Consider the following 57,671-nt stretch of genomic DNA (forward strand, 5'->3'; position numbering starts at 1 on the left):
TTCCAAAGCCTTATTGCAGAGTGAATGTGTTCCCGGATAAAAGTATAGCGATCAAAATCGTCAAAACTATGCGCATTTTCAAGCATTTGCGCCGAAGCTGTTAGCTGTTTTTCCCATTCTTCGTAGATCCCGGGATCGGAAAACCTGTTTTTATAAATGTGTAAATACTCCTTTAAACCATACAGGACCGCTGCGTTTTCGGGCATGGAATTACCGATAACAGGCGAGTCGAAACCGGTGATCCCCAGGGAGGCCACCCGGATCAGTGCTTCTCTGAACATCCAAAGAAAATGATGATCTTTGATGTTCTGCAAAGCTGTATTGTTTTTTTCCAGCACCAGGGTATTTACCATATTATCGGCCTGCCGGTACACCTCCCCGAGATCGGGATGTTCCTGAAAAAGTACCTCTTCTATGACCTGGAACCCCATCGGGGGGATGGCTTTACTTGCATTGTCTCCTTCTTCAACCTCAGGTAAATTGGGCTGATTGAGAGCGGAATAGGTGGTTTTCTTCAGGAAAGAAACCAGGGGCTCTATACTTTTAAAAGCATAGCGGGCCTGTTTGAACGACGCTCGTAACTGCTCCGTGTCAGAGGTGTCTCTGAGCATTTTCACGGCTTCTATCGTCTTGTCTATGCCTTGGGCATATTGCTTTTTCAGCTCGGTTTCATAATCCGTAACTGCTGTACCGGCCTCCTTTTTACACCCTCCGGATAAAAAGAGAAAGAGGCTTAGGAAATAAGCCCCTTTGATCCATTTGCAAAATAATTGATCCATTTATCTCTTTAACCCTTTCAGAACCAACATAATGCTTCCTTCATTGCTGCTGTCTTCGGGCGAACCTGCACCATCCGGGTTCAGGAAGGCATCGTTATGCCAGGAGTGCCCCTGTTGAATAAGGATAAAAGTACCATCTACACCGATGACATCCGATATATCTATCATTCCGGTAAGCTCCCATTTTCCGTAACGGTCGTCCGCAGAAGCATAACCGTTGTTTACGGCCTCGGGCAGCCTGTGACCGCTTTCCAGCACCACTTTCAGCTTTCCGGAACGCAAATTGTACTGGTAGAGATATGCGTCGTGCTCCTTGTGTATATTATCGGCATATCCGTTGGGATCTTCCTGGATATAGGCATAATTTTCAGTAACCAGGATATTGTCCGGGCTGTGGAACGTTTTTGCCGGGCCTTCCAGGTCGTCCCCGTTCAGGGCCACAGAGAGCTTTCCTTTCAGGGGATTGTCTTCGTCGAGTATCAACTTATAAGTCCTTCCGTATTTAGACCGGATATCTTCATACGCTGTCCTCCCGGTGGCATTGAAGTATATTTCCCGGTTATTTTCCGGAGAGCCTTTTCTGTAATCGATGTCCTCCACACGGTTAAACCCGGTGATCCCCTTGCTTATACATTCCGCTTCCAGGGCATCGTAGGTCCTTTCTTCCATTTCTTCAAAGGTTACGGAAAATTCCCCGCCTTCGGCCACATCGTTCGGATATATGGTATTGCCATCCATATCATCGATCTTCAGTGCATACAGTTTGCCGTTTTCCAGGTCTCCGGTCGTTTCTGAAACATACATGGCCAGTTGCCCTCCGGCATCACCTGCACTGTCGTCGCCTATAAGGACAACGGTTTTTCCGGGATAGGCATCTTTATGCAAAGGCACGGCATTCTCTACGGTCCATTGCCCCATTGCCGGTAATACGGTTCCTGCATCTGCCATAGCTGCCGGTCTTTCCGGGTCTGTGGCAAAAACATTGGTAGAAGAGCCTCCCCATTCGCCACCGCTCAGGTACAGCGGGCCAAATCCGTGTTCCTCCGGCATAACCAGGGTTCCGGAGCACTGGGCGGTGTTTGCAGTGGCTACCGAATTCAATATATATTCTCCTTTAACCGGTTTGAAAGTAGAATCGAGCGTAATACGCATTACGGAATAATCGGCTTCTGCATTGTTTATCAGGGTATAGGTACCGTCTGCATTCTTATACACTCCGGCTCCGTCGGCCATACTTCCGTAAACAAAACCGGGAGATTGTTCAAGAGTGTCTTCGGAACTCAGCAAACTGTATACTTCCAGATTGTTAAAGCCGGGTTTTTTTACCACAAGATTCGGGGTCATGGAATGGTTTTTCAGTTCTATGGCACTTCCTTTGGGAGGATTTTCTCCCCCGTCTCCGGGAACATCATCCGATATACAGGAGGACAGTATTGCCGCACAGGCCAGCAGGCTAAGTTCTTTTGGTAGCTTCATTTTTCTTCAGTTTTTTAGGATTTTAGTTGCGATTCAAAAATACGGAGCCTGTTTTAACAATTATTTAAGAGAATGTTTTGAAAAGAACAAGAATGTGTTAAGATGTGGCGGCATTGAATCAGATCTTACCGGCCAGGAGAACACCCCCCTGTCCCCTCAAGGGGGGAACTTTAGTTCTTTTCAAAGGGTGTTGTTGCTCCGGAAGGGAGTAATGGAACTCTCATGGATCAAAACTTGAAACCTGAAACTTGAAACTTTTAACAAAGCGACTATCTTTGTCTAAAATCAGGAAAAGAACATGCTAGAAGTTCAAGATATTTCCTTTCGTTTTACGGAAAACCCTGTGCTTGATGCTGTGAGTTTCAAGGCAGAACCGGGGCAGATCATATCCGTGATCGGGGAAAGCGGTTCGGGAAAAAGCACCCTGCTCCGCGCTGTATATGGCCTCCATGACCTGGAACAGGGAGAAATACGCTGGAAAGGCAAGAAAATACTGGGGCCTGCTTATAACCTCGTCCCGGGCGAATCTTACATAAAATACCTCGCCCAGGATTTTGACCTGATGCCATATACCACGGTAAGTGAAAATGTGGGGAAATTCCTGTCTAATTTCTACCCGGAAGAAAAAAAGCGACGGATAGACGAGCTGTTGGAGATGGTAGAACTTACGGAATACGCCAACTCCAGGCCCGGCAACCTCAGCGGCGGACAACAGCAGCGGGTGGCCCTGGCCCGGGCCATGGCACTGAAACCGGAACTATTATTGCTGGACGAACCATTCAGTCACATAGACAGTTTCCGGAAAAGCAAGTTGCGCAGGGACCTTTTTGCCTTCCTCCGAAAGAAACAGATCACCTGTATTATCGCTACTCACGACAGCGTGGACGCCCTGGCCCATGCCGATAAGACCCTGGTGATAAAGGACGGCAGGATCGTTCGGGAAGATTCGCCGCAACGCCTTTATCAAAACCCGGGAAGTAGCTACACCGCCTCCCTGTTCGGGGAAGTCAATGAAATTCGGCCCGATCTGCTCCTCCCCCCCGGAAATAACGGACAACCCGGCGATAAAGTCCTTGTCTATACTCATGAGCTGCACGTAGCAGAACAGTCGCACCTGAAAGTCAGGGTAAAAGAATCTTACTTCGAAGGCGGCCACTATCTCATACGGGGGTTATATCACGGGCAGGTATTGTTCTTCGATCATCCGGTGCCTCTTCCCCCGGAAAAGATCATTTATCTCAAAGCGGACGAAAAGATCGTTAAAGAAAGGCTAAATCATAAAAATAAAACCGGCTAATCTATTCAGTAAGTTATATTTGCGCGGCCAGTCCTCCGGGGAGGCCCTATTTTGTTAAACCCTTAGTATGAAAAAATTGCTGTCTTATCCCCTAACTGCCTTGTACTACCTGTGTTTCGGGATTTCACTGGTCGTATTCCACCCCATACAGTGGATCTGCCTGAACCTGTTCGGATACAGTGCACACAAAAAGAGTGTTTCCATCCTCAACCTCTTCCTGGTCCGCTGTACCAATATTCTCGGCACCACCTGTACATTCGAAAACCTGCACCTCGTTCCCGAAGGCGTACCTCTTATTATCGTTTCCAACCACCAGAGCATGTATGACATTCCGCCGATCATCTGGTATATGCGCAAGTTCCATCCCAAATTCATCAGCAAGAAGGAACTCGGCAAGGGGATACCAAGTGTCTCGTACAACCTGAGGCACGGAGGTTCTGTGCTGATAGACCGCAAAGATCCCAAACAGGCCCTTCCGGCGATAAAAAAAATGGCAGAATACATCGAAAAGCACAACCGGTCTGCTGTGATCTTCCCCGAAGGGACACGCAGTAAGAACGGTGTTCCCAGGAAATTTTCAGAAAACGGACTAAAAATACTCTGCAAATATGCAACATCCGCATACATTGTACCGTTAACCATAAATAACTCGTGGAAAATTGTTAAAAACGGTAATTTTCCCCTAACTTTGTGTAACCAAATGACCTTCACCATACAACAACCATTTGCCATCCAGAATGTTCCTTTCAAAGAAATTATGGAGAGAACGGAAAACGCTGTAAAACAAGGAATAATAATATAAAGTCATTATGTCTATTAAGAATGTTCGACTGGAAGTAATGCAGCTTCTGGAAAAAGATATTGATACCTATGTGGATAAGTTTTTGATCCCGGTCGATACGATCTGGCAACCCAGCGATTTTTTGCCCGATTCCGAAAATGAAAGTTTTATGGAAGAGGTCAGGGAATTGCGCGAACTCGCCAAGGAAATGCCCTATGATTTCTGGGTAGTGCTCGTCGGGGATACCATCACCGAAGAAGCCCTGCCCACTTACGAATCCTGGCTGATGGATGTGGAAGGCATAGACCAGATAGGACGGAACGGCTGGTCCAAATGGGTACGGCACTGGACAGGAGAAGAAAACCGCCATGGTGACGTGCTCAATAAATATCTTTACCTCTCCGGAAGGGTAAACATGAAGGAAGTGGAGCGCACCACCCACCACCTCATCAATGACGGATTTGACATCGGTACCGATACCGATCCCTACAAAAATTTTGTATACACGAGTTTTCAGGAACTGGCTACTTATATTTCGCACAACAGGGTGGCCAAACTGGCCAAAAAGTACGGCAACCTGAGGCTTTCCAAGATGTGCAAGATCATCTCCGGTGATGAAATGCGCCACCACCACGCCTACAGCGAATTTGTAAAGCGTATTTTCGAGGTAGACCCGAGCCAGATGATGCTGGCTTTCCAGTACATGATGAAACAGAAGATCACCATGCCCGCCCACTTTTTACGGGAGTCCGGACACAAGATAGGTGCGGCCTGGGAACAGTTTTCCGATTCGGCCCAGCGCGTCGGGGTATATACCGCCAACGACTATGTGGACATCATTCAAAAGCTGATCGACAAGTGGCAGATCGACAAGATGACTGACCTTACCGACGAAGCCGAAAAAGCCCGGGATTACCTGATGAAACTGCCTGCACGGATGCTCAGGGTATCCGAAAGGCTGGTCATCCCCCAGGAATCGCATATATTCAAATGGGTGGAGCCTGCAATAGCCAAGTAATATCCCCTTGTAAAACATTAAAAAACTTCTTAAAAATCCTTTCATTAACCTGGAAGGATTTTTTAATTTCACCCCATGAACAATCCCGATATCATTCCAAACACCATTGCTTTTGTAAAACAGCAATTAAAGGATGCAGAAGGCGGCCATGACTGGTTTCACATCCTAAGAGTCTACAACAATACCATGCTCATTGCCAGGAGCGAGAAAGCCGATATGCTCGTCGTGCAGTTGGGTGCCCTGCTTCACGACATCGCCGACAGTAAATTCCACAACGGTGACGAAAGTGTAGGCCCGAAAATGGCCCGGACCTTTCTCGAAAACGAAAATGCCGACCGGGAAACCATTGATCATGTAGTGAAGATCATCGAAAACATTTCCTTCAAAGGCAGTTATGGCAAATTGGCCTTCCGCTCCAGGGAACTCGATATCGTTCAGGATGCCGACAGGCTGGATGCGATAGGCGCCATCGGCATTGCCCGGGCATTCAATTACGGAGGATTCAAAAACAGGGAACTCCACAACCCGGACATTCCACCCCAACAATACAAGACCAAAGCAGCATACAAAAACAACAAGGCCCCGACGATCAACCATTTCTACGAAAAACTCCTCCTCCTGAAAGACCGGATGAACACCGAAACCGGGCGGAAAATAGCTGAAGAACGGCACCGCTTTATGGAAGATTTCCTGGAACAATTTTACGGGGAATGGGAGGGAACAAGGTAATTTTTCATTACTTTTAATGGAACTTAACTCAATTCCGAACAGATGAAAAAGCTACTTATCCCGACTTTGGCCGCCATGTCCTTCCTCCTGGCCTGCAAGAATAACACGAAAGAAAAAGAACAAAACGAGGAAAGTGTTCAGACCGAAAGCCAGGCACCGGCACCTCCTGCTACGACAAACCTGTGTTTTTTAACTACCGGAAAAGACATCGAAAGAGGCGACAGGGTGATCAGGGATTCCACGATATTGACATTGCAGCTCAAGGGCGAAAAGGTTTCCGGGATATTCAACTGGTTCCCGGCAGAAAAAGACGGAAGAAGTGGAACCATAGACGGTATCCTGAAAGACGATATGATCAGTGGAAAATATACCTTTACCCAGGAAGGGATGACAGAAACCCAGGATATCCGTATAGAAATAACAGAACAGGAAGCCAGAATAACCACCAATCCCGGCAAGCAGGGAGAATTCCTTCTTACGGCCGAAAAAACAGTCTGTAAAGATTAAAACAACTTTAACTGTCCGTCCTTGTAGCTTTCATGCAGTGAGGTATTGAGATGCGGATAGCATTTATCTGCAAAATATTTTAACCGGGCTATCCTGAACATGGAATGTATCTGCGCGGCGATCTTTCCTTCTCCGGTCATTCGCTTACCATAACGGCTGTCATTGAGATTTCCGCCGTGGCAATCCTCGATCTGGTGCAGTACCTTCTCCGCCCGGTCCGGCATGGTTTTTTGTATCCAGTCGGTAAATATCTGGCCAATGGCACCGTTGAGCCTCACGATGGTATGCCCGATGGAAACCGCTCCGTGATCTGAAGCTGCTTTAGCCAGGGGCAATACCTCATGACTGTTTATCGAAGGAATCACAGGAGCTATCATCACATTTACGGGAATGCCGTTTTCGGATAGTTTTTTTACGGTACTGAGCCGCTTTTTGATACTTGCTGTCCTGGGCTCCAATACTCTTCTGGTCTTTTCAGAAAGCGAAGTCACTGAAATACTGGCTGCGACCAGGTTGTCTTTGGCCAGTTCGGTCAGGATATCAAGGTCACGGGTGATCAGGGCATTCTTGGTGATGATCCCTACCGGATGTTTGTACTTCAAAAATACTTTCAGGCATTCGCGGGTAATTAAAAATTGTTGTTCCGCAGGCTGGTAACAATCGGTATTACCGGACAACATTATGGCATGCGCCTTCCAGTTTTTGCTTTTCAGCTTTTCTTCCAGCAGTTTCGGAGCATTTTCCTTGATAAGAATACGCCGTTCAAAGTCCAGCCCTGGGCTGTAACCCCAATATTCATGGCTGTTCCTGGCATAGCAGTAAATACAGCCGTGCTCACAGCCCTGGTAGGGATTCATCGAGTAGCCCATGCCTACATCGGGACTGTCTACCTTATTGACTATGGTTTTAGGGAATACCCGGATATATTGCGTCTTGTTGTCATCGGCCTCATCGCCTTCCAGCCGGCAGTATTCCAGAAAATCGTCCCGCATTTCATGAGACATTTCCAGAAACCTGTTCCGCACATTCTGCTGCGCACCCCTACCTTTTATGTAAGCATCCTTTTCCACTCTTTAAAATTACGAAATCGGGCTGTGGAAAAATGTTAAAATACGGAAGGGTTATCAACAGGAGTACAAAGTATCAAGTACAAAGTAAAAACACTTCTAACTTCGTACTGATCAAATGCTGTTCATTGCCATTTGGTCCATGCGCATCAGCCAGGTCCGCATATCGGTCTCTTTGAGGACAATTCCCCTTAATTCTTCGATCGCTACGCGTTGCTGTTCCATCGTGTCGCGGTGGCGCATGGTTACCGTATGGTCTTCCAGGGTCTGGTGGTCTACGGTAATGCAAAAAGGTGTTCCGGCGGCGTCTTGCCTTCTGTATCTTCGGCCCACGGCATCCTTGTCGTCATATTTCACCATAAAATCCCACTTCAGGTCATCTACGATCTTGCGGGCAATTTCCGGCAGGCCGTCCTTTTTCACCAGGGGCAGTACTGCCGCTTTATATGGCGCGAGTACCGCAGGTATTTTGAGTACGATCCTGCTAGTACCGTTTTCCAGTTCTTCATCCTGAAGCGAATTGGAAAATACGGCGAGGAACATACGGTCCAGGCCAATGGAAGTTTCTACCACATAAGGCACATAGCTTTCGTTGAGTTCGGGATCGAAATACTGCAATTTCTTTCCGGAGAATTCTTCGTGCTTGCTCAGGTCAAAATCTGTGCGGGAGTGAATCCCTTCGAGTTCCTTGAACCCGAACGGGAACTTAAATTCTATATCAGTGGCCGCATCGGCATAGTGGGCCAGCTTTTCGTGATCGTGAAAACGGTAATTTTCTTCTCCCATACCGAGAGAAAGATGCCATTTCATACGGTTTTCTTTCCAGGAGTCATACCATTTTTTCTGCTCTCCGGGACGCACAAAGAATTGCATTTCCATCTGTTCGAACTCCCGTTGGCGGAAGATGAACTGACGTGCCACGATCTCGTTGCGGAACGCTTTCCCGGTCTGTGCTATTCCAAATGGTATTTTCATTCTTCCCGTTTTCTGTACATTGAGAAAGTTTACAAAAATACCCTGTGCCGTTTCCGGGCGAAGGTAGAGGTCCATCGCACTGTCTGCAGATGCTCCCAGTTTAGTGCCGAACATCAGGTTGAACTGCTTTACATCCGTCCAGTTTTTAGAACCGGTTTCGGGATCTGCAATGCCCAGTTCCTCGATCAGGGCCTTTACATCGGCCAGGTCTTCTTTTTCCAGTGATCTTCCGAGACGCTTGAGGATGGTATCGGCTTTTTCCTGATAATCCTTCACCCTTCCATTGGTAGCCAGAAACTGTTCCTTGTCAAAGGTCTCTCCAAAACGTTTTTCGGCCTTGGCGACTTCTTTGTCTATCTTGGCCTCTATTTTGGCCGCATAATCTTCCACCAGCACATCGGCCCTGTAACGTTTCTTGGAATCCTTGTTGTCTATGAGCGGATCATTAAAGGCATCCACGTGCCCGGAGGCCTTCCACGTAGTGGGGTGCATAAATATCGCAGCGTCTATACCCACAATATTTTCGTGCATCTGCACCATGGCTTTCCACCAGTATTCGCGGATGTTCTTTTTAAGCTCTGCCCCGTTCTGTGCATAGTCGTACACTGCACTGAGGCCGTCGTATATTTCGCTTGAGGGGAATATATAACCGTATTCCTTTGCGTGTGATATTACCTTCTTGAAATGTTCGTCTTGATTTGCCATGTCGCAAAAATAGAATTTTTAGCTGCAAAAAATACAGTATTCCAGGTGAAAAAAGACGGTTTCGGCATTATTTTTTGTTACAGGGTACGAGTGTCCGGGTATTCGGGTGTACGGGTATATGTAAATCAGAGGAATACCACTCGCAGAACCGAACACTCATAAACCCGAACACCTCATTACTAAACTTTCCTTTATATTCCCTACATTTGAAATATAAAACCCTGAATGTGATCTCTCCTGCCCGCATCTTCGGCGATATTTACAATCTGCTGTTTCCCGAAACATGCCCGGGCTGTTCTGCCTGTTTATCCCCGAATGAAAGTATTCTCTGCACTACATGCAGGCATCAGCTCCCCGTAACGGACCATCACCTTCTTCGCGGCAATCCGGTAGAAAAGATATTCTACGGCAGGGTAAAGGTAGAATTTGCCTCTGCTTTTCTCCCCTTCCGGAAAAAAGGGATCGCCAGGCAGCTTATTCATCACCTCAAATACAAAGGCCGCGAGGACATCGGCGAATTCCTGGGAAAATGGTATGGTTCCTGCCTGAGTGAAAGCCCGCTTGCAGGAGATGTGGATATGGTGATTCCCGTTCCGTTACATCCCAAAAAGCAACGAAAAAGAGGATATAACCAGGTTTCCTCCTTTGCCAAATCTATTGCAGATGCCCTGCAGGTGACCTACCGGGAAGACATTTTGGTAAAAACCGTCAACACCAGCACACAGACTTTTAAAGGAAAGCTGGCCCGCTGGAAAGAGAACAACAGCATTTTCGACACCCGCCAGAACATTCAGTTGCAGCCCTGTCATATCCTCCTTACAGACGACGTGATAACCACAGGCTCTACCCTGGAACACTGCGTTCGCGCATTACAAAAACACGGGAATGTTAAAGTGAGCATCATCACTATGGCCGTCACTGTATAGTTTTTAAAAATAATCGTTACTTTGTCAGGCGATAAACAAGTATTTCTGCATGAGAGAAAAGGCTATAAATACAGGATTGTTTTTATTTCTCTTCCTGACCCTGTTGAACTGTGCCAAAAGAGGGACGCCAACAGGTGGCGAAAAGGACATAACCCCTCCCAAAATGATATCTGCCGAGCCGGATACATCGAGCATTAATTTCAAGGGAAAAAGAATACGTATCTATTTTGATGAGTACATAAAGCTCAAGGATATCCAGAAACAGCTCATCATTTCCCCGCCTATGAAAACCACTCCCCAGATCATGCCACAGGGGACCGCCGGTAAATATGTTGATATAAAGATCGTCGATACACTAAAAGAAAACACCACCTACGTATTTAACTTCGGACAGAGTATTGTAGACAATAATGAAGAAAACCCGTATTCGTTCTTCAAATATGTCTTCTCTACCGGCGATTATGTAGACTCCCTCACCGTTAACGGATATGTAACGGATGCCATCCAGAAAAAGCCCGACGATTTTGTGTCTGTGCTCCTCTATGAAATAGATTCTACCTACAACGATTCCATTGTCTATAAAAAGCTGCCCACCTACATCACCAATACACTCGATAGCACCAGTACTTTCCAGATATCCAATATAAAAGCGGGCAAATACATGCTTATCGGGTTAAAAGACAACTCGGGAACAAACACCTATGCCCCCAAGACAGACAAAATAGCATTTATCAGTGATTTTATAGAAGTCCCGACCGATTCGGTCTACCGGCTCAACCTTTTTCAGAGCAATTCGTATTACCGTTCGGCAAGACCTGTACTTGCAGCCAAGAACAGGATTATTTTCGGGTATGAAGGCAATGGCGACAGCATAAATATCGATATGCTTTACCCCACACCTCCACCGGATTACAAATACAGGATTCTAAAGGACAAGGAAAAAGACACCCTGCACTATTGGTTTACAGGGGTAGAGGCCGATTCCCTGATCTTTCAGATCACAAATCCGCCGGTTATGGTAAGGGACACCTTTACCGTTAAGATAAAAGAACTGTATAATGATACGCTGGCCCTCTCGGCTGCCCAGAAAGGGGACCTGTCTTTCAAAAAACCGTTTGCCATTAGCTCCACTACACCTATTACTGCGGTCACCAAGGAGCGGATTACAATACTGAACAAGGATTCGGTACCCGTAGACTTCAATCCGGAGATCGATGAAAAGGAAAACCTGCTTCATTTAAAGTGGGAGGTACTTCCGAATGAAAACTACCTGGTTACCCTGCTCCCCGAAGCCATAGAAGATATGTTCGGGGAACACAACGACACAGTCAGTTATGCACTGCGTACCAAGAGTTTTGCCGACTACGGTAATCTGAGGATAACCCTCCCGAATGCGGATTCTTTTCCTTTGATCATACAACTTACCACAGAAAAGGGAGAGGTGAAGGATGAAATTTATGCCACTGAAGCACGGGAATATTACGAATTCGACAACCTCAATCCGGGGAAATATCTCTTACGCGTTATTTTTGACGAAAACAAAAACAGAAAATGGGATACCGGGAACTACCTGGACCACCTGCAACCGGAGAGGGTAAGCCATCTTCCGGATGTCCTGAACATTAAGGCCAACTGGGATATGGAACAGGAGTTCATCCTGCTCGATCCTGCTCCGCCCGTTCCTGAAGTACCGGAAAAAGACAGTATTCCAACCGGTGGGGAATAGATTATCCTTTTACGAAATCGTAAACCTGTCCCTGTCTTCCAGAAACCGGAGTTTATTGCGATAGTGCGTTATCTTTTCACGTTCCAGCGTAGCGTAAATGATCTCTTCCCGGTCAGAAAATGCGATCTCTTCGCCCAGGACTCCGTAAACAGCTGAATGACCAGGGTATTTGTGTCCGTTCTGGTCCTGGCCTACCCGGTTTACACCCAGGCAATAGCACAGGTTTTCCACAGCTCTTGCCCGCAACAGCGTGTCCCAGGCACTTATTCTCGGCAAAGGCCAGTTGGCAACGAAAAGCAGGGCATCATAGGCTTCCGTATTCCTTGCCCACACCGGAAAACGCAGGTCGTAACAGATCATCGGGCAGAGTTTCCATCCTTTGTATTCCACGATAAGGCGTTTTTTTCCGGTATCATACACCTTGTCTTCTCCGGCCAGCGTAAAGGTATGCCTCTTGTCGTAATATTCCACTTTCCCGTCCGGATGTGCAAACAACAAGCGGTTGTAACATTTCCCGTTTTCTGTTATAACCACACTTCCGGTAATTGCCACATCACTGGCCATTGCCACTTCCCTGATCCAAGTCAGGGTTTTTCCTTCCATGTTTTCGGCCACCCGTTCGGGATGCATGGTAAAACCGGAGGTAAACATTTCGGGCAATACAGCCAGGTTGGTATCTTCCTCCAGCTCTTCTATTTTTTTCTGCAGTACTTTCCTGTTCGCTTCAGGGTCTTCCCAGGTCAAGGGAGTTTGTATAAGTGCTGTTTTGATATGCGCATTCATAAATAAAACTGTTCTTCATAATACAACCCCAAGTTACAACAATCTTTCATCTCAATGAATGATAGTTTTCCGTATTTTCGATACCGAAACATCATCATTCCCCTTTTTTTAATATCGAAATAATTCCAACTCCTTTATTTTCTATTAGTTTTGAAGCCGACCCGGGGACGGGGTACGGGGTTTTCCTTCTTCTCTATGAGTTCGTCCAAATAACTAAACACCAGTTCTATATTCTTGCTATGGCTGGACAGCTTTTTCTTGATCTCCTCGATCTCCAGTTTTAGATTTACAGTATCGGTCAAAGCCTGCCGGAGTTTGGTAAAAACCCGGATAATCCGGATATTCACTTTAATGGCCGTAGGACTGTTCAATACGCTCGATAGCATAGCTACTCCCTGTTCGGTAAAACAAAACGGGACATAGCGCAAGCCCATCTTATCAGAAGAATTGGAGGTACCAAATTGGCACCTCCAATTTTCGAACTCTTCCTTTGTCATTTCGAACATAAAATCCTCAGGAAAGCGGTCCATATTCCTTCTTACCTGTCGCTTCAATTGCTTGGTATCTATATCGTAAAGCCCGGACAGATCCCTGTCCAGCATTACTTTTTGCCCCCTAATAAAATAGATCTTGCTAATTACTACTTCCTCCAAAATGCTTAGTTCTTGTTTTTTACTCATATCACTTTTCTTTATCTTGCCCCTAACCTGCTTATTATTTATGGATATGCAAGATGTTTTGATGACTAATCCCTACCGGCTTTGAAACCAACCCGGGGACGGAAGGTGGCATTTTCTTTTTTCTCCATGAGTTCGTCCAGGTAGCTAAAGACCAACCCTATGTTCTTGCTTTGGTTGGATAACTTTTTCTTGATCTCTTCGATCTCCAGTTTTAGGCTTAAGGTGTCGGTCAAATTCTGCCGGAGTTTTGTAAAAACCCGAATAATTCTGATATTCACAGCTATGGCACGGTCACTGTTCAATATACAGGATAGCATTGTCACCCCTTGTTCGGTAAAACAAAAAGGTGCATAACGCAAGCCTTTCTGGTCAGCTTTGGAGGTCACAAATTGTGACCTCCAACTTTCAAACTCTGCTTTGGTCATTTTAAACATAAAATCCTCCGGGAAACGTTTCATATTTCTTTTCACAGCTTGTTTTAACACTCTGGTCTCCACTCCATAAAGTGCAGCCAGATCCCGGTCCAACATTACTTTCTGATCTCTTATGAAGTAGATCTTGCCGATTACTACTTCATCCGGAATGCTTAATTCTTGCTCTTTGCTCATACCATTTTTCTCTATCTTATGCCTAACCCGCTAATATTGTCCTGAGGGTATTCTTCCCATTCATTTTCATTATACGAAATGTTGGGTACAGAAATATCCGTTTTCCTGCGGAGTGTTTTATCCACCCCCCAATTCTCCCCTCCCGGAATGCCCATGTGATCAATGATGTTGTTGTTTTTCATTAATACGACCTGGTCGTTTCCATTAAATCCAAGGGCGCTACCATGTGTATCCGTAATTTCTCCCTGAAATATTTCTGCCCTTGAATGCGCATATACTGCAATTTCACCGGGAGCAATGTTCCCCGAGAGGTTTAAAGTGTATTCGTAATTTCCGTCCCCGTCATAATCCCTGCCCAGGACATAGCCACTCATATCGATATTTACATCGGCAGCATTATAGATCTCTATGTATTTGTTATAACCTGAACCTTCCGCATATTCCGTGATCATCAGGTTGGTTCCGCCCAGGCAATCTTCATAGTCTTCTGTAAAATAAATATCATCCGGATTCCTTATTCGCAAATGATATTCATTCTTGTTTTTGGATATGATCCCCGTAATGCTTCCCTTTTTGCTACTTACCGTATCCCCGGCAAAGACCGCTTCTTCCCGGGTAAACATTTTTAATTCATCTGTACAGTCGGTAAGTGTCTGAATACCGGAATAAGTGACACCCGGGGTTTCGAACTGTATATTCCCTATCGTCACCAGCCTGCTCTCATAGACATTAAGGCTATCGGACAGGGATATACTTTCCGGTTCCGGCAGTGTTCCAGGTACTGCGGATATTATATTTTCAGGGGGAATGTTCTTTATGTAGAGGAGGTCATTTATTTCTTCCAAAGTAGTATTTAAAAGTGTGAGCTCCACCTCATCTCCAAGATCGAGCGCGTGTTCTGAAGTAAATTCACAGACGATTCCCGAAGTTTTGTCCTGTATGACGGCGGTGAGACTGTCTGTATTTTTAAAATTCCGGTCCGATATCACCGTGGCCCTGACCTTTATATTTTCAGAAATATTCACAGCTTTTCCCTGGTACATCGCCCTGACATAACCCAATGTAGCATTTGCACCGGGTGGATTGCAGGAATAAACCACTCCGCCACAACGCCCATCATTCAGTTTTATATCGTTCGTGTCGCGGATGATTAACTGGTATTTGTTATTGTATTTACCCAATACCGCTGTGACCGTTCCGTTTCCCCGCGGTAGTATTTCCGGCTGAAAATCGGCATATCCACTGTTACGAAGAATGATTTCCTGTTCATTGCAATCCCTTAGTACCCTGTCTGTACCATTTTCTCCGGCTACGGCATAGGGTTGACACATATCTTCGGGGGATATTTCCATATTATTGAGTTGAATCAGGGTATTTATCATTTCATCATTCAAGGCTTCTATGGTGGTCATTTCCGGGACAATTTCTCCCGGCTCGTCACAGGACACAAAAATATGTTCGTTCACCTGCGAAGCCGGGAGCCTGCCTACGGAAAGGGTGCCTCCTGCATTGGTAAACACTCCGCCCGCCTTAAACACTCCCCGGCTTTTTCCGAGGTACATTCCCTTTAACCGGATAAGCACTTTTTTCCCTACGGGATAAAGAAGGTGGTAATCTCTCACATCAATATCAACCTGAAAACCTTCCTTCGGGTGTTCCGGTTGATCCTGGAGGTGCAGCGTACCGTAGAAGTTGCCTGTTTTATCATTGGAAATGACATATCCTTCAATGATAAGGTCTTCTGTGATCCGGATCACTTCGTCTTTGTACAATTCCCTGATCCCGGCAAAAGTAGTATTGGCCTTTAAACTGTCTTCCTCACAGGAGGTTGCCGGGGCTTTGTAAGTATTATCTATACATCCCGATATTAAAATAGTAGCGATCACTGATAATTTTATCCAGGCCCGACATAAATAAGCCCTTCCGGATGACATGTGCCCAGGGCAAATGAACATAATATATTCGCTTAACTTTTTCATTTTAAAAACTAACTGCGATATTCAAAAAGTAAGTCCTTCCGAAACCATACCAGTATTTCGGACCAAAAGAAGGCATTCCCCGGGCCATGTCTGAAGATAATTGTCCGAAATTGCCGTTACGGCTTTGTTCGTAGCCCCCGGTCCGGTATACCTGGTCGAACACATTGTTTACGCTGATAAAAACGCCTATATACTTGCCGTCGATCAGCCATGATTTTCCCCCGGTGAGGTTCAGCAGGTAAAAATTGTCGAGTTTTTCCTGTTTTAGTAAAGCGGCCACGGCATCTTCTGTTGCTCCTGGAAAAGGTTCGCCCGTATCGGGATCTGTATAAAAACTGTCGGTACGGGTAATGATGGATATATCCGCATAATTCTCCGCGAGATGGTTTGCGGTCATCCCCACCCACCAATAGCCGGGATCCCTGTATTCTATTCCGAAGGAATAAGCCTGTTGCGGTCCAGTGGCCAAATTGTAATCCTTTATGGAAGTCTCTCCGAGATTGAGGAACCCTTCAGGGTTTATAAGGTCTTCTTCCCTTCCTGCCGTATCGAAGTTGATAGCAACGTCTGCATTGCCAGTATAAGTGAATTCCCCATAGGCCGCTACGGCGCTGAGCTTCACTTCCGGAGAGGCCTGATATGATATTCCCAGTTCCCCGCCCAGGTGTCGTTTTTCAATGCCTGTCACTGTTTCCTGCACAAAATCGCTCCCCACTCCTGCATCTACATAAAAGAAGTTCACATCGGTCACATCCCCGAACCGGGTGTAATAGCCGTTCAGTTTTACCTTCAGTTCAGGAAATCGCAAGAGATAAGAGACTTCTCCGGAGGCCATAGTTTCGGAAGTGATCCCTTTTACGGCCTCATTGTTTTCCCTTGGGTTTACAAAAGCGTTTTGAAGAGTGGGCGCCCGTGAGATATAGCCCCCATTGACATGAACGATATGCCTTCCGGTTATGTAATAACCTATTCCTCCTTTCACTGCGTAATCGGAAAACCGGAGCTCCTTACTTTTTCCCAGTGAATTCTCTCCAAAGCGTTCATTCAGAAAATGCCCCTCTCTTTGATAACGGGTCAATCCCAGGCTCCCTGCCAGGAAGGCTTTCCATTTTTTACGCCCGGCCTTTAACTGCACAAAACCTTGTGCGTGTCCGGCATTTATGGTGTAGTCATAATTGAATTTATCTCCTTTGTGCTTTGCGGGATCACCGTTCAGGTCGTTCGCCGTATCGGTAAACGGGTCTTTATCTTCGTGATATTCACCGCCGAGCAGGTCCCTGATATATGCGTAGTTTTCCGAAGTGAGTGTCCTGTAAGTGGCTCCGGCATCTACAGTTACCGAACTGCTTAAACGTATATTGGCCGTGGTATTGAGTGTAAGCTGCGTATCACGGGCAGTATCGTCATACAGGATATAGGCACTTTTGCCTTCCTGAAAAGGATTTGTATTGGCAAGGTAGAGCGTATTCCAGTCTATTTGCGGATTTTCCCTAAAACCTTCCCGGGCCAGGTTGGCGCTTTCAAAGTTGGCACCTGACGGACTGTTGATGTAAAACCCCGGTAAATAACGATAATACACCGGGTCGGGATTGGGAGCATTATAATAGCCCAGCCTGCCCCTGCTGTATTTTCCCGATTGCCACGCCGCTCCTGCGGATAAGCGGAAATTGCTCCCTTCGTAAAAGTAAGACAACACTGCCATGGGTTCTTCTATACGTCGTTCCCTGGAATTCCTGATCTTCCCGTCCTGCTTTCCCCAATAGGGGTTGTACGTTCTCCCTGCCAGTTCAAACACTTCTTCGGTGACCGCAGCCGAACTGCCCCGTCGGTTCGGAGCAAAGATGCCCATAAGTTGGATGCTGTTTTTGTCGTTAAACTTGTATTCCACCGCACCAAAAAGGGACCAGGCGTCATACAGGGTCCCGTCCATATAGGCTTCCTCTGCCCATCGGCGGGAAGCCGAAACACTATAAGCCAGCCCGTTTTTACCCAGCCCTGAGCTATATGTAGCCATAAACCGGCCATTGTAGAACCGGTTGGATGCCGAGGCTGATACCCGGAGGCCCGGCCTGTATTCCGAGGCTCTCATACTGATATTGGTACTTCCCATCACTCCGCCAAAATGATAGGGAGAGGCAGATAGTCCGAAAGAGAGTTCCTGGTTTCTCGTCACATCATTCAATCCTCCCCAGTTATTCCATTGTGGCCTGCCGTTGAATATTTTGTTCATGGGGATGCCGTTTATCATCACGATCCCTTCCCTGGAATCATATCCTCTTACCTTAAAAAAGGCCTGACTCAGATCAAAGGCGGCCCTTTGCAGGTAAACATCCCTGGCGGCCTGCAATATCCCGGAAGCCACATCCGCTCCACTTTCATCATCGGCCAGATCGTTTTCGGTTATGATTATGGGGTTTTCCGAAAGGCCCCGGGCCATGTCCGGTTCCATGAAGATATCCCCCAGGTATACATTTGCGCTGTCTGTGATCGCCACCGGAAGTGTTTTGGAAAGGTATCCGTCGGCGCTTATATGTAAATAAATATGTCCCGGAGACAACCCGCTGAGGGCAAATTTACCGGTGGTTCCGCTACGCTGCCTTAGTGCGGTTCCTTCGATCCGGATATTGACGCCCTTCAGCGGGGCCCGGGTATGCAGATCCATAACCCTGCCTGTGATCTTCGGAAGGGTTTGAGCGAAACTATAATGTATGTAGGGTAAAAGAAAAAACAGAAGTAATTTTTGTTTCATATATACCGGTTTAAGAAGGGATCAGTATTTAAAATATCTATTATATAGTTTTACACCCCGAAATAAAAAGGGTCCCAATTTTCCGGAATAAAATTTTTCTATAATTGTGGGAACCCCTGAAAATAGTACCCTCGGTACGTTTTAAAATTTTTATACCCTTTTCTTATGGCAAATACTTCGTTATATTTCTCCTGATTTCAGCCAATAACTTTCCCCGATGATAAAATATATCCTTCTCTGCTTTCTGATGTATATCATCCCCCGTTCCATCCCGGCACAAAAGAGGTATTCCGTAAAGACCATTGCTTTCTACAATGTGGAAAATCTTTTCGATACCATTCACAGTTCCGACAGTGATAAAGAAAGAACCCCTTCAGGCTCCTACAAATGGACCTCAGAACGTTATATGGACAAAACAACGAAACTGGCCCGGGTTATTTCCCGAATAGGGATGGAGACTACGGGTACTGCACCGGACATCGTGGGCCTGGCCGAGATAGAGAACGGTATCATACTCCGCGACCTGATCAATGACAAAGCTCTGAGAGCATACAACTACGGTATTGTCCATTTCGATTCCCCGGATCACAGGGGGATTGACGTAGCCTTTTTGTACAAGAGAAGTACTTTTACCCCTATTCACTTTAAAAACATTCCGCTGAAAATACATAATGAAGAAGGGTACAGGATATATACCAGGGACCAGCTATTGGTAACGGGCATTCTCGACGGAGAACCATTCCATTTTATCGTAAACCACTGGCCTTCCCGCTACGGCGGTGAGAAAAGAAGCAGGCCAAACCGGCTGGCAGCGGCAGAACTCAACAAACAGCTCATCGATTCCCTGCAATTGCACAATCCGGGAGCAAAGATCGTAAGCATGGGAGACCTGAACGACGACCCTTCGGATGCAAGCCTGAAAAAGACCCTGAAAGCCCGGGGAAAGAAATCCGAAACAGGTCCGGGAGAGCTTTTTAACCCCATGGAAGAAATGGCCTCAAAAGGGCTGGGCACCCTGGCACACAGGGATCGATGGCATTTGTTTGACCAGATCTTCTTTACCGCAGAACTCCTGGATGAAAATAAGTCGTCATACCGGTACTGGAAAGCCGGTATTTTCAACAAACACTACCTCATTACGCCTTCCGGCCCGTATAAGGGCTACCCGTTAAGAAGTTATACCAACGGACGGTATTCCGGCGGGTACAGCGATCATTTCCCGGTCTACATCTACCTTGTAAAGCAGGTAAATCCGTAGCAAAGGAAGCCGAAAAGCTCCTTTTTGTATTGGTGGATCAATGTGAATGTTCTGTTTCCCCTTTTTTCATTTCGGCCAGTAGATAATAAGCTCCTTCGGTAACGACCCCGACATTTTCAGGCAGGGAATCCAATGATTTCACTTCTATCCAACCATCCGTAATTGACCCGGTTATCACTTCAGTCCTGGTAAAAACCCAGGGGTGTTCTCCGGTATCTTTTGTGTTTTCGCGTTTGATAAAAACATACGTCTTTCCTTCGTCCTCTACAACAGCCTGTTCGGGCAGGGCGGTGGTTTTTACATTTTTCACGGCTATAACGCCCTCCACGAACATTCCGGGGACAAAGGGCTCCTTGTCTCCATCCAACCCGGCGTGCATACGGACTGCGCGGATAGTATTTTCATAATTCTTGCCGATCTCCGTGATGGTCCCTTCCACGGGGTTATCCCTGTTATTGGCAATATAGAGGGTCACTTTCTGGCCTTCTTTTACTTTCCCCAGGTCCTTTTCATACACCAGGAGATCGGCATGAATATTCTCCTTGTTGATGATACGAAAAAGCTGGCTCCCGGTGGTTATTCGCTGCCCGATGGTTCCTCCTATCTCACGGACATAACCGTTTATGGGCGAAATGATGGGGAGGGCATTATAGGTTTTCCCGTTTATAATAGCCTCAGGATTCACTTTGAGTAAACGCAGCTTGGCTTTTATGCTTTCCAGTCTCGCTTTAACCACATTGTATTCTGAAGTTGTCTTTTGATAGCTTTTTCCGGATGCCACCTCGTTTTCATACAGCTTTTGTTGCCGTTCAAATTCCTGTTTCAAATACTGAAACTCACTGTACAACTGCTTTAGCTCCGCCTGCAGATCTATAAACGAAGGATCTTCGATATAAGCCAGCAACTGTCCTTTCTTTACTTTTTCTCCCGGCTTAACGAACAAGCGGCTTATATTCCCGTCCATAAAGGTACCCACGGTCGCTTCGTCCTGCGGGTAGAGCTCCAGTTCCCCGGTTACTTTCAGGGTGCCGTCCAGGTTCACTTTTTCAAGATCTCCCAGTTTTATATTTATAGCATCCCATTGCTGCTGGGTAAGGGTTACTGTATTTTCTTCAGAATGATCTTTTTCATTCTTCTCTTCGGAGGTCACAGCCTTCTGTTTCCCGGATTTTTTTTCAGTTCCGGTATTACCGCAACCCGTAATATATATCGCTATTGCGATCAGGGTTGTTATTCGGATTATTTTTTCCATTTGTCTGATGTTTTATTTCGTTTTTCTTTTGAGGGGTGCACGACCCCCAAATCTATTTCCACGTTTGAGACGCACGGCCGTGCGTCCCTACTAGCAGGTTTATTTTATATGATTGACGATCGAATCGGGTTCCAGCAGGTATTTTAATTGTATGACCGTTGCGTTGTATTTCTGCAACCGTTCCAGATAGGCATTTTGAATGTCTTTTGCATTGTCCAGGTTCTGGATAAAGGACACATAATCAATCTCTCCTTCCCGGTAACTCAGGTTGGCTGCTTCGACCTGCTCCAGGGCCAGCGGCAACAATTGTTCCCGGTACAGGCGTACGGTAGCGCTTAGCTTATCGTAATCGTTCTGCAGTGTATTTATCATTGTTTGCAGGCTTATTTGCTGTTGGCGCACATTTTCCCCGGCCATTTCCGTCCGTATCTTCGCCGCTTTGGCCTTTGCTCCCTGGTTCCAGAAAAACAGCGGGACGGACAGGCCGAGATTCCAGGAATAAAAACCGTTTTGCCCGGCGATCTCCTGCCATCCGTAACTGGCGTTGAATTTGGGGAGAAAACCTGCTTTTTCTGCACGCCAGGCAGATTTCCGGGTTGCTGTTTCCTTACGTGCAACCTCCAGTAACGGGTGGTTCTCTATCCTGGACCTATCCGGATCCCATACCTGCTGTTCCGGTATCAGGACCTCAACGTCTTCCACTTCAAAAGGCCCATCGGCAAGGATCCATTGACCAAGTTCGTTAAGCCTCTTTTTATAATCGTTCGCCGCCTCGATCTTCCTGGCCACAATGGTTCCGTACTGCCCTTCGGCAGCGAGGAATTCCAGTTTGGTGGTGGCTTCGGTCTCGTAACGGAGTTTCGCCGCCTGTAAAAAATTGTTGTAAATACTGTCCAGTTGCACTGCAAGCCTTAGCTTTTCCCTTGCGTTAACGGTATTGTAATACGCATTATACACCCGGAAGGCCAGGTCGAGCCTGGTAAGCTCAAGACGTTCGGTCTCTTCGGCCACACGAGCCTTATTGAGTGATGATCTGGCAACGGTACCGAAAATATCGATATTACTCTGGCCGAGGGTTAGTGTATTCCTCACCCTGTCCGGGCCGCCGTATTCCTCTCCCCCGGTACTGATATTGGTCATGCCGGGGTCAAATGCAGTGGATTTCAGTGCTTTTTGTTCGTCCACAGCCAGTTCCGCCTGCTTTATTCCGGGATATTTTTCCAGGGCTATGGAAACGGCAGTATCCAGCGAAATGACTTTTGGTGATTGCTGGGCCTGTATGTTTCCCGAAAGGAAAAACAAAAGCATTATTCCAAGCCCTGGTATTATATTCCTGGTTTTCATTGTTATTTGTTGTTTTTTCGATTTTCGAACTTCCATGATGTAGTACAGCACAGGAACCACAATGAGTGTGAGCAATGTGGCGGTTACAAGCCCACCTATGACCACAGTAGCCAGGGGCCGCTGTACTTCTGCCCCGGCAGATGAAGAAACTGCCATCGGCAAAAAACCGAGCACATCGGTCAGGGCGGTGAGGATAATGGGGCGCAACCGCTCGCGCGTACCTCTTATGATACGTTCCCTGATATCAGTAACGCCTTCTTCCTCCAAACTGTTAAAACGGCTGACGAGCACCAGCCCGTTGAGCACGGCCACCCCGAAAAGCACAATAAAGCCCACTCCTGCAGATATACTGAAAGGCATCCCCCGCATCCATAAGGACAATATCCCTCCAATGGCAGCCAGAGGTACGGCCATATAGATCATTACGGTTTGTGGCAGGGACTTCAGGGCAAAATAGAGCAGGATAAATATCATGGCCAGGGCAATGGGCACCACAACCTGCAACCGGCCCCGGGCACGTTGCAGATTTTCAAAAGCCCCGCCGTATTTGATATAATATCCCGGCGGCAGGTTCAGCTCCGCATCCAGTTTTTCCTGTATATCCTCAACCAGCGACTGTACATCCCTGCCCCTTACGTTGACCCCGACCGAGACCCTTCGCGAAGTATTGTCGCGGCTTATCTGCATCGGGCCGGGTTTATAATCGATCCGGGCAACTTCCTCTATGGGGATCTGCCCCCCCGAAGGCAGGTCTACAAACAGGTTCCTGAGGTTGTTGATATCTTTCCGGAATTTTTCGTCAAACCGGACTACGAGGTCAAAACGTTTTTCACCTTCAAAAACCACTCCTGCGGAACGGCCGGCAAAGGCCGTACTGACATAGGTGTTCAGTTTTTCCACGGTAAGCCCGTACTTGGCCATTTTCTGCCGGTTGTAGGTTACGGTCATCTGTGGCAGGCCGGAAGTGGCTTCCGGACGCACATCGCCCACACCGTCTATGCCCCGGATGATCCCTGCCATTTGTTCTGCCTTTTCGGCCAGGACCCCGAGATCTTCTCCATACAGTTTTACCGCAATATCTTCCCTTACCCCGGTGAGCAGTTCATTAAACCGCAATTCCACCGGCTGCGTAAAGACCGTGTTGATCCCCGGAATGGTCTCTATGGCTTCTTTGATCTTTTCGATTAGTTCTTCCTTGGTATCTGCCGAGGTCCAGCGCAACTTATCCTTTTCCAGGGTAATGATACAATCGGCTATATCCATCGGCATGGGGTCGGTGGGAATATCAGCCACCCCAATACGGGATACCATTGTCTTTACCTCGGGGAAAGAGGTCACTATTTTTTCCACCTTTGTCGTTGTGGCTATACTTTCGGAAAGCGAGCTTCCGGGGCGAAGCAGTACCTGTACAGCCATGTCTCCTTCGTCCAGCTTAGGGAGGAACTCACCGCCCATCCGGCTGAAAACGAAAAGGGAAATGCCGAGAAGCCCAACGGCCGAGATGACCACTGCATATTTGAATTTCAGTGCTTTTTTTAATATCGGTTGATATATATTTTGACACCATACGATAATACGATCTCCCAGATTTTTTATTCCTTTTTCAAACCTCCCAAAGTTTCTCCTGAGCCAGGCAAAAGAACCTGTGTTTCCCTTCGATGGTTTTAAAAGCAACGCCGACATGGCCGGCACATAGGTAAGGCAAAGTACAATGGCCCCGATCATGGCAAAACCAAAGGTATAGGCCATGGGTTGGAACATCTTTCCTTCCACGCCGGTGAGGAACAAAATGGGAGTGAATACGATAAGGATAATCAACTGGCCGAAAAAGGCAGAGTTCATCATTTTGCTGCCGGAAGTATAGGCGATCTCGTCCATTTCCTGCCGGGTGAAGGACTGTTTTTTGACACCGAGCCTCTTTTCTACAAAATGAACAGTCCCCTCGACGATGATCACCGCTCCGTCCACAATGATCCCGAAATCTATGGCACCGAGTGACATGAGGTTGGCCCATACACCAGAGACCTTCATCAGGATAAGAGCGACAAAGAGCGACAACGGGATGACCGAGGCTACCAGGAGCCCCCCGCGGAAACTCCCCAGTAGCAGGACCAGCACAAAAATGACAATAAGGGCACCTTCTACCAGGTTTTTTGTCACGGTATCTGTCGTTCGCTTTATAAGGTCGCTCCGGTCTATAAAAGGTTCGATCACGAGCCCTTCGGGGAGGGATTTTTCTATTTCCTCAACTCTTTCCTTTACATTTTGAATGACCTTATTGGAGTTTTCGCCTTTTAACAACAGTACCATTCCCCCCACAGCTTCACCTTCGCCGTCCCGGGTAACGGCCCCGTAGCGTACCTGGCTGCCGAAACGGACATCTTCCGCCACCGATCCGATAAGTACAGGCTGCCCACCCACGGTCTTAATGACAATATTCCTGATATCATCCAGTGACTTTACCAATCCTTCGCCCCTGATAAAGTTGGCCATGTGGTTCTTTTCGATATAGGCTCCCCCAGTATTGGCATTGTTCTGTTCCAGGGCATCGAAAACCTCGTGTATGGATACTCCCGCACTGTTTAGCCGTGCAGGGTTTAGGGTCACTTCATATTGCCTGATATTTCCGCCAAAGGAGTTTACCTCCACCACTCCGGGCAACAGGGCCATCTGCCTTTTTACGATCCAGTCCTGAACGGTGCGCAGTTCAACCGGGGAATATTGATCTTCATAACCCTCCAGGGGTTTCACGGTATATTGATATATTTCCCCCAGGCCTGTGGTGATCGGTCCCATAACGGGCTCACCGAAACCAGCGGGTATGTCTTCCCTGATCTCAGACAATTTTTCACTTACCAGCTGCCTGGGCAGGTAAGTGCCCATATCGTCGGCAAACACCACGGTCACCACAGAAAGGCCGAAACGCGACACCGATCGTATCTCTTCCACTTCCGGAAGGTTAGAGACCGCAAGCTCTACGGTATAGGTTACGAATTGTTCAATATCTTCCGTGCCCAGATTAGGGGCTACGGTAATGATCTGTACCTGGTTATTGGTAATGTCCGGTACAGAGTCGAGGTTAATGGTCTTTACGGCATACCATCCACCACCAACAATGGCTATGACCATTAAAAACACTATGATCTTGTTTTTAATGGAAAAGCCGATGATCTTATCAATCATACGGTTATAATTTGGTTTAACATCAATGAAATACCTATCCCGCATCGACCAGCGGAATACGGCGAATAAAAAATGTTAAACCAATTGTGGTGGCTCTAAAAAGGAATGGTGATATCTTCTCGGAGAAGAATTGTGAAGGGGAAAATTGTCGGCAAAATTCTCCCTTATTTCAAAAGAAGTATAAACCGGTATATCGTCTACGGAAATAACGACCCCGCAACAGGTACAGGTGCAAAAAGGAGTGCATTCCATATGCGAAACAGGATGATCCATATCGGCATGCGATTCCGTAAAGGCCATATCATGAGGATCTGTACGGGCCGTATCTGCACACGGAGTTACGGCCAGTCCCAGCACATAAACGCTCAACAATATGGTCAATATTCTTCGCACAGTATACGGTTTTCAGAACAAAAGTACATTTTTATACGCTGAAACTTATAAAAGGTTTCTTAAAATAAATGTTAAGACAAGCAGGAATGTTTGAATCCGGTGTACCCGACTGGCAAAATTTTTGTTTATCTTTGTGTAAAACAGACCTATGAAAATCTTATTAGATATAAAAGACAATAAGGCTCTGCATTTATTGGAAGTGCTGAAAGGCTTGTCCTATGTAAAAACTAAACAACTCACGGATAGCAAAGCACAACTAATGAGTGAAGTGAGGGAGGCTGTTGAAGAGATGAAACTTATCCGGGAGGGAAAAAAGAAAGCTCGTGATGCCGAAGAATTTCTCAATGAGTTATAGTGTCAAATCCATACAAATATTTGAAAAGCAAGCCAAAAGGCTCATTAAAAAATATCCTTCTCTAAAACTCGAATTACTTACACTTATTCACCAATTAAAAGAAAGTCCGGAACAGGGCACCCCCATTGGAAGAAGTTGTTATAAAATCCGTTTGGCTATTAAATCAAAAGGAAAGGGAAAATCAGGCGGCGCAAGAATAATCACTAATGTAATTGTTCATGAAGATACTGTTTATTTACTCTCCATTTATGATAAATCAGCTAAAGATAACCTGACCGATAAAGAGCTTGATGAACTATTGCAATCCCTTCCCGGGTGAGTAATAATCAATTCTCTACGTATTCCTGATTTTACAAAATCATAAATTTTAAACTCCGCAAATATTTTCCGATATTTGTATATTATGAACTCAATATGGCAAGGTTTATTGACATATTTGCAATACCTCATTAAACGGAGTCCGGAATGAGGCAGGTTGACTTTTGTGTTTTAAAAAAAGTTTAACCTAAAAACAATATCATGCCATTCTACCACAAACTGGGAAAAATACCTCCCAAGCGACATACCATCTTCCGGAAACCGGACGGTAGCCTGTATTACGAGCAGCTGTTCGGCACTGTGGGTTTTGACGGGATGTCTTCTAACAGCTATCACGAACACCGCCCTACACAAGTAAGGGAGATCAGGGGATCTGTGGATGTCAGCCCGAAAATAGCGGTGGAGAACAACATCAAATCTTATCGTTTTCACGGGTTTAAGACCCGGCCCGAAGACGATTATCTGAAAAGCAGGAAAACCGTGCTTACCAACAGCGATTGCAGCATTATCCTTGCCGCACCGAAACAGTCTACAAAAGACTATTTCTACAAAAACGCCGATGCAGACGAACTCATCTTTATCCACAAAGGCAGCGGAAAACTGAGGACACACCTGGGCAATCTCGATTTTAAATACGGGGATTACCTATTGATCCCGAGGGGAACCATTTATAAAATAGATTTCAGTTCGGAAGACAACCGCCTGTTTATCGTGGAATCGCACCGGCCCATTTACACGCCCAAAAAATATCGTAACTGGTTCGGGCAGCTCCTCGAGCATTCGCCCTTTTGCGAACGCGACATACGTCAGCCGCAGGAGCTGGAAACCCACAACGAAAAAGGTGATTTCCTGATAAAGATCAAGAAGAAAAATGAGATTTTCGACATGGTCTATGCCACACATCCTTTTGATGTAGTAGGCTATGACGGGTTTAATTACCCCTATGCGTTCTCCATCCACGATTTCGAGCCGATAACGGGGCGTATCCATCAACCGCCGCCCGTTCACCAGACGTTCGAAACCGATGCTTTTGTAGTGTGCAGCTTTGTCCCGAGATTATACGATTATCACCCGGATAGTATCCCGGCGCCATACAATCACAGCAATATAGACAGCGACGAGGTACTCTATTATGTGGACGGCGATTTTATGAGCCGGAATGACATAGCCGCAGGACATATTTCCCTGCATCCCTCAGGAATTCCCCATGGCCCGCACCCCGGAGCGGTAGAACGCAGTATCGGCAAGGAAAAGACCGATGAACTGGCCGTTATGGTAGATACTTTTAAGCCGCTGATGCTCACAAAAGACGCCATGGAGATCGCGGATGAGTCTTACCATAAATCGTGGCTGAAATAATTTGATAATTACTGACTATTCACTGATTCATTCATTGAATAGCGAGCCGCACGACCTTGCGACTCTACCGTGTTTTTCAACACATTATCAAATTATCTTCATGAACTAAAATAATTCTCAAATTAAAAAGAAAATGAAAACTGACAATACATCCTTACATTTGGAAAAAACAGTTCCCCAGGCCGAAGATTTCTTACCGATACTCGGAACGGATTATGTAGAACTCTATGTGGGCAATGCCAAACAGGCTGCACACTATTATCAGACTGCCTGGGGCTTTCAGCCCGTAGCCTATGCCGGACTGGAAACCGGGATCAGGGACCGGGTATCTTATGTGCTGCAACAGGATAAAATACGCCTGGTGCTTACCTCCCCCTTACAATCCGGGGGAGATATCAACCGCCACATCGATGCCCATGGCGATGGCGTAAAAGTAGTTGCCCTCTGGGTAGACGACGCTACTAAAAGCTACGAAGAAACCACCAAACGCGGAGCTCAAAGCTATATGGAACCGAAAAAAGTAGAAGACGAGCATGGTGAAGTAGTGCTTTCCGGCATTCATACCTATGGCGAAACCGTACATATCTTTGTAGAGCGCAAAAACTATAACGGGGTCTTTATGCCCGGGTTCAAACCCTGGAACACCACCTATAAACCGGAACCTACGGGCCTGAAATATATAGACCACATGGTGGGCAACGTAGGCTGGAACGAAATGAACAAATGGTGTGAATTCTACGCTAAGGTCATGGGCTTTGCACAACTGGTCTCCTTTGACGACAAAGACATATCTACGGAATACACCGCCCTGATGAGCAAGGTGATGAGCAATGGTAACGGCCGGATCAAATTTCCCATCAACGAACCAGCGGAAGGACGGAAAAAGTCACAGATTGAAGAATATATCGATTTTTACAACGGGGCAGGCGTCCAGCATATCGCCGTAGCCACCGACAATATCATTGAAACCGTAGCGCAACTGAGAGACCGGGGCGTGGAGTTCCTTCACGTACCGGAAACCTATTACGAAACTGTGCTCGACCGGGTCGGTGAAATAGATGAAGACCTCGAACCTCTCAAGGAGCTCGGCGTTCTGATAGACCGAGACGATGAAGGCTACCTCCTCCAGATATTTACCAAACCCGTGCTGGACAGGCCCACGATGTTCTTTGAGATCATTCAGCGAAAAGGGGCACAGTCCTTCGGAAAAGGGAATTTCAAAGCCCTGTTTGAAGCTATTGAAAGAGAGCAGGAATCACGTGGGACTTTATAAATCCCGCCTTAAAGCATGATAAAACCCACAAAAAAGCCCCTGAATCTAACATCCAGGGGCTTTTATTTATTATTTGACAAAGGGTCAGTCCGCCAGGACGATCACCTTGTTTCCTTTCATTTCGATAGTACCGGAACTGATAGACAGTAAAGTTTCGTTCTTTTCTCCTTTGGAAAATTTGTCCTGAAACTCTTCCTCTATCTCCACATCGCCGTATATCTTTACATTCCCTTTTCCGAGAAGCGACACTATGGGCGCGTGATCCTTTAACATCTGAAACTCTCCGTTCACTCCCGGAACAGCGACCGATGTCACTTCTCCGCTAAACAAGGTGGCTTCAGGGGATACTATTTCTAAATACATTACTTTGATTTCTTAGTTTCTTCGGTTCCTGAGCGGAGTCGAAGGATCAGTTTATGATTTATAGTTTGTCATCGCAGCATTGCACTGCAAAAGCACAAACAACAAACATCTTAGGCTTCTGCCAGCATTTTTTCTCCGGCTTCGATAGCTTCTTCTATGGTCCCTTTCAGGTTAAAGGCAGCTTCGGGAAGGTGATCGAGCTCACCGTCCATGATCATATTAAAGCCTTTGATGGTGTCTTTGATATCTACCAATACTCCGGGGATACCGGTAAACTGTTCTGCCACGTGGAACGGTTGCGAAAGGAATCGCTGTACTCTCCTTGCACGGCCTACCGCCAGTTTATCCTCTTCAGAAAGTTCTTCCATACCGAGGATGGCAATAATATCCTGGAGTTCTTTATAGCGTTGCAACAGCTCTTTGACACGCTGTGCACAGCCGTAATGCTCTTTTCCGAGAATTTCCGGGGTAAGGATCCTCGAAGTGGAATCCAGCGGATCCACTGCCGGGTAAATACCCAGCTCGGCGATCTTACGAGACAATACGGTTGTAGCATCGAGGTGAGCAAAGGTTGTAGCCGGCGCGGGGTCGGTCAGGTCATCCGCAGGTACGTAAACCGCCTGTACAGATGTAATCGATCCTTTTTTGGTAGAGGTAATACGCTCCTGCATGGCTCCCATTTCCGTTGCCAGTGTAGGTTGGTATCCCACCGCCGAAGGCATACGTCCAAGAAGTGCAGACACCTCAGAACCTGCCTGGGTAAACCGGAAGATGTTATCTACGAAGAAAAGTACGTCTTTTCCCTGTGCGTCTCCTGCTCCGTCACGGAAGTACTCCGCAATGGTCAGACCGGACAAAGCTACCCTGGCACGTGCCCCGGGAGGCTCGTTCATCTGTCCGAATACGAAAGTGGCTTTGGATTCTTTCATAGTGGCTTTATCCACCTTATTGAGATCCCATCCGCCTTCTTCCATAGAATGGAGGAAATCGTCTCCGTATTTAATAATACCGGATTCCAGCATTTCCCGAAGAAGGTCATTCCCTTCACGGGTCCTTTCACCAACCCCGGCAAATACAGACAGTCCTCCGTGCCCTTTGGCAATATTGTTTATCAGTTCCTGGATCAATACCGTTTTTCCTACACCTGCACCACCGAACAGACCGATTTTTCCACCTTTGGCATAAGGTTCGATCAGGTCAATTACCTTGATCCCGGTAAACAGGACTTCGGTAGATGTAGACAGGTCTTCGAATTTCGGTGCTTCCCTGTGAATGGGCAGCCCCTTGTCTCCTGCTTTCGGCAAGTTCCCCAAACCGTCGATAGCATCACCTATTACATTGAAGAGACGGCCGTAAACCTCCTCTCCGATAGGCATTTGTATCGGGGCTCCGGTAGCCACTACTTCAACTCCCCGGCTCAGACCGTCTGTAGAGTCCATAGAGATTGTCCTTACGGTATCTTCTCCGATATGCGACTGAACTTCCAGAACGAGTATGGAACCATTTTCCCGGGTAATTTCCAGGGAATCGTAAATTTTCGGGAGCTCGGCATCCGCAGCAAACGCCACATCCACTACCGGACCAATGATTTGTGCAACTTTACCTGTAACTTTCGACATTACTTAAATCTTTAATGTATAGCTTTTTATAGACTCAAAAATAACCTTGCCGGCTTCTCGGCCACAACGGGTACCTTCCTGCTTTAACAAGATTTTTTTTCGCGGTGCAAAGATATATTTTTTGTATAGATATGGAAATAGTTTTTGTATGTTTTTTTGTGAAAAATTTAACTCCGGTAAATTTTTACCTCCCGGATTTACACCACATTACATTTTATCGTACTTCATCGTTGTTACTTCCCGGTATACAGAACCTCCTTCGGCATCTACTTCATCCTCCACCGTGGTCAATGTCCCACCGGAAATGGTATAAGCCACCCTGACCACATCTTCCGAATCGCTATCTCCCTTATACACCAGGATGATCTCACCTCCGTCCAGCGAATAGGTCCCCGTATAAGTCCCCTCTTCTGTCCCGTTACCTTCCCTGAAGTAGTGCACGAAGGTACCGTCTTCACGAAACCTCATCTCTACCACATTATTTTCATCGTAAACGGTTTTAACTTCACTCACCGTTTCCCCGTCCCGGTAACGGATAAAATGATAGCTTTTTGCATCCCACACACCTGCTACGGCTTCTTCCGGAGATGCCGAATCGTCATCGCTGCTGCACGCTGTAAAGGCAAAACCTGTAATAAACAAAACCAACAATAATGATATTTTTTTCATAGTGATATTTTATTTTTCACAAAAATAGCCAAAATCACAGAGGGCTTTCCTTCATTCTGATAACTTTAACAAGAGGGGCTATCCGGTATTCGGTGGTCAGTAATCAGTATAGAACACAAATACCGATTACCGAACACCACCCCACCCGGAACATTCCTTTTTTCCTGATTAAAATCGTACTTTTGAGGGCTACAAACTCTTAAAAAAACAGATTATGACCAATCACGTCACAACTAAATGGCTGGGCAACATGGCTTTTGAATCCGACAACCCTTCGGGCACTACCCTGCGGATAGACGCTAGCCCGGAAGACGGGGGAGAAGGCAATGGCCTGCGCCCCAAAGCACTTATGCTTTCGTCCGTAGCCGGATGTTCAGGACTGGATGTTGCCTCCCTGATAAAAAAGATGAAACTCGAAGTCGATGATTTTGTCATAGAGATCGACGCCGAACTGACGGAAGAACACCCGAAATACTATCACACCGTGACCATAGAATATCACTTTCACGGCAAAAACCTGGACGAGAAAAAACTGCAAAGGGTGGTAGACCTGTCCGTAGAGAAATACTGCGGGGTCATGGAAATGTTCCGTCACTTTGCCAAAACAGACATTAAAACGTTCTTTCACAACAACTAGGACTTTACCTATCTATGAAGCACCTCCTGTTTATCGCCCTTTTTTGCGCAGGGCTTGGCGGAAAGTTGTTCGCACAACAAAAACAACACGTTATATCACATCACAAGGAAACCGTGGTCACAGACCCTTCCAAAGGCGCCAACAGCTATGAACGATGGGCGGTTTTTCCCGGCAAGGACGAGGATATCCGTTCTGTCCTGCTCCGCCTCACTTTCGAATGCCCTGACGGTATGCGTTGTGCTGACTGGGACTACCTGGACCACGTCATCGTCAAAAAAACGGGAGGACAGCAGGGCGACACCCTGAATTACGAAATAGCCCGTATGCTTACGCCCTATGGGGGAAGGTTCCAAAACGACTGGAAGTTCGAATGGAAGGTAGATGTCTCTGATTTCAGCAGCATCCTCCGGGACAGTGTCCTCGTAGACTACGTACATACGGGATATGAAGACAACAAGACCCGGGGCTGGAAAGTAACGGTCGATTTTGAGATCACCCGCGGTACTCCCGTGTCAGACCCGGTAGCTATTCACAAGGTCTATGACGGCATCTACGATTACGGAAACGCGGACAACCCGATAGAAGAGCATCTCAAGCCCGTTACACTGAAGGCCCATGCACAAACGGCCTTTGCCAGGGTTAAGCTGCACCACACCGGGCATGGCATGGACAAGAACGGATGTGGCGAATTTTGCGATAAATACCGGGATATTAAATGGAACGGCAAGCTTATAAACAGGAAGAACATATGGATGCAATGCGGGGAAAACCCCTTGTATCCGCAGGCAGGGACCTGGATCTTCGATCGCGCCAACTGGTGCCCTGGCTACCTCCTGCAACCCGACGAATACCTGGTATCTCTTAATGGCCGGGCAGATTACACCCTGGATGTGGACATGGAGCCCTACACCACGGATAACCCAAGCGCCGAAGAACACATTACGGCCTATGTCATCGAATACGGAAAAATACGCGCTAAAAACGATGTTGCCCTCACAGATATCATCGCCCCTTCGGACAACCCCGTACACGGGCGGAAGAACCCCACAGGCCGCCTGGCCGTGATCCGGGTGAAAAACAACGGGGAAAACCCGCTAAAAAAGATGACCATTAAATACCATATCGAGGACGAAAAACCCAAAACCTTCAAGTGGCAGGGAAGTATCCCGTTTGGGGAAACAGCCGTGATATCCCTTCCGGAAGTGGTTTTCAGCGTTAAAGAATCGGCCGTTTTTCACGTAGAACTCAAAAGGCCCAACGGAAAGAAAGACGCCTTTGCCGGAGACAATAAAAAGAGCTCCCGCTACCGAAGGCCAGACATACTTCCGCAGAATGTTGTGGTCTATTTCAAAACCAATAATAAACCAGGACAAAATACCTATAATATAACAGACAGTTTTGGCAAGGTACTCTTTCAAAGGGACAGCACCTCCCTTAAACCCAATACCATTTACCGGGACACCGTGGCGCTGAGCGAAGGCAGTTATACTTTTAATGTGGAAGACAATGCCGGCAACGGATTGGAATTCTGGTATCACACCAAAGACGGCCGGGGCGAAGTAAAACTGCTGGACACCCTGGGACAGGCCATTAAACAGTTCAAATCGGATTTCGGAAGCAGTATAATCTATAATTTTGCGGTAAAGAAAGGAATACCATACCACACAGACCCGGCCCCATCCATTACCGTCTTCCCCGCACGGACCGACGGCCCGGTTACACTCGATTACTTTGCCAACGAGGCGGAAGAAGTAAAAGTGATCATTACAGAACAGGAAAACGAAGATCATATCCTCGAAGAACACCATTATACCGGGTTGCGCAGGGGAAGTTTTACATACGACCTTTCTTACCTGCCAAAGATGCGGTGCTATATCAAGGTATTTGTAAAAGGCAGGGAAATTTTTAAAAACAGGATAAGGCTAAAGGAATAACCGTATGCGCTGGACCATTAAACCACATCCGGACCCGGAAAGAACAAAGCAACTGGCCTCTGAGCTGGGAGTGGACGAAATCATCGGCTCCCTCCTTCTGCAACGGGGTATTGAGACTTTCGAAGATGCAAAATATTTTTTCCGCCCGTCACTCGATCACCTTCACGACCCCTTCCTGATGAAGGATATGGACAAGGCAGTGCATCGAATAGAAGAAGCCATCAGCCGGAACGAGAACATCCTGGTCTACGGCGACTATGATGTGGATGGTACTACGGCCGTAGCACTTCTGTCTTCCTACCTCCGGGACCTTTATCCGAATGTAGCTACTTATATACCAGACCGCTACGAAGAAGGTTACGGCGTCTCTTTTCAGGGTATTGATTTTGCTTCCGACAATGACATCAGCCTTATTATTGCACTGGACTGTGGTATCAAGGCCATAGACAAAATAAAATACGCCCGGGAGAAAGAAATAGAATTCATTGTCTGTGACCACCACCGTCCGGGGAACTCCCTTCCGGACGCCGTGGCCGTATTGGACCCTAAGCGGGAAGATTGCAACTATCCGTATGATGAGCTCTGCGGATGTGGTGTAGGGTTCAAACTCATCCAGGCATTGGCCTCCCGCCGCGGACAAACCATAAAAGACCTCATCCCTTATCTCGATCTCGTAGCCACTGCCATCGGCGCAGACATTGTTCCCATCACGGGCGAAAACCGGGTACTGGCCCACTACGGGCTCAGACAGATCAATTCCGAACCAAGGGCGGGTATACGGGCTATAACACACACGCTTCAAAAACAACAGCTTAGTATTACGGACGTGGTGTTTATCATCGCTCCCCGTATCAACGCAGCCGGACGTATGAAACACGGCCTGCATGCGGTCAACCTCCTTACCGAAACCGATTTTGACACTGCAGTGAAATTTGCCAGTGAGATTGAGACGTTTAATTCGGACAGGAAAATGCTCGATCAGCAGATCACCGAAGAAGCCCTGCAACAGATCACGGAACAAAAAGAACAGGAAAATTTTACCACCGTGGTATATAACGAAACCTGGCATAAGGGAGTCATAGGCATTGTGGCCTCCAGGCTTACGGAAACCTACTACCGCCCAACGCTGGTCTTTACCCGTACCGGGAACAAGCTGGCCGCTTCTGCACGTTCTGTCAGGGGTTTTGACGTTTATAATGCCCTGGAGAACTGCTCGCATTGTATTGAACAGTTTGGCGGGCACAAGTATGCTGCCGGACTGACCCTACACCCGGAACAGTACGATGAGTTCAAGCAAAAATTCGAAGAAGTGGTTTCCTCTACCATAGACAAAAAACTGCTCACCCCGGAGATCACCGTAGATACTGAAATAGACTTCGATCAGATCACATCGAAGTTCTACCGCATATTAAAACAGTTTGCCCCTTTCGGCCCGGGTAACCCGGCTCCTGTCTTTCTCTCCCGAAACCTCAGGGATACCGGTTATGGCCGGGGTGTGGGCGAAGGAGAAAAACACCTCAAAGTAGCGGTTACACAAAACAACTCCCGGGCATTCGGAGGCATCGGCTTTGGCCTGGGGGACAAAAAGGAGGTTATCCGGGATAAAAAACCCTTCAGTGCAGTCTACTCCATAGAAGAAAACCACTGGAACGGCAACGTGAGTTTACAATTAAGGCTTCGGGATATAAAACCCGGCGACCTCGTGTAATTAACGATCAAATTGTAGCCTGAAAATACCTTTATTACTATATGAACAATATTGCTCAATTGAATTAAACAATTTTATCTGTTTGTTATTGATGATTCGTTAAAATTTTTGTTATTGGAAATAAACCAATGTTTTAACAAATTTCAAAAGCTCCCCTCTTCATCTGAAGAGGGGTGGACCACCTCTGGTGGGTCGGGGAGTTTGACCCAGCCCAAGCCTCGGGATTTAAACTCTAACATTTGTGTTTCATCAATGGTTTGGGCTTTCTAACCTTCCACTCCCGATCTCTGATCGGGACCACCTCCCTTCATCACAAGAGAGGAGTCCTGTTAGTCTTAACCAAGGTCAAATGTAAAAACAAAAAACTTCCTGCAATAACCCACTCCCGGATTTTTATCACTGCATGAATGTTGCTAGTAAATAAATTATATCTTATTTAGATTAAATAAAAATAATTGTATATTTGTAGGTGAAGGCCATCCCTTTACGCCGGCCGGAAGAATCAGAAAAGAAATGAAAACCTACAATTATGAACGAAATATATTGTATTTACCGCAACGATATAGGTATCGCTTTTCAATGGAAAACGGATCTTGCAAAGAACAACTCCAAGAAATTACAGATCGTCTTCCGGGACATGGGGTTTTACCTTTTGCCTGAAGAGGTCTCGGATTTTTACAATTGCGTATGCAGTGCCAGGGAATTTGAACGCTGTGCAGGTTGTTCCCACAACAAGGAATACCGCTCCATTCTGTTGCGCACTCCTGCAAACCAGGTAGACCTGGCCGTAAATACCTATGAACTTCAGCAAATAGAAGACCTTATTGAAGGAACACTGTTCCAGTTACGGCTGGACAGCTACCTGAACCAATTGTGCGGGAACTAAGTACGAAATACGAAGTTAGAGGTACCAAGTTAGAAGTATAAACCCTGAATTCTGAATGTATGTCTTAAATCTTTTTGCCGTACTCTTTGAGATGTAATGTTTCCCCGTCAAAAATGCCGTAGGTATAATAGTTTATCCAATCGCCCAGGTTAATATAGGTCGAATTGTCATTCAGCCGGAAATCTATGGGCAGGTGGCGGTGCCCGAAGACAAAATAGTCGTAGTGCCTTGTTTCCAGCTTTCGCCGGGCATACTGTATGAGCCATTCGTTATCTTCGCCCAGGAATTTTACATCCTCATCGCCCGAGATCGCCTTGTTTTTTACAGACAGGTATTGTGCCAGTTTTACACCGAGGTCGGGATGCAGCCATCGAAAAAACCATTTGCCCACCGGGTTGGTAAACACTTTTTTCATGCGCTTATACCCTTTGTCCCCGGGCCCCAGGCCATCCCCGTGCCCTATAAAAAAGCGCTTCCCGTTCAGGCTAAACTCCCTGGGTTTATGAAAGACCGGGATATTCAGCTCTTCTTCGAAGTAACCGTTCATCCACAGGTCGTGGTTCCCTACAAAATAGTATACCGGGATACCGTTGTCCGTGATTTCCGCCAGTTTTCCGAGGGTTCGGCTAAATCCTTTCGGAATAACGGTTTTGTATTCAAACCAGAAATCAAAAAGGTCGCCCAGCAGAAATATGGCGGCCGCATCCTCCTTTACCTCATCGAGCCATTGTACGAATTTCTTTTCCCGGGGCAGGCTTTCCTCGCTGGTAGGCGCTCCGAGGTGATTGTCGGAGGCGAAGTATATTTTTTTTCCTTTGGGTAAATCTATGTCTGTGGAATCAATGTTCAAGATTCAAGGTTTAAGGTTACAGGTTATAGTTTCAACTTCCCGGTTCCTGAGCACTTCGACTGTGCTCAGTATAAACTAAAGTCGAAGGGAGCCGAGGACAATTTCAGCCAATCTACTCCAATTCTCTCCTTCTCCCAATCTCCTTGCCTCCCAGTCTACCCATTATCCCCTGCATACCACTCAGCAAAGGATGTCTCGGTTTCCTGGAGTTTAAGAGAATGCAATGCTATTCCCTCTGGCAATCTGGCCTTTATCTTTTCGGAGAAATCGAGTACCATATTTTCACTGGTGGGCTGATAATCCACCAGCAGGACATTGTGTCCCCGTTTTTTCAGTTCTTCCGCAAGCTCCACATGGGGGGTGTTCCTGTTAAATACGGTAGCATGGTCAAACTTGTCTACGATCTCTTCCTTTACGATCTTTTTCAGGTCGCCAAAATCTATGACCATTCCCAGCTTTACATGCGAACTGTCGGTAATAGGTTTCCCGATTACGGTAACCGCAAGTTTGTAGCTGTGCCCGTGTACATTCCGGCATTTACCGTCATAACCGTAAAGGGCATGACCGGTTTCAAAATTAAACAGTTTTGTCAGGCGAATATTGCTCATTACTACTACGGATAACTTATACTTTATTCCCTGCAAAGATAACTAAATTCGGTGACCGATATCCGGTATTCGGTAAATGGTGGCCGAGGGTGTTACTCATCACCGAACACCGATCATCTTTTTTCACCTGTTGTATTGTAAATTTGTATAAATTTGCCCGCTTTTTATTTATATATTGATAGCAGTGAACGAACTGTTTGAGCAACTGGATTTTACAGAAGATCCGTGCTACGAAAAAATAATTGCTGACCTCCTGGAACGGCAATACAGTATTGTGGAGGACTTCTTTCCCGCCGGGGATGTCATAGCATTGCGCCATGCCCTGTTGGACAAATACGAAGAGGACCGGTTTAAAAAAGCGGCCATAGGGAACCGCGTCAATGAAGTTATTGAAAAAACGGTCCGTGGCGATTTTATCCTGTGGCTTAACGAAGCCTGTGCCAATACTGCCGAAGAACTCTTTTTCAGCAAGATCAATCACTTTGTATCTTATCTCAACAAGACCTGCTTTTTGGGAATATTACACAAGGAGTTCCACTATGCAATATATCCGAAGGGCACATTCTACAAAAGACATCTGGACACTTTTCAAAACGACGACCGCCGTAAGCTATCCATGGTCTTCTACCTGAACGAGGAAAACTGGCAACCCGAATACGGCGGCGAACTGGTACTGTACAAGGAAGAGCACGGAAAAGAATGCCCTGTGACCATTTATCCCTATCCCGGCAGAATGGTCATTTTTGAAAGCCAGGTCCTTGAGCACGAAGTAAGGCCTGTTGAAAGGGAACGCCTGAGCATTACCGGCTGGTTAAAGACCAGCTAGGCTATAACATCTGCCCTTTTAGTGTATCGGCCTGCAGGAGGTAATCCAGATATTTCCGGTAATACCCGGCCTCTGCCCTTTCTCCGGAAATATAATACTGTATTTCTTTTCCATCCGGGGAATTACAGATCTCTATTTTGGTCATCAGGTTATTTACAGTTCCCTCGTTACCGTCCAGGATGCACACCCGGTCCGGCACAAGTTTTCGTATCTGTTCCCTGAAAAAGATAAAATGGGTACATCCCAGGACTATGGAATCGTAATTATTCCAGTCGGGTTGCGATAACTTTTCTTTGAGATAGGCAGACACTTCCTGCCCGTTGAGTTTAAAATGCTCTGCGAACATCACCAGTTCCTGGAGGGACAGGTAATCTACCTTGTCGCCTGCATTGAGGTCACGCACCAGATTGTTGAGCTTTTCTTCTTTCAGGGTCAGGTCCGTAGCACATACCAGCACCTTGTGTTCCCTGCTGTTCTCCACAGCAGGTTTTACGGCCGGCTCCATACCTATGATGGGAAAATCGTATTTTTCCCTGAGTTCCGTTACGGCTGCACTGGTAGCTGTATTGCACGCCAGGACCAGGGCCTTTACCCCCTTTCCGGCCAGGAACTCTACGGCATCAAAAACCAGGTTCCTGATCTCTTTTTTTGTCCTGGTTCCGTAGGGCGCATTCCGGGCATCTCCGAAATAGATAAAACGCTCGCCGGGCATTTTCTTCATAGCCTCGTGCAATACGGTCAGCCCTCCTACTCCGGAATCGAAAAAAGCTATATGCATACTAAATATTCTTTTTGCCTTCCGGATATCATCCGGATCGCCTGTATTCACAAAGGTAACAAAATGCGCTTACCTTTTCCGAACCCCTCTATACCCCCGTATTGAATTGATGCATTTGACTTAACTTTTAATAAATATTCAAATAATCCCCTAATTTTAATATATTAGCAAAGCCATTGTGAAGACTTAACCCAAATTTTTATCATTATGGAAAAATACAGCCCCCAACTGATCGATGCACTGGCCAAAGAATTCAAGACCACCCCTCAAAGCATAGTGTATTGCCTGAACAACCAGGATATTTTTCCTTTTTTTGCCAGTGAATTAAGGCTGGAATGCAATTATTTGCAGCGAAAATGGAAGATCTGAATTAAAATCCGAGAATCAATTTGGCGATCAGAAAATAGATAAAAACGCCAAGGATGTCATTACTGGTCGTGATAAATGGTCCGGTGGAAACCGCCGGGTCCATACCTCTTTTATCCAGAAAAATAGGAATAAAAGTACCGATAAGTGCTGCATTGATGATCACGGTGATCAACGCAACACAAATAGTTACGGATATCAAATAGGGTGTATGGAAACCAAAATGGCTTATAAGAAAAACAATAGAAGAAATTCCGATGGCATTGATCAGGCCCAGTACAAATTCCTTAAGCAGCCGATGAAATATCTTTCCTTTAATAGTACCGTTGGCCAATCCTTGAACCACAATTGCAGATGATTGAATACCGACATTCCCGGCGGTGGATTGTATGAGCGGCACAAAAATAAGCAAAACCACATACTTTTCCATCGCAGTCTCAAACCCTTCGATGATACTCGCTGCCCCGAGTCCGCCAAACATTCCTATCAAAAGCCATGGCAGACGTGCTTTAGTAAGTTTCCAGACATTGTCATCGGCTTCCACATCCTGGGTAATACCTGCGGCCAGCTGATAGTCTTTTTCAGCCTCTTCCCGGATCACATCCACAATATCGTCTATGGTAATACGCCCTACCAGCCTTCCGGACTCGTCTACCACGGGAATGGCCTCAAGGTCGTACTTGGACATTACCCTGGCCACATCTTCGGCCTTGTCATTTACGATCACATAATCCACCTTGGGAATGTACACGTCCCGGATATGGGTCTTGGTAGACGTGGTAAGCAGGTCTTTGAGTGAGAGCCTTCCCTTTAGTTTCTCGTCATCATCCACCACATAGATGGAGTGTACCCGTGTTACGTGTTCTGCCTGCAGGCGCATTTCCTTGACACAGGTAAGTACATTCCAGTTTTCGTTCACCTTTACCAGCTCCTTGGCCATAAGCCCCCCGGCAGAATTCTCATCGTACCGGAGCAGTTCTACGATGTCTTTGGCGTGCTCCTTATCTTCGATATGAGATATAACCTCTTTCTTCCTTTCTTCAGAAAGCTCGGCTATGATGTCGGCCGCGTCGTCAGTGTCCAGCTCCAGCAGCTCATCGGCAATTTCCTGGGCAGAGAGGTTCTTCAGTATCCGTTCCCGGACATCATCGTCCAGTTCGGTGAGGGTATCGGAAGTTTTTTCGCTGTCCAGCAGCTTTATAAGGTAGGTGGCCTCTTCCAGGTTAAGCTCATTGATGATCTCGGCAATATCGGCATAGTGCAATTCATTGAGGATCTGCAACAGGGTGCTGTTGTTCCTTTCCTCAATGAGCTGTTCTATCTGCTCTAAGAGTTCATCGCTGAGTTTAAACGGAGTCATGCTCTATTTTTTGTGTTAACCGGATAAAATCCTGGACACTTAGCTGTTCCGGACGCTGGCCAAAGATAGTATCTTCTTTTAAAATATCGGACAATCCCAATGTTTTTAAACTGTTACGAAGGGTTTTCCTCCGCTGGCCAAATGCTGTTTTTACGACGTTAAAGAACAGCTTTTCATTACAGGGCAACCTGAAATCTTCTTTTCTTCGCAACCGCAACACCCCCGATTTTACTTTCGGCGGCGGGGTAAACACCTGTTCTGACACGGTAAACAGGTATTCGGCCTCATAAAATGCCTGTACCAGTACCGAAAGGATGCCGTATGCCTTGCTACCTTCCTTCTCACATACGCGTTCTGCTACTTCCTTCTGGAACATCCCGGAAAGTTCGGGTACCTGCTCCCGCATATCCAGCATTTTGAACAATATCTGGGAAGAGATATTGTACGGAAAATTGCCTATGATCGCAAAAGGCCCCTCCCTGAGTACCTGCCGGACATCGTATTTTAAAAAATCCTCGCTGATTATACGGCCGGACAGCCCGGGGTAGTGCTCTTCCAGGTAGGCTACGGATTCCGTATCGATCTCTACCACATAGGTCTGCACTTCCTTTTTCAACAGGTATTTGGTAAGCACTCCCATTCCGGGGCCTATTTCCAATATACTATCATATCCCTGTAAAGTGAGGCTATCGGCTATTTTCCCTGCGATGTTCTCATCATTCAGGAAATGCTGCCCCAGGTGTTTCTTGGGCCTTACTTTCTGTCCCCTCCCCGGCCCTCCCCCAAGGGGAGGAGGCATCTTTTCGGAATACAACGGTATGATCTTATTTGATTTCTTTTTATTCATCATTTTCTATCTAATCCACATGAATAAGCATATACACTCCCTCTCCTTGGGGGAGGGCCGGAGAGGGGACTAATGTTCACTGATTATTTCGAGTTCCGTACGGAAGGCCACAAATTTATAGGCAAACCGTTCAAGACTTTCCTCCCTGATACGGGAAGCGTCTTCATCGTAATATTTCTGTAAAGTGGCTTTGCTGTCGGTAATATACTGCACCGAATAGGTAATGCCTCCCATCTCTTCCTCGACGAGCACTTTCAGCATCCGGGCATTACTGAATTTCCCCGTAGCCATCATGTTCGGGATATGGGTTTCGTGCATCCATTGCAACCATTCGTCGTGAACGGTTTCGTCTATATTTATGGTAACATTGTAAATGTACATTGCTGTGGCTTATATGTAATTGATTTCAAAAAACGGCCTAAGCACCATCGCCACGTAATTTGCGATAGGCTTTTCTCGCTTCGACAAAATAAATACTGTCCTGATGTTCAAAAATGATCTTTTCGTAATACGGCAGTGCTTTTTCCGGTTCGTCCAGGCGATATTCATAGAGACGGGCCAGGGCAAAAAGCGCATCGTCCATCAATATATCATACGGGTAAAATTCTATGATCTTTAAATAATTATACTCCGCTTTTTCATAGTGCTGCTGCTTTTCAAAAAGCCCGGCCTGCCGGAAGAGTGCTTCATCTTCTATGCTTTCTCCTTTGTGGCTGGTGAGTATGGTATCGAGAAGGGCCACGGCCTTTTCATTTTTGTTCTGATAGGCGTAAAGATCGGCCCTGGCATAGGTTTTCAGGGCTGCTTGTATGGAATCTTCCAGCATATTGTCAGAGATGAGCAGGCTCAATTGCATGGCATCGTTGGCAATGAGCTGCGAAGCCGATTCGCGCAGTACTTTTAACTGGGTCAGGGCCCAGTCAAAATCGCCCTTGTAAAAGCTGGTCTGTGCCACTTTGAAGCGGGCTTGCTGCGCTATGACATCGTTCTTGACCATTTTCTGCACCTGGGAGTAATAGATCAGCGCCTGGTTGAATTTTTCCGAATAGACCAGCACATCCGCATAGGCCATTTTTACCCGGGCTTCCCCGAGAGGGTCCAATGAAAGGTCCAGGCTTTGTTTCAGAATGGCCCGGGCCCTGTCCGTGTCTTCCTTTTGAAAGGCCTGGAACCTGGCATAAGCGATCTGTACGTTCAGAGTATTGGTGTTCGTACCGTATTCTTCGAGCAGGGTGCGGAACTTATTATCTATTTGCTTATGGGCGCCTGCGTCCCCTTTTTCTGTCTGTATCTGCAAAATATTGAGATGGGCCTGCAGCAATACGGAAACCGTTCCCGTATTTTCAATGACAAACTCAAAAACGGCAGTGGCGGTTTCATCGTCCCCGTCATTCATAGCGAGAACACCCAGGTCTATAACGGGTTGAAGGGTCACTACCTCAGCCCTTTTAAAAATGGCCTTTTCCTGGGTAAAGGCCGAAGCGTACTGCCGTTGCCGGATAAACAGCCAGCTTAGCAGTTCGTTCCACAATACGTCGGGAGTAGACTGCGCTCTCTTCAGAACAAGTTTTCTCAGCAATACGTTATTGGGGTGGGAGGCATCGTCCGTAATGAACCGGGCAATGATCTGCTGTACATTGCTCAGATTGAAGTTCTTTCTGGAGGCGATAAGGTCCAGGAGGCTGTTGTACATCTTCTCCATGTCTCCCTTTTCGCCGTATAGCTGTGCCACCTGATAGTCTACCATAAGCCTGGGATCCAGCTCTTTTCCTTTTTCATAAGCAGCGATAGCCTCGTCCAGCAGGTTCTTATCCTGGAAGCTGCGCCCTACGGAATAGGTATATGCCGTACGGTCTTCTATGGCTTTCAGCGCCTTGTCATAATATTCCCTGGATTTTCCTTTTTTACCCTGCAAGGCATAATTGTATCCCAGTTCCACAAAATACACGGGAGAAGAAACCCGCCCGTTTATCTTTTTGAGCAAAACGGCCTCGGCTTCCCCGTATCTTTCCAGTTGCTGATAGCACTCCACAAGGAGTCCCAGGTAGTTGGTACGGGGAGACTCTTCATACAGTTTCTCATAAATCGCAAGGGCCTTCTCAAATTCTCCCTCGTCAAAATATTGCTTTGCCAATATATCTTTCTGGGCGAAAACCTGAAAACCAAACAAAAGGCATAAGAGAAGACCGATTACTTTCATGTGTTTGTATTTTAGGCCGGAAGTCCGGGGTCGGAAGTCAGAAGTAGCATTGGGATGTATAAAAACTTCCGACTTCCGACCCCGGACTTCCGTCATACTTCGTCTTTCTAATTTACGAAATTCTGTCGAACCCGGTGTAAGGTATCAATACTTCGGGGACCTTTATTCCGTCTTTATCCTGATAGTTTTCCAGAATCCCTGCAAGCACCCGGGGTATGGCCAGAGAACTACCGTTAAGGGCATGGCAAAGGGTCATTTTACCTTCCTTGTTCTTATAGCGCAGTTTTAGCCTGTTGCTTTGATAATCTTCACAGTTCGATACCGAGCTGATCTCCAGCCAGCGGTCCTGGGCGGTGGAAAACACTTCGAAATCGTAGGTAATGGCCGATGTAAAGCCCAGATCACCCCCGCACAGTTGCAGGATGCGATAGGGAAGGTCCAGTTCTTTTAAGATCCCCTTTACATGTTCGATCATTTCCTCCAGAGCCTGGTAAGATGCTTCGGGCCTGGTGACCTGTATAATCTCTACTTTTTCGAACTGGTGCAAACGGTTCAGCCCTCTTACGTGTGCTCCGTAAGAACCTGCTTCCCTTCGGAAACACGGTGTATGGGTCGTGGCCTTTATCGGCAATTCGTCTTCCTGTACTATGGTGTCGCGGAAGCAGTTTATCATGGGGACTTCCCCGGTAGGGATCACATACAGGTCGTCCTTTTCTATATAATACATCTGTCCTTCCTTGTCCGGCAACTGTCCTGTTCCGTAACCGGAGGCTTCATTGATAAAATAGGGCAGGAAATATTCGAAATACCCCGCTTCCCGGTTTTTATCCAGGAAATAGCTGATAAGTGCCCTTTGCAGCCTGGCCCCTTTGCCTTTGTATACGGGGAATCCGGCACCGGTGATCTTGCTTCCTAGATCAAAATCGATGAGATCGTATTTTTTGGCCAGCTCCCAGTGTGGCAGGGCCCCTTCTTCCAGTTCCGGTATTTCCCCGAGGCGAAAGACCTCCACATTGTCCTCGTCCGAATTTCCCGGGGGAACGGAATCGTGAGGAACATTGGGTATTTTATAAAGCACTTCGGTAAGCGCAGCGGCTTTATCGTTCAGCTTTTCATTCAACTCCTTGGATTCTGTCTTGAGCCTTGCAGTCTTTTCCTTCAGTTCGTTAGCTTTTTCATGCTCTCCGCTCTTGAACAGGTTCCCTATTTCCTTGGACAATTTATTAGATTCTGCCAGGGTACTGTCCAGCGAAGCCTGAACTCCTCTTCGTTCTTCATCCAACCGGAGCGCTTCATTCACCAGGCTGGCAGCTTCCGTTCCCAGGTTCCGCTTTTCCAGTCCGCGGATCACCTGGTCTTTGTTCTCTCTAATAAATTGTAATTGCAGCATTGCTAAATATGTTAAAAAAGTGGTTTCTGGTTTTTTGGTTTCACGTTACAAGTTAAAACAATGTTTTAACCCAAAAATCGGTTCGCGGGTCTTTCGACAGGCTCAAATCAAGGGACAAATTTAAAAAGATTTCATTCAGAAACTGTCTAAGTTTTATCCTTTGGCTCTTTTATGCGTCTTTTTCCACCATCCTTCAGCTATTTTTCGACACGTAGCTTAGGCTATGTGTCAAAAAATACCTTCGTCTGATGAAAAAATACACTATAAAAATATTCCAAAAACAAAATTTAGACAGTTTCTCAATATTATCAGGTGGTTCCGGTTATTCGTTATAGAAGTCGGGTAAATATAAGGGGGATTTATGGAGATTTCTTGAGATTTGTAATAATTTGTTGTTTACGACCTTTCCAACAGGTCAATGACTAATCCTCTGGCAATATCCAGCTACTATGCCGGAAAGGATCCCATTTTTCCGAAGCGAGATCTACTTTGGGATCAATAAAAGTACGCGGGCGTTTACGATTTACACTCACCCTACCGATAGCGTAGACAGCCACATCTTTTCCTTTGGCGGCATATTCTTTCTTTAATCGTTGTGCAAACTGCCAGATAACATCGGGTTTGGTGGCCACGATCCTTTGTTGTTTCAGGGAAAGGCGGTCTTTCGGATAGATCATTTCTTTTTTGCCGCTGGCCTTATCGACCACCTTAAAACGCATATACCCGCTCTTGCTCCGCAACATCATACGCCAGCTCATACGGTGGGCCTCTTCGGTCCACAACACATCACCTTCAATAAACCAATGCCTCAGCGGAAGGCCGGTCTGAACTATAAAATAGATCATCCCTGCCAGGAGAATGATATTTTTGTTTGCGGGGACCACTACTTCATTGCCCGTGTACAGTGGTTTTCTTTTGAGAAAAATATTCCGGATCACCCGGGGTTCGAAGAAAAACAGGGTAAAAGCAAGAGACATATACGGAAATATCCCGATCTGAAAAACAAAGGAATTAAAAAGGTGAAAGACAACAGAAGCGGCAAAAGCGATCTTCCTGGTGGGTTTCCAAAGCAGGAGAGGAACCACAAGGCCGTCAAAAAGTATCCCCGCCCAGGTAATAAACACATGAACCCCGTGTTTTTGAAACAATTCCCCGACAACGGGATAGTTCTTCCTTCCGAGCATCAGGTTTTCCACTACGGTATAGTTGAGCCAGTCGGGATAGAGCTTGGCTATGGCTGCGTAGGTATACACAATGCCCACCTGTAAAATAATGATCACAGAACACCACCGTGGCATGGAAATATCTCTCATCCCTTTATTCCTGAGCGCATCGACAGACAGGTAACGGTTGGCCGGCAGTACGAGCATAAGCAGGCAAATGAGTATGAGCAGATAGTAGTGATTGTTATACGACGCTTTCTGCATCAGGTAGGTAGCCGTCCACATCAGGGTAAAAGCCGCCATGCTCCACCGGTATTTAAACCCGATCATCACAAACAGCCCGAAGATCCCCATCACTGCATAGTATACATACATCCAGTGGCCCGGAAGCGGTTGTAACCAGTCAAGGCCAATAAAGTTAAAGGTAAATTCCGGCCTGATAAGGGTGATCTTTATCCACCCGGTAAAGATGGCCCCCACGGATTCCAGGAAAATAAGCAGCCCGAAGATGATCCGGAAAACAATCAGCGGGGCGTTGTCGATTCTTTTAAAAAGGAAGCTGGTCAGCATGTTTGGTGTTCGGCCCTTCTGCTTCGCTCAGGGACCTGTGTTATTCAATTATAAAATTTAACGGTCCCCGAGCGGTGGTTCCTGAGTGGAGCCGAAGGGAGCCGAGGGGCGATTACCTATATACATCAGGGCTTTCTCTCTGTCTTTGTCTAATTGGGCGGCGAGTTCTTCCACGGAATCGAAACGCACCTCATCGCGCAGCCTTTTCAGCATGTCTACCTGTATCTTTTGCCCGTAAAGGTCCCGGTCAAAATCAAAAAAGTGGATCTCTATGGATTTTTTTGTACCGTTCACGGTGGGGTTAAAACCAATATTCATCATTCCGTAAACGGTTTGTCCGTTCAGTTCGCTTTTCACTACATAGACTCCGTTACCGGGTATCAGCTTGTATTTTTCCGCAATTTGCAGGTTGGCCGTCGGGAAATTGAGCTGTCGTCCCAGTCCTTTGCCTTTTACTATTTCTCCCGTAAGCATAAAATCATAGCCCAGGTAAAGGTTGGCGGTTTCCATATCTCCTTCGCTGAGGGCCCTGCGTATCTTGGTGGAACTCACAGAAACTTCGTCCACTTCTTCCACACCGATCTCCTCCACTTCAAAGTCGTAGGTTTCCCCGAACTTTTTCAGGTCATCGATCGTAGCGGTACGGTTGCGGCCAAAACGATGGTCGTATCCTATGATCACTTTTTTGGCCCTGAGCTTATTCACAATAACATCCCTTACAAATTCCAGGGCTGTGAGCCTGGAAAATTCGCGGGTAAACGGATATATGATAAGCTGATCCAGGCCACTTTGTTTCAGTATGCCAATTTTTTCATCCAGCGTATTGATCAACTTTATGTCTGCATCCTGCTGCAAAACCATCCGCGGATGCGGAAAGAAGGTGAAAATAGTCGATTTCAGATTATTGGCCCTGGCGGTTGAAATAAGCCTGTTGAGAATTTTTTTGTGCCCTACGTGTACCCCGTCAAAAGTACCTATTGTTACAACAGAAAAGCCGGTTTCACTATCGTCTGAAAGTGTCTTCTTGATAATCACGAATAAAGATTTTTATTCAACAGTACAAAGTAACAAATTTTAATTTTCTAAATCTCATATTCAGGGGTATAAAAAGACAGGAAATACGGGACAAACGTATCACAAATCGCTATCCTCCTCCATTTCTATCCCAAAAATATTCTTTACATTTACGAGTATATATCCCTGAATATGGAAAAACCTTTACTCTCTTTTATTCTTCTCTTTTTTCTGACGGTCTCGGCATATGCGCAAAAAACACCCTGGGAAAAAGCAACCCTCACCCATAAACCTGCTTCATACCTACGGGCAGGCACCAGGGCAGAAGGGTTCCGGCTGGACCTTCAGTCCCTGAAGCAGGAACTGGGAAGCACATCTTCGGCCCGAACAGCAATGCGTAGCAGTGCCAGAAAAGTGATCTCTTTTCCGGCCAGGGACGGCCGGATGGAAGATTTTGAAGTCCGGGAAGTCTCTACGCTTTCGAACGGACTGGCCAGGAAATACCCGGGCATTCGTTCCTATTCGGGAGCTTCGGTAAAGGATCCTGGCACCCGGATACGATTTAGCGTGGACAAGTTGGGTTTCCATGCCGCTATTTATGGCAAAACAGACACTTATTACATAAATCCCGGCGAACAGGACAAGGACATTTACTTTATGGCCTCCCGGAAGTCTTTTTCTCCATACGACCGGGCTTTCGAATGCCTGGTCCGGGAGAGTGCAGAAGCAAATGCAATGGGGAGGAAGCTCTCTTCTTCCAAAAAAGGACCGGACGATGGAAAGATAAGGACCTTTCGCCTCGCCCTGGCATGTACGGGGGAATTCGCCCAATATCACATCAATGCAGCTGAAGCTAATGACAGTACAGAAGCCGTGAAAAAGGCCGTTGTACTCTCTGCCATGAACACCATAATGACCCGTGTGAACGGTATCTATGAAAGAGACATGTCACTGACCATGCAATTGATCGACAACAACGACGAACTCATTTTCCTCGATCCGGATACCGACCGGATGACCAATGACGACGGGAACACTTTAATCGATGAAATACAGGCTATTATAGACAGTATTACGGGAAGCAGCAATTATGATATAGGCCATGTTTTCAGTACGGGCGGTGGCGGTATAGCCTCTTTAAACTCACCGTGTACCCCATCCAAAGCCAGGGGAGTAACAGGAAAACCCACCCCGGTAGGCGATCCTTTTGCCATCGATTTTGTAGCTCATGAGATGGGGCACCAGTTTGGTGCTACCCATACTTTTAACAACTATTGCAATAACAACCGGACCAACGCCACGGCCGTTGAACCGGGTAGCGGCTCCACCATTATGGCCTATGCCGGGATATGCCCGCCCAATATACAGAATAACAGCGATGCCTATTTTCACGCTGTAAGCATTGCCCAGATGTGGGAAAACATCACTGCGGGGAACAGCACCTGTGCCACCCTCGAGAATACAGGTAACAATGCGCCTTCGGCAGATGCCGGGGCCAATTACACCATTCCTGCGGGGACTCCCTTTGTACTTACCGGAACCGCTACGGACCCGGACGGTGACATGCTGACCTATACCTGGGAACAGATCGATAACCAGATCCATGGAGACTATCCGACCCCTGGTTTAGAAGGCGGGCCCGTATTCCGTTCCTACGCCCCGAAAAGCGAACCGAAAAGATACTTTCCCCGCTTAAGCGATATTCTTGCAGGTCATCTTTTCACAACCTGGGAAGTGCTCCCTGAAGTAAACAGGGAACTGAATTTTTCTTTCCTGGCCCGGGATAATCACCCGAACGGAGGCCAGACTGCCAGGGATGATATGCGCATTGCCGTAAGCAGTGATGCCGGGCCCTTTGTGGTGACCTCACAAAATACCGAAGATACGCTTACAGCGGGCGATACCGAAACCGTGACCTGGGATGTTGCCGGAACCAATACAGGGAGTATTGCCGCAGAAACAGTGGACATCCTGCTTTTTACGGATGAAAATTTCTCCGGTTCCACTATTCTGGCCTCGGCTGTTCCGAACAACGGTTCTGCCAGGGTCATCATTCCCGGAGGGATTGCCACCGATAAGGCCAGGATCATGGTTAAGCCTGTTAACGGTATCTTCTTTGCCATAAATACGGCCGACCTCACCATAGTGGAAAGTGATTTTGTACTGGATTTCCAAACCCTATCCCAAAAAGCATGTACTACGGATGAGGCCGGTTATTCTTTTGTTTACCAAACATTTTCCGGGTTTGGTGAAGAGACCGGATTTTCAGTAACAGATGCCCCGGCCGGCCTGGATATTACTTTTTCCCCGGCTTCGGCCACCGTAGACGGCACGGAGGTTAATGTAAGTATTACGAATATATCCGATATCCCTTCCGGGGAATACGATTTTACAGTAACAGGCACCGCAGGCAATCAGACCCGGGAAGTTCCGTTGCACTTACAGGTTTACGAAACGAACACCAACCCTGTGATCCTTACCTCTCCGGCAGACGGCGCCGAAGAACTACGCCCCGCGCTCGGCATTGTACTGAACTGGGAAGAAACCCCCAATGCCGATTCCTACGAGATACAGCTCTCCACAGAAAGTGATTTTACTTCGATCCTCGAAACCGCTTCGGTTGCATTTCCCACCTATCAACCCGAAAACCTGGAGAACGACCAGATCTATTACTGGAGGGTAAAACCCGAAAATCCATGTGGTGACGGTACATATAGTGACCCTTTTTCTTTCAGCACCCTGACCACCGGGTGCAGTACCTATACCAGCAATGAAACCGTAGTTATCCCCAAAGCCGGAGCATCTACGGTAACTTCCTCTATTACCATTACAGACGACGATATCATTACAGGCGGAATTTCCCTCTCCCTCAACATCTCACATACCTATGTATCTGACCTCACCATAAACCTGACCTCTCCCGAAGGGACCACTGTCCTCATCCTGTCGGAAATATGTGGTGAAGCGCAAAATATATCAGCCGTTTTCAGTGATACGGGAGTGCCCATTGATTGCAATAATAATCCGGCGATAGGAGGGACAGTCAGACCCATGGAAGCCCTTACCGGTTTCAGGGGAGAATCCCTCAAGGGAACGTGGACCCTTTCGGTGACCGACAAACATGACCAGGACGGGGGAAGCATCAACTCCTTCAGCATAAGCAGATGCCCCACACCTGCCAACGACAATTTCCGGATAAAGGTTACAGACGAGTCCTGCAAAGGCACCAATGACGGAAAAATAGAGCTGCAAGCCGAAACCGCAATGCACTATCAAATAGCCTTCAATGGCAACGGGACAAATATCTCCGAAGGCTTCACCGATACCTGGCAGGCCGGAAACCTGCAACCGGGAACCTATTCCATGTGCATCACCATAGCAGACAACACTACATACAAACAGTGCTTTGACGTCACTGTGGCCGAATCGGGCGACCTCTCGGTGTATTCCCTGGTCAACAACAGAACCAACACTGTTGAACTGCAGCTCAATGGAAGTTCCCTGTATACCATAGCACTGAACGGAACAACGACGCAAACCACAGACAATACCGTATCCCTGGACCTGGCTTCCGGCAAAAACACACTTATGGTAAAGACCGATAAACCGTGCCAGGGTATTTACAAGGAAGACATATACATCGCCCCCGATGATGTTGTTATCTATCCGAATCCTTTTACAGACAGTGCCCGTGTCTATATAGGCAGTAATATTACAGGAGATCTGCACATATCGGTATACACCCTTTCGGGCAGACTGATATGTGCTAAAAAACACTGGGACGTTTCCGAAGATATAGACCTGAGATTATCCTTCCTTTCCCCCGGGATATATTTGGTGAAGGTCCAAGGAAAGGATATTCGAAAGGTTCATAAAATCATAAAACAGTAAAGAATCCCCCTCCCAATCATTCTCGATTTGAGATTAAAAAAGATTTTACGCATTTTAAACATCTCATTTAGAGAAAAATCACTATATTAGTCTCACCCTAAATCCTAATCCTTCAACCTATCAAATGAAACCTTTAAACATTTCTATTGTTATAGTTTTCATCTACCTAATAAGGCAAATAATTCCACAAATTTATTTACCCCCTTAGTTTTGTTGTGACAAAATGCCCCCAACTACTTACCGAAGAGCCCACCTGTTAAACTCTCTCTCCCTCCCCCTATTATTAATTTAGCAGTTGAAAATATTTTCTCTTCACAATTATGAATTTTCCATAATCTTAATACATCTATGCTAAAATACTCATATTATGAAAAAAAAAGCAAGTATTTTTTCTACAACCTTTATTGTTTTTGTTTTGTGCATTTTAGTTCTTACTTTATCCAGTAAGGACCCATCGGATGACATTTTCGGACCGAGTACTCCTTGTGGTGAATTAGCTGGAGATGAAGTATATATACAATTAAATTTTGCACAACCGCAAGCATTTAATCAATATAGACAATCATCCTACCAAGGATTTATTCCAACACCTGACGTAAGAACTTCAGGAGGACCAGCAGGCTCTTTAAATGACAATGATAAATATTACTGTAAAGTAACCGTGACTACCCCACAATGCACTGATTGGCTTTGGGAAAGAATTTTGAGTAATGACAATCATTATGGATCGGGAAAAATGAAAATTACGATCCCACCAGACGGATATGATGCTAATATAGAAGTTTCTTATTATGAAACTTTTGACGACCCCTACAACTCTCATGATTTTAATAAAGGTAGTTCTTACGGTACAAGATTAGTTTATAAATTTGAACAGCTATATCTGAATGGATGGTCGGGAAATATTCCTCAACCAGTAGAATTATATCCTACCCATCTTGATAAGACGATAAACGACCCGACAAGTAAATATCCCACTTTGCGAGATTACAATACTGTAAATGATATCATTGATGAATATAGAAATTAAAAATCACCCTAAAAAAGGAAATCATGTTTAAAAAGAAATTTATTTATACATTCTTTATTCTTATTTCAATCCTAACTTCATGCCAAAATGATCTAAATGTAGAAGATGATACTACTTCTATTTCCGAAAATGGACATGAAACAATGTCTATTGTAGATTATTATACCAATGGATTTAAAAATGCTCCGGGAAGTATTTTATTACAATCTCAAGAATACCTAACTAGTTCAAAATCTCATAACCCTAATTTAATTTCTATCTCGGAAAGTAAAAACAGAAAAAAAAATCAGCATAAATCAAAAAATTTCTCAAAAATTGAATTGTCAGACGGTGATAAAAACACACTGAATAAGGCTTCTTCTCAAAAAGAAATGTCGAAGTTATTTGGAAATAATCTCAATTATAAAATAAGAGAGAATTATTCCACCAAAGAAGATATAAACACCTCTGAAAAAGAAGCTATATATGTTCCTGAAAAATTAAAAGTTACTTTTTCTTCAGATAAAATCCTAAGTCCTCAGACTTCCTTTTCTTGGAACGTAGACCCTAAGAACGAAGAAATTGTTGTATATATAGTATATGACCCATTAGTCCAATCTGATGTTAATTTTGCTTGGGATAACAAAGGGAGAGTTGTTAAAATGTTTTTAGTCCAAGACGAAAATGGCAGTTATTCATTTTCATATAATGATTTATACCGTCTTCCTAATGAAGGCACTGTGACTGTTCACATTGCCAGAGGTAATTACAAAACAATAGATTCCAAGGGCGATGAAAACCTCTCAATACTTGCTTTCACAAAGATAAGCAAAGATCTATTAGTCCAAATACAAGAAAGATAAAATATACGCTTACAAATGGGATAATTAAATATCTCCAAAATGAATAGCAGCCTATTACTTATTAAATCTAACAACTGGAATACCCCGAGAGGATTATTCCAGTTGTTATCTATATTTTGCTTCCTGACATTAATCTCTTTTTTTGCTTGGAATTATTTTGGTTTACTTTTTATAATTTTCCTGATCCTCATATTTTTTCATATACACCACTGTGAAAAATTAAGACTTAAAACCTTCTTTATCAGGACAATACTGCTAATTTTAGCTTGGCAATTTGGAGCTTTATTTTGGATGCTAAATATCGATAAAGGCATATTAGGTTTAATAGCAAATATTATAATGTATGTATCCATTTTTGTTATTTTCTTCTACATAAAAAAGCACATAAAACCAAGTACTTTTAGTTTTATTCCTTTTTGGCTCTCATTTGAATTATTTTTAAACATGTACCATTTTTCTTTTCCATGGTTAACATTGGGAAATTTATTTTCTTCACAAATATATCTAATCCAATGGTATGATATATCAGGAGTTCTTGGAGGTAGTCTATGGATTTTGTCTATTGCCTACTTTCTTTTTACAGGACTCTTAAATAGGAGCAAAAAAGGCTACATTATTTTTATATTAGTATTAATTATTCCTCCTCTATATTCTTTTACACAATTAAACCGATATAACAACAAATCCCATAATAAAACAGAAAAAATAGTAACTTATAATAATCAATATGATCTTCCTCATCGTAGCAATGATGGATTAGCAATAAATATTTTAAAAAAAGTAGACCCTTCCTCATCTTATAAAAGTATCATAATCCCAGAACAAACTTTTAGAGGATTCCTCCATAAAGATTACCAAAAAACATTAGCATATCAATTTTTTCAGGATTATCTAAATAAAGGGGTTTTTGAAAATATAGTTCTAGGGGCTACAGGAAGAATAAAAAAAGGAATTCTCGTTAACTCAGCATTGATTATGACAAAGGATACCAGTTACTACAAAAACAAAAAAATCCTAGTTCCGTATACTGAATATATATTTCCAATTTTACATCCTTTCTTCAAAAAAAAGTTTTATAGAGCAGATACAGAAGATTCGGAAACACAAATTATTAACCAATTAAGAATAGCTCCTATAATTTGTTATGAATCTATATATCCTTTTTATGTTGCAAATAAGTCTAAAAATGTTACTTACATTTATGTTCTATCGAGTGAAAAATTTATGAATGATAATCAATACGGGAAAACCCAATATGATCGTATAATAGCTCTTAGGGCCATTGAGAATGGAAGGCCAATCATTAAAGCATCTAATAATGGTAATTCTATGGCAATCCAAACAAATGGGAATATAATTCAAAAAAGTAGCAAGGAATTAAACTACATAAGCGTACCCAAAACCAATTCAGGTAATACTTTTTGGAATAAATATGCTTATAAAATTACCATCATCATCATCGTTCTATTATCTATTCTATGCTTTTTTCCAAAACTCGAAAAAATTTTAAAAACAAAAAACATTGCTAATATGATTTATCGCAAATAATTGGTAGCTTTATTTTTAAATTTCAAAAAATGAAATTACCAATTAATAAATTTATTCTTTTTGAGAAGCTGAACAGGTTAACATTAACCCTTGTTTTTTTAACTTTGTCCTTTACCATATGTTGTAATGACGACGACGGGCCAAGCACACCCGGAGCAGCTACACTTGTATTCCCGGAAAATAATTCGGAATGCACTACCGGGATAGAGGTAGACAGTGTAACCAGCAGGGTGACTTTTGAATGGGAACCTTCCGAAAGGACTGATATATACCGCCTCAACGTACAGGACTTGAACAGTGGCACAACAGAAGAGTATACCACAGAAGCGGCTTCCCTCGGGGTGGTTTTACAAAAGGGACACCCTTATTCCTGGACAGTAACTTCTATAAGCAACGACATCCCGGAAACGACCCGGAGCGAATCCTGGAAATTTTACAATGCCGGAGACGGTACGGAATCATATGCTCCTTTTCCTGCAACGGTTATTTCCCCGGAACAGGACGAAACCATTCCCGTAGGAGAAGGTTCTATTGCTCTTCAATGGGAAGGAAATGACATCGACGGGGATATCACGGCATATGATGTATATTTCGGCAATGTCAATCCCCCGGAAACTGCAATCGCCGAAGACCTGGATGTTAGCATACTGGACGGTGTAAGTGTCAGCCCGAAAACGGTTTATTACTGGAGGGTGGTCACCAAAGATTCCCAGGGCAACCGGTCAGAATCGGAGGTCTTTATCTTTAAAGTAAATTAAACGACCAGACTACAGCAGGCAAAGACGGTTTTGACCGCAGGTGGCCATACTTTATTTGCCGTTAAAGGTGTTCATCGTAAGCTGCACCCCTGCCAGGGCAAACGACCTTATAAGTTCACAGGCCTTTTTCAGGCGTTCGGGAAGGGCGTTGTTCTCTTCTTCGTCCCATTCGCCCAGAACGTAATCTATTTGTTTTCCCTTTGAAAACTCCGCGCCGACCCCGAAACGGAACCTGTTGTATTTTGTAGTATTCAGGCAGGCCTGTACGTCTTTCAATCCGTTGTGTCCGCCATC

At 45.7% G+C, this 57,671-nt stretch carries 49 protein-coding genes (2 of these 49 cut by a window edge); 23 read left to right on the top strand and 26 right to left on the bottom strand.

The annotated features are described in order from the left end of the window. Both KN811_RS11265 and KN811_RS11270 read right to left on the bottom strand, forming a co-directional pair. Window positions 1-779, bottom strand: the 5' portion of a protein-coding gene (locus KN811_RS11265) for a cytochrome-c peroxidase (protein WP_187964610.1). Its footprint begins 1,027 nt before the window's first position; the window shows 779 of its 1,806 coding nt (coding positions 1-779); the start codon lies at window positions 777-779; its stop codon lies beyond the left edge, outside the window. Continuing rightward, a complete protein-coding gene (locus KN811_RS11270; RefSeq protein WP_187964611.1) occupies window positions 780-2,255 on the bottom strand; it encodes a PhoX family protein in 1,476 nt (491 codons plus the stop codon). 298 nt (window positions 2,256-2,553) lie between these two features. Here KN811_RS11270 and KN811_RS11275 point away from each other — a divergent pair, with 298 nt between their 5' ends. The 5 genes from KN811_RS11275 (at window position 2,554) to KN811_RS11295 (ending at window position 6,587) form a co-directional block, all read left to right on the top strand. After that, a complete protein-coding gene (locus KN811_RS11275) occupies window positions 2,554-3,552 on the top strand; it encodes an ABC transporter ATP-binding protein (RefSeq protein WP_187964612.1) in 999 nt (332 codons plus the stop codon). 67 nt (window positions 3,553-3,619) lie between these two features. After that, window positions 3,620-4,354, top strand: a complete 735-nt coding sequence (locus tag KN811_RS11280) for a lysophospholipid acyltransferase family protein (protein WP_187964613.1) — start codon at window positions 3,620-3,622, stop codon at window positions 4,352-4,354. A 7-nt stretch (window positions 4,355-4,361) separates the two neighbouring features. Then, window positions 4,362-5,351 (top strand): acyl-ACP desaturase, encoded by a 990-nt coding sequence (locus KN811_RS11285; RefSeq protein ID WP_187964614.1) that lies wholly within the window; start codon window positions 4,362-4,364, stop codon window positions 5,349-5,351. A 75-nt stretch (window positions 5,352-5,426) separates the two neighbouring features. Beyond that, entirely contained in the window at window positions 5,427-6,080 is a 654-nt protein-coding gene (locus KN811_RS11290) for an HD domain-containing protein (protein ID WP_187964615.1), read from the top strand. Between the two features lie 42 nt (window positions 6,081-6,122). Next, window positions 6,123-6,587: a hypothetical protein gene (locus tag KN811_RS11295; RefSeq protein ID WP_187964616.1), complete on the top strand. Its 465-nt coding sequence runs from the start codon at window positions 6,123-6,125 to the stop codon at window positions 6,585-6,587. Here KN811_RS11295 and KN811_RS11300 read toward each other — a convergent pair. Continuing rightward, window positions 6,584-7,657 (bottom strand): PA0069 family radical SAM protein, encoded by a 1,074-nt coding sequence (locus tag KN811_RS11300; RefSeq protein ID WP_187964617.1) that lies wholly within the window; start codon window positions 7,655-7,657, stop codon window positions 6,584-6,586. The genes KN811_RS11295 and KN811_RS11300 overlap by 4 nt on opposite strands. Before the next feature lie 111 nt (window positions 7,658-7,768). After that, window positions 7,769-9,334 carry a glycine--tRNA ligase gene (locus KN811_RS11305; protein WP_187964618.1) on the bottom strand — a complete coding sequence of 522 codons (1,566 nt, stop codon included), beginning with the start codon at window positions 9,332-9,334 and terminating at the stop codon, window positions 7,769-7,771. 206 nt (window positions 9,335-9,540) lie between these two features. Between KN811_RS11305 and KN811_RS11310 the strand changes: the two genes are divergently transcribed. Continuing rightward, window positions 9,541-10,260, top strand: coding sequence for a ComF family protein (locus tag KN811_RS11310; RefSeq protein WP_247716472.1), 720 nt, complete (start codon window positions 9,541-9,543; stop codon window positions 10,258-10,260). Window positions 10,261-10,309: 49 nt separating this feature from the next. After that, entirely contained in the window at window positions 10,310-11,986 is a 1,677-nt protein-coding gene (locus tag KN811_RS11315; RefSeq protein ID WP_187964619.1) for an Ig-like domain-containing domain, read from the top strand. Window positions 11,987-11,995: 9 nt separating this feature from the next. On the opposite strand, the gene KN811_RS11320 is transcribed toward KN811_RS11315, so the two are convergent. The 5 genes from KN811_RS11320 to KN811_RS11340 all read right to left on the bottom strand — a co-directional run bounded on the left by KN811_RS11320 (window position 11,996) and on the right by KN811_RS11340 (window position 18,785). Further along, window positions 11,996-12,769 carry an amidohydrolase gene (locus KN811_RS11320; protein ID WP_187964620.1) on the bottom strand — a complete coding sequence of 258 codons (774 nt, stop codon included), beginning with the start codon at window positions 12,767-12,769 and terminating at the stop codon, window positions 11,996-11,998. Window positions 12,770-12,903: 134 nt separating this feature from the next. Next, a complete protein-coding gene (locus tag KN811_RS11325; RefSeq protein ID WP_187964621.1) occupies window positions 12,904-13,449 on the bottom strand; it encodes an ORF6N domain-containing protein in 546 nt (181 codons plus the stop codon). Window positions 13,450-13,514: 65 nt separating this feature from the next. Next, entirely contained in the window at window positions 13,515-14,057 is a 543-nt protein-coding gene (locus KN811_RS11330; RefSeq protein ID WP_187964622.1) for an ORF6N domain-containing protein, read from the bottom strand. 11 nt (window positions 14,058-14,068) lie between these two features. Further along, entirely contained in the window at window positions 14,069-16,012 is a 1,944-nt protein-coding gene (locus tag KN811_RS11335; protein WP_216334822.1) for a DUF5689 domain-containing protein, read from the bottom strand. 25 nt (window positions 16,013-16,037) lie between these two features. Further along, window positions 16,038-18,785: a TonB-dependent receptor gene (locus KN811_RS11340; protein WP_187964624.1), complete on the bottom strand. Its 2,748-nt coding sequence runs from the start codon at window positions 18,783-18,785 to the stop codon at window positions 16,038-16,040. A gap of 217 nt (window positions 18,786-19,002) precedes the next feature. Here KN811_RS11340 and KN811_RS11345 point away from each other — a divergent pair, with 217 nt between their 5' ends. Continuing rightward, window positions 19,003-20,043, top strand: coding sequence for an endonuclease/exonuclease/phosphatase family protein (locus KN811_RS11345; RefSeq protein ID WP_216334824.1), 1,041 nt, complete (start codon window positions 19,003-19,005; stop codon window positions 20,041-20,043). Window positions 20,044-20,080: 37 nt separating this feature from the next. On the opposite strand, the gene KN811_RS11350 is transcribed toward KN811_RS11345, so the two are convergent. From KN811_RS11350 to KN811_RS11360, 3 genes are all read right to left on the bottom strand, one after another. Continuing rightward, complete coding sequence (locus tag KN811_RS11350; RefSeq protein WP_187965872.1) at window positions 20,081-21,295, bottom strand: efflux RND transporter periplasmic adaptor subunit; 1,215 nt, start codon at window positions 21,293-21,295, stop codon at window positions 20,081-20,083. A gap of 99 nt (window positions 21,296-21,394) precedes the next feature. Continuing rightward, complete coding sequence (locus tag KN811_RS11355; protein WP_187965873.1) at window positions 21,395-25,822, bottom strand: CusA/CzcA family heavy metal efflux RND transporter; 4,428 nt, start codon at window positions 25,820-25,822, stop codon at window positions 21,395-21,397. Between the two features lie 75 nt (window positions 25,823-25,897). Then, on the bottom strand, window positions 25,898-26,215 hold the full coding sequence (locus tag KN811_RS11360; protein WP_187965874.1) for a DUF6660 family protein: 318 nt from the start codon (window positions 26,213-26,215) through the stop codon (window positions 25,898-25,900). A gap of 148 nt (window positions 26,216-26,363) precedes the next feature. Here KN811_RS11360 and KN811_RS11365 point away from each other — a divergent pair, with 148 nt between their 5' ends. The 4 genes from KN811_RS11365 to hppD all read left to right on the top strand — a co-directional run bounded on the left by KN811_RS11365 (window position 26,364) and on the right by hppD (window position 29,520). Continuing rightward, window positions 26,364-26,570, top strand: a complete 207-nt coding sequence (locus KN811_RS11365) for a hypothetical protein (RefSeq protein WP_187965875.1) — start codon at window positions 26,364-26,366, stop codon at window positions 26,568-26,570. Beyond that, on the top strand, window positions 26,542-26,889 hold the full coding sequence (locus KN811_RS11370; RefSeq protein ID WP_247716486.1) for a type II toxin-antitoxin system RelE/ParE family toxin: 348 nt from the start codon (window positions 26,542-26,544) through the stop codon (window positions 26,887-26,889). The genes KN811_RS11365 and KN811_RS11370 overlap by 29 nt, the downstream gene beginning before the upstream one ends. A 200-nt stretch (window positions 26,890-27,089) precedes the next feature. After that, window positions 27,090-28,247 carry a homogentisate 1,2-dioxygenase gene (locus KN811_RS11375; protein ID WP_187965876.1) on the top strand — a complete coding sequence of 386 codons (1,158 nt, stop codon included), beginning with the start codon at window positions 27,090-27,092 and terminating at the stop codon, window positions 28,245-28,247. Between the two features lie 133 nt (window positions 28,248-28,380). Next, window positions 28,381-29,520 carry a 4-hydroxyphenylpyruvate dioxygenase gene (hppD, locus tag KN811_RS11380; RefSeq protein WP_187965877.1) on the top strand — a complete coding sequence of 380 codons (1,140 nt, stop codon included), beginning with the start codon at window positions 28,381-28,383 and terminating at the stop codon, window positions 29,518-29,520. Between the two features lie 84 nt (window positions 29,521-29,604). On the opposite strand, the gene KN811_RS11385 is transcribed toward hppD, so the two are convergent. The 3 genes from KN811_RS11385 to KN811_RS11395 all read right to left on the bottom strand — a co-directional run bounded on the left by KN811_RS11385 (window position 29,605) and on the right by KN811_RS11395 (window position 32,171). Then, complete coding sequence (locus KN811_RS11385; protein WP_187965878.1) at window positions 29,605-29,883, bottom strand: F0F1 ATP synthase subunit delta/epsilon; 279 nt, start codon at window positions 29,881-29,883, stop codon at window positions 29,605-29,607. Window positions 29,884-29,993: 110 nt separating this feature from the next. Then, window positions 29,994-31,502: a F0F1 ATP synthase subunit beta gene (gene atpD / locus KN811_RS11390; RefSeq protein ID WP_187965879.1), complete on the bottom strand. Its 1,509-nt coding sequence runs from the start codon at window positions 31,500-31,502 to the stop codon at window positions 29,994-29,996. Between the two features lie 207 nt (window positions 31,503-31,709). Continuing rightward, the gene (locus KN811_RS11395; protein WP_187965880.1) at window positions 31,710-32,171 is read right to left on the bottom strand and encodes a lipocalin family protein; all 462 of its coding nucleotides are present in this window, start codon (window positions 32,169-32,171) and stop codon (window positions 31,710-31,712) included. A gap of 214 nt (window positions 32,172-32,385) precedes the next feature. Here KN811_RS11395 and KN811_RS11400 point away from each other — a divergent pair, with 214 nt between their 5' ends. From KN811_RS11400 to KN811_RS11415, 4 genes are all read left to right on the top strand, one after another. Beyond that, complete coding sequence (locus KN811_RS11400) at window positions 32,386-32,808, top strand: OsmC family protein (protein WP_187965881.1); 423 nt, start codon at window positions 32,386-32,388, stop codon at window positions 32,806-32,808. A gap of 14 nt (window positions 32,809-32,822) precedes the next feature. After that, window positions 32,823-34,742 (top strand): peptide-N-glycosidase F-related protein, encoded by a 1,920-nt coding sequence (locus KN811_RS11405; protein WP_187965882.1) that lies wholly within the window; start codon window positions 32,823-32,825, stop codon window positions 34,740-34,742. A gap of 4 nt (window positions 34,743-34,746) precedes the next feature. Further along, window positions 34,747-36,450: a single-stranded-DNA-specific exonuclease RecJ gene (recJ, locus tag KN811_RS11410; RefSeq protein WP_187965883.1), complete on the top strand. Its 1,704-nt coding sequence runs from the start codon at window positions 34,747-34,749 to the stop codon at window positions 36,448-36,450. A gap of 529 nt (window positions 36,451-36,979) precedes the next feature. Beyond that, entirely contained in the window at window positions 36,980-37,336 is a 357-nt protein-coding gene (locus KN811_RS11415) for a hypothetical protein (protein WP_187965884.1), read from the top strand. Between the two features lie 64 nt (window positions 37,337-37,400). Here the strand turns inward: KN811_RS11415 and KN811_RS11420 are convergent, their stop codons facing one another. Both KN811_RS11420 and KN811_RS11425 read right to left on the bottom strand, forming a co-directional pair. After that, window positions 37,401-38,165, bottom strand: a complete 765-nt coding sequence (locus tag KN811_RS11420; RefSeq protein WP_187965906.1) for a metallophosphoesterase — start codon at window positions 38,163-38,165, stop codon at window positions 37,401-37,403. 176 nt (window positions 38,166-38,341) lie between these two features. Continuing rightward, a complete protein-coding gene (locus KN811_RS11425) occupies window positions 38,342-38,794 on the bottom strand; it encodes a 6-pyruvoyl trahydropterin synthase family protein (protein ID WP_187965885.1) in 453 nt (150 codons plus the stop codon). A 184-nt stretch (window positions 38,795-38,978) separates the two neighbouring features. Here KN811_RS11425 and KN811_RS11430 point away from each other — a divergent pair, with 184 nt between their 5' ends. After that, a complete protein-coding gene (locus KN811_RS11430; protein WP_187965886.1) occupies window positions 38,979-39,620 on the top strand; it encodes a 2OG-Fe(II) oxygenase in 642 nt (213 codons plus the stop codon). 1 nt (window position 39,621) lies between these two features. Here the strand turns inward: KN811_RS11430 and murI are convergent, their stop codons facing one another. Continuing rightward, window positions 39,622-40,398 carry a glutamate racemase gene (gene murI, locus KN811_RS11435; protein WP_187965887.1) on the bottom strand — a complete coding sequence of 259 codons (777 nt, stop codon included), beginning with the start codon at window positions 40,396-40,398 and terminating at the stop codon, window positions 39,622-39,624. A gap of 207 nt (window positions 40,399-40,605) precedes the next feature. Between murI and KN811_RS11440 the strand changes: the two genes are divergently transcribed. After that, entirely contained in the window at window positions 40,606-40,767 is a 162-nt protein-coding gene (locus KN811_RS11440) for a hypothetical protein (RefSeq protein ID WP_187965888.1), read from the top strand. Between the two features lies 1 nt (window position 40,768). Here the strand turns inward: KN811_RS11440 and mgtE are convergent, their stop codons facing one another. The 7 genes from mgtE to KN811_RS11475 form a co-directional block, all read right to left on the bottom strand. Beyond that, a complete protein-coding gene (gene mgtE / locus KN811_RS11445) occupies window positions 40,769-42,124 on the bottom strand; it encodes a magnesium transporter (RefSeq protein ID WP_187965889.1) in 1,356 nt (451 codons plus the stop codon). Beyond that, window positions 42,111-42,923: a 16S rRNA (adenine(1518)-N(6)/adenine(1519)-N(6))-dimethyltransferase RsmA gene (gene rsmA, locus KN811_RS11450; RefSeq protein ID WP_187965907.1), complete on the bottom strand. Its 813-nt coding sequence runs from the start codon at window positions 42,921-42,923 to the stop codon at window positions 42,111-42,113. The genes mgtE and rsmA overlap by 14 nt, the downstream gene beginning before the upstream one ends. A 117-nt stretch (window positions 42,924-43,040) precedes the next feature. Next, complete coding sequence (locus KN811_RS11455) at window positions 43,041-43,352, bottom strand: DUF4286 family protein (protein WP_187965890.1); 312 nt, start codon at window positions 43,350-43,352, stop codon at window positions 43,041-43,043. A gap of 37 nt (window positions 43,353-43,389) precedes the next feature. Beyond that, window positions 43,390-45,171 carry a tetratricopeptide repeat protein gene (locus KN811_RS11460; protein ID WP_187965891.1) on the bottom strand — a complete coding sequence of 594 codons (1,782 nt, stop codon included), beginning with the start codon at window positions 45,169-45,171 and terminating at the stop codon, window positions 43,390-43,392. 112 nt (window positions 45,172-45,283) lie between these two features. After that, on the bottom strand, window positions 45,284-46,561 hold the full coding sequence (gene serS / locus KN811_RS11465; protein ID WP_187965892.1) for a serine--tRNA ligase: 1,278 nt from the start codon (window positions 46,559-46,561) through the stop codon (window positions 45,284-45,286). A gap of 422 nt (window positions 46,562-46,983) precedes the next feature. After that, on the bottom strand, window positions 46,984-48,294 hold the full coding sequence (locus KN811_RS11470) for an HTTM domain-containing protein (RefSeq protein ID WP_187965893.1): 1,311 nt from the start codon (window positions 48,292-48,294) through the stop codon (window positions 46,984-46,986). A gap of 57 nt (window positions 48,295-48,351) precedes the next feature. Further along, a complete protein-coding gene (locus KN811_RS11475; protein WP_187965894.1) occupies window positions 48,352-49,329 on the bottom strand; it encodes a bifunctional riboflavin kinase/FAD synthetase in 978 nt (325 codons plus the stop codon). Between the two features lie 171 nt (window positions 49,330-49,500). On the opposite strand from KN811_RS11475, the gene KN811_RS11480 reads away from it, so the two are divergent. The 5 genes from KN811_RS11480 (at window position 49,501) to KN811_RS11500 (ending at window position 57,377) form a co-directional block, all read left to right on the top strand. Further along, entirely contained in the window at window positions 49,501-53,199 is a 3,699-nt protein-coding gene (locus tag KN811_RS11480) for a reprolysin-like metallopeptidase (protein WP_187965895.1), read from the top strand. A gap of 367 nt (window positions 53,200-53,566) precedes the next feature. Next, a complete protein-coding gene (locus KN811_RS11485) occupies window positions 53,567-54,229 on the top strand; it encodes a hypothetical protein (RefSeq protein ID WP_187965896.1) in 663 nt (220 codons plus the stop codon). 23 nt (window positions 54,230-54,252) lie between these two features. Next, complete coding sequence (locus KN811_RS11490) at window positions 54,253-55,071, top strand: immunoglobulin domain-containing protein (protein WP_187965897.1); 819 nt, start codon at window positions 54,253-54,255, stop codon at window positions 55,069-55,071. A 39-nt stretch (window positions 55,072-55,110) separates the two neighbouring features. Then, window positions 55,111-56,619: a nitrilase-related carbon-nitrogen hydrolase gene (locus KN811_RS11495; RefSeq protein WP_187965898.1), complete on the top strand. Its 1,509-nt coding sequence runs from the start codon at window positions 55,111-55,113 to the stop codon at window positions 56,617-56,619. A 29-nt stretch (window positions 56,620-56,648) separates the two neighbouring features. Beyond that, entirely contained in the window at window positions 56,649-57,377 is a 729-nt protein-coding gene (locus KN811_RS11500; RefSeq protein ID WP_187965899.1) for a fibronectin type III domain-containing protein, read from the top strand. A gap of 51 nt (window positions 57,378-57,428) precedes the next feature. On the opposite strand, the gene pth is transcribed toward KN811_RS11500, so the two are convergent. Then, a protein-coding gene (gene pth / locus KN811_RS11505; protein WP_187965900.1) for an aminoacyl-tRNA hydrolase crosses the window boundary here: on the bottom strand, window positions 57,429-57,671 show its 3' portion. Its footprint extends 387 nt past the window's final position; 243 of the gene's 630 nt are visible here — the last part of the coding sequence; the start codon falls outside the window, past its right edge — the gene reads right to left on this strand; the stop codon is at window positions 57,429-57,431.

The sequence above is a fragment of the Sinomicrobium weinanense genome, assembly GCF_018863395.1.
In the GTDB taxonomy this organism is placed as follows: Bacteria; Bacteroidota; Bacteroidia; order Flavobacteriales; family Flavobacteriaceae; genus Sinomicrobium; species Sinomicrobium weinanense.

Coding starts and splice junctions, on each gene's coding strand:
- rsmA (WP_187965907.1), bottom strand. CDS start 42,923: ATGCCTCCTCCCCTTGGGGGAGGGCCGGGGAGGGGACAGAAAGTAAGG.
- KN811_RS11340 (WP_187964624.1), bottom strand. CDS start 18,785: ATGAAACAAAAATTACTTCTGTTTTTTCTTTTACCCTACATACATTAT.
- KN811_RS11400 (WP_187965881.1), top strand. CDS start 32,386: ATGACCAATCACGTCACAACTAAATGGCTGGGCAACATGGCTTTTGAA.
- KN811_RS11335 (WP_216334822.1), bottom strand. CDS start 16,012: ATGTTCATTTGCCCTGGGCACATGTCATCCGGAAGGGCTTATTTATGT.
- KN811_RS11365 (WP_187965875.1), top strand. CDS start 26,364: ATGAAAATCTTATTAGATATAAAAGACAATAAGGCTCTGCATTTATTG.
- KN811_RS11285 (WP_187964614.1), top strand. CDS start 4,362: ATGTCTATTAAGAATGTTCGACTGGAAGTAATGCAGCTTCTGGAAAAA.
- mgtE (WP_187965889.1), bottom strand. CDS start 42,124: ATGACTCCGTTTAAACTCAGCGATGAACTCTTAGAGCAGATAGAACAG.
- KN811_RS11500 (WP_187965899.1), top strand. CDS start 56,649: ATGAAATTACCAATTAATAAATTTATTCTTTTTGAGAAGCTGAACAGG.
- KN811_RS11330 (WP_187964622.1), bottom strand. CDS start 14,057: ATGAGCAAAGAGCAAGAATTAAGCATTCCGGATGAAGTAGTAATCGGC.
- KN811_RS11480 (WP_187965895.1), top strand. CDS start 49,501: ATGGAAAAACCTTTACTCTCTTTTATTCTTCTCTTTTTTCTGACGGTC.
- KN811_RS11385 (WP_187965878.1), bottom strand. CDS start 29,883: ATGTATTTAGAAATAGTATCCCCTGAAGCCACCTTGTTTAGCGGAGAA.
- KN811_RS11485 (WP_187965896.1), top strand. CDS start 53,567: ATGAAAAAAAAAGCAAGTATTTTTTCTACAACCTTTATTGTTTTTGTT.
- KN811_RS11270 (WP_187964611.1), bottom strand. CDS start 2,255: ATGAAGCTACCAAAAGAACTTAGCCTGCTGGCCTGTGCGGCAATACTG.
- KN811_RS11280 (WP_187964613.1), top strand. CDS start 3,620: ATGAAAAAATTGCTGTCTTATCCCCTAACTGCCTTGTACTACCTGTGT.
- KN811_RS11370 (WP_247716486.1), top strand. CDS start 26,542: ATGCCGAAGAATTTCTCAATGAGTTATAGTGTCAAATCCATACAAATA.
- KN811_RS11470 (WP_187965893.1), bottom strand. CDS start 48,294: ATGCTGACCAGCTTCCTTTTTAAAAGAATCGACAACGCCCCGCTGATT.
- KN811_RS11395 (WP_187965880.1), bottom strand. CDS start 32,171: ATGAAAAAAATATCATTATTGTTGGTTTTGTTTATTACAGGTTTTGCC.
- KN811_RS11290 (WP_187964615.1), top strand. CDS start 5,427: ATGAACAATCCCGATATCATTCCAAACACCATTGCTTTTGTAAAACAG.
- KN811_RS11425 (WP_187965885.1), bottom strand. CDS start 38,794: ATGAGCAATATTCGCCTGACAAAACTGTTTAATTTTGAAACCGGTCAT.
- KN811_RS11305 (WP_187964618.1), bottom strand. CDS start 9,334: ATGGCAAATCAAGACGAACATTTCAAGAAGGTAATATCACACGCAAAG.
- hppD (WP_187965877.1), top strand. CDS start 28,381: ATGAAAACTGACAATACATCCTTACATTTGGAAAAAACAGTTCCCCAG.
- atpD (WP_187965879.1), bottom strand. CDS start 31,502: ATGTCGAAAGTTACAGGTAAAGTTGCACAAATCATTGGTCCGGTAGTG.
- KN811_RS11455 (WP_187965890.1), bottom strand. CDS start 43,352: ATGTACATTTACAATGTTACCATAAATATAGACGAAACCGTTCACGAC.
- KN811_RS11375 (WP_187965876.1), top strand. CDS start 27,090: ATGCCATTCTACCACAAACTGGGAAAAATACCTCCCAAGCGACATACC.
- murI (WP_187965887.1), bottom strand. CDS start 40,398: ATGCATATAGCTTTTTTCGATTCCGGAGTAGGAGGGCTGACCGTATTG.
- recJ (WP_187965883.1), top strand. CDS start 34,747: ATGCGCTGGACCATTAAACCACATCCGGACCCGGAAAGAACAAAGCAA.
- KN811_RS11315 (WP_187964619.1), top strand. CDS start 10,310: ATGAGAGAAAAGGCTATAAATACAGGATTGTTTTTATTTCTCTTCCTG.
- KN811_RS11490 (WP_187965897.1), top strand. CDS start 54,253: ATGTTTAAAAAGAAATTTATTTATACATTCTTTATTCTTATTTCAATC.
- KN811_RS11350 (WP_187965872.1), bottom strand. CDS start 21,295: ATGGAAAAAATAATCCGAATAACAACCCTGATCGCAATAGCGATATAT.
- KN811_RS11355 (WP_187965873.1), bottom strand. CDS start 25,822: ATGATTGATAAGATCATCGGCTTTTCCATTAAAAACAAGATCATAGTG.
- KN811_RS11405 (WP_187965882.1), top strand. CDS start 32,823: ATGAAGCACCTCCTGTTTATCGCCCTTTTTTGCGCAGGGCTTGGCGGA.
- KN811_RS11345 (WP_216334824.1), top strand. CDS start 19,003: ATGATAAAATATATCCTTCTCTGCTTTCTGATGTATATCATCCCCCGT.
- KN811_RS11495 (WP_187965898.1), top strand. CDS start 55,111: ATGAATAGCAGCCTATTACTTATTAAATCTAACAACTGGAATACCCCG.
- KN811_RS11415 (WP_187965884.1), top strand. CDS start 36,980: ATGAACGAAATATATTGTATTTACCGCAACGATATAGGTATCGCTTTT.
- KN811_RS11320 (WP_187964620.1), bottom strand. CDS start 12,769: ATGAATGCGCATATCAAAACAGCACTTATACAAACTCCCTTGACCTGG.
- KN811_RS11325 (WP_187964621.1), bottom strand. CDS start 13,449: ATGAGTAAAAAACAAGAACTAAGCATTTTGGAGGAAGTAGTAATTAGC.
- serS (WP_187965892.1), bottom strand. CDS start 46,561: ATGCTGCAATTACAATTTATTAGAGAGAACAAAGACCAGGTGATCCGC.
- KN811_RS11440 (WP_187965888.1), top strand. CDS start 40,606: ATGGAAAAATACAGCCCCCAACTGATCGATGCACTGGCCAAAGAATTC.
- KN811_RS11295 (WP_187964616.1), top strand. CDS start 6,123: ATGAAAAAGCTACTTATCCCGACTTTGGCCGCCATGTCCTTCCTCCTG.
- KN811_RS11275 (WP_187964612.1), top strand. CDS start 2,554: ATGCTAGAAGTTCAAGATATTTCCTTTCGTTTTACGGAAAACCCTGTG.
- KN811_RS11460 (WP_187965891.1), bottom strand. CDS start 45,171: ATGAAAGTAATCGGTCTTCTCTTATGCCTTTTGTTTGGTTTTCAGGTT.